The organism is Stenotrophomonas sp. YJH_SMC_130, from assembly GCF_059369035.1.
In genome coordinates this window covers 56,429-112,604 of sequence record NZ_JCAFSH010000004.1, presented here as the reverse complement: position 1 = coordinate 112,604, position 56,176 = coordinate 56,429, and the positions used below count along the sequence as shown (strand labels likewise).

51 protein-coding genes and 1 pseudogene (2 of these 52 cut by a window edge) are annotated in these 56,176 nt (G+C 67.1%); 40 read left to right on the top strand and 12 right to left on the bottom strand.

The window, feature by feature from the left end:
* A protein-coding gene (locus AC5P5V_RS08620) for a DUF6622 family protein (protein ID WP_061478297.1) crosses the window boundary here: on the top strand, nt 1-307 show its 3' portion. Its footprint begins 221 nt before the window's first position; 307 of the gene's 528 nt are visible here — the last part of the coding sequence; its start codon lies beyond the left edge, outside the window; its stop codon occupies nt 305-307.
* A 108-nt stretch (nt 308-415) separates the two neighbouring features.
* Complete coding sequence (locus AC5P5V_RS08615; RefSeq protein ID WP_134967786.1) at nt 416-796, top strand: hypothetical protein; 381 nt, start codon at nt 416-418, stop codon at nt 794-796.
* 61 nt (nt 797-857) lie between these two features.
* On the opposite strand, the gene AC5P5V_RS08610 is transcribed toward AC5P5V_RS08615, so the two are convergent.
* Complete coding sequence (locus AC5P5V_RS08610) at nt 858-1,760, bottom strand: LysR family transcriptional regulator (protein WP_134967785.1); 903 nt, start codon at nt 1,758-1,760, stop codon at nt 858-860.
* Nucleotides 1,761-1,869: 109 nt separating this feature from the next.
* On the opposite strand from AC5P5V_RS08610, the gene AC5P5V_RS08605 reads away from it, so the two are divergent.
* From AC5P5V_RS08605 to AC5P5V_RS08585, 5 genes are all read left to right on the top strand, one after another.
* The gene (locus tag AC5P5V_RS08605; protein ID WP_231352757.1) at nt 1,870-2,991 is read left to right on the top strand and encodes a 4-oxalomesaconate tautomerase; all 1,122 of its coding nucleotides are present in this window, start codon (nt 1,870-1,872) and stop codon (nt 2,989-2,991) included.
* Nucleotides 2,992-3,066: 75 nt separating this feature from the next.
* Entirely contained in the window at nt 3,067-4,125 is a 1,059-nt protein-coding gene (locus AC5P5V_RS08600) for an ABC transporter substrate-binding protein (RefSeq protein WP_231352119.1), read from the top strand.
* Between the two features lie 14 nt (nt 4,126-4,139).
* Nucleotides 4,140-4,973 carry an ABC transporter ATP-binding protein gene (locus AC5P5V_RS08595; protein WP_134967784.1) on the top strand — a complete coding sequence of 278 codons (834 nt, stop codon included), beginning with the start codon at nt 4,140-4,142 and terminating at the stop codon, nt 4,971-4,973.
* Nucleotides 4,957-5,733, top strand: a complete 777-nt coding sequence (locus AC5P5V_RS08590; RefSeq protein ID WP_005409726.1) for an ABC transporter permease — start codon at nt 4,957-4,959, stop codon at nt 5,731-5,733. Before AC5P5V_RS08595 ends, AC5P5V_RS08590 begins: the two co-directional genes overlap by 17 nt.
* Before the next feature lie 134 nt (nt 5,734-5,867).
* Entirely contained in the window at nt 5,868-7,301 is a 1,434-nt protein-coding gene (locus AC5P5V_RS08585; protein WP_231352118.1) for an OprO/OprP family phosphate-selective porin, read from the top strand.
* 24 nt (nt 7,302-7,325) lie between these two features.
* On the opposite strand, the gene AC5P5V_RS08580 is transcribed toward AC5P5V_RS08585, so the two are convergent.
* Nucleotides 7,326-8,573: an arsenic transporter gene (locus AC5P5V_RS08580; protein WP_231352117.1), complete on the bottom strand. Its 1,248-nt coding sequence runs from the start codon at nt 8,571-8,573 to the stop codon at nt 7,326-7,328.
* Nucleotides 8,574-8,867: 294 nt separating this feature from the next.
* Here AC5P5V_RS08580 and AC5P5V_RS08575 point away from each other — a divergent pair, with 294 nt between their 5' ends.
* The 3 genes and pseudogenes from AC5P5V_RS08575 (at nt 8,868) to AC5P5V_RS08565 (ending at nt 9,584) form a co-directional block, all read left to right on the top strand.
* Complete coding sequence (locus tag AC5P5V_RS08575; RefSeq protein ID WP_134968613.1) at nt 8,868-9,059, top strand: hypothetical protein; 192 nt, start codon at nt 8,868-8,870, stop codon at nt 9,057-9,059.
* A pseudogene (locus AC5P5V_RS08570) lies at nt 9,026-9,265 on the top strand (penicillin-binding protein); the annotation flags it as partial. The gene AC5P5V_RS08575 and the pseudogene AC5P5V_RS08570, both read left to right, overlap by 34 nt.
* A gap of 106 nt (nt 9,266-9,371) precedes the next feature.
* Entirely contained in the window at nt 9,372-9,584 is a 213-nt protein-coding gene (locus AC5P5V_RS08565) for a hypothetical protein (protein WP_134968614.1), read from the top strand.
* Between the two features lie 97 nt (nt 9,585-9,681).
* Here the strand turns inward: AC5P5V_RS08565 and AC5P5V_RS08560 are convergent, their stop codons facing one another.
* Nucleotides 9,682-10,242: a fasciclin domain-containing protein gene (locus AC5P5V_RS08560; protein WP_061478290.1), complete on the bottom strand. Its 561-nt coding sequence runs from the start codon at nt 10,240-10,242 to the stop codon at nt 9,682-9,684.
* Nucleotides 10,243-10,657: 415 nt separating this feature from the next.
* Between AC5P5V_RS08560 and AC5P5V_RS08555 the strand changes: the two genes are divergently transcribed.
* The 8 genes from AC5P5V_RS08555 to AC5P5V_RS08520 all read left to right on the top strand — a co-directional run bounded on the left by AC5P5V_RS08555 (nt 10,658) and on the right by AC5P5V_RS08520 (nt 24,278).
* Nucleotides 10,658-13,786 carry a TonB-dependent receptor gene (locus tag AC5P5V_RS08555; protein WP_188218361.1) on the top strand — a complete coding sequence of 1,043 codons (3,129 nt, stop codon included), beginning with the start codon at nt 10,658-10,660 and terminating at the stop codon, nt 13,784-13,786.
* Nucleotides 13,787-13,916: 130 nt separating this feature from the next.
* The gene (locus AC5P5V_RS08550; RefSeq protein WP_134968615.1) at nt 13,917-14,675 is read left to right on the top strand and encodes a SapC family protein; all 759 of its coding nucleotides are present in this window, start codon (nt 13,917-13,919) and stop codon (nt 14,673-14,675) included.
* 3 nt (nt 14,676-14,678) lie between these two features.
* Nucleotides 14,679-15,701, top strand: coding sequence for a cupin-like domain-containing protein (locus AC5P5V_RS08545; RefSeq protein ID WP_134968616.1), 1,023 nt, complete (start codon nt 14,679-14,681; stop codon nt 15,699-15,701).
* 11 nt (nt 15,702-15,712) lie between these two features.
* Nucleotides 15,713-17,245, top strand: coding sequence for a tryptophan halogenase family protein (locus tag AC5P5V_RS08540; protein ID WP_231352116.1), 1,533 nt, complete (start codon nt 15,713-15,715; stop codon nt 17,243-17,245).
* A gap of 165 nt (nt 17,246-17,410) precedes the next feature.
* On the top strand, nt 17,411-18,904 hold the full coding sequence (xylB, locus tag AC5P5V_RS08535) for a xylulokinase (RefSeq protein ID WP_235643209.1): 1,494 nt from the start codon (nt 17,411-17,413) through the stop codon (nt 18,902-18,904).
* A gap of 43 nt (nt 18,905-18,947) precedes the next feature.
* A complete protein-coding gene (gene xylA / locus AC5P5V_RS08530) occupies nt 18,948-20,282 on the top strand; it encodes a xylose isomerase (RefSeq protein ID WP_495215862.1) in 1,335 nt (444 codons plus the stop codon).
* Nucleotides 20,283-20,313: 31 nt separating this feature from the next.
* The gene (locus AC5P5V_RS08525; RefSeq protein ID WP_134968618.1) at nt 20,314-21,723 is read left to right on the top strand and encodes a sugar porter family MFS transporter; all 1,410 of its coding nucleotides are present in this window, start codon (nt 20,314-20,316) and stop codon (nt 21,721-21,723) included.
* Entirely contained in the window at nt 21,720-24,278 is a 2,559-nt protein-coding gene (locus AC5P5V_RS08520) for a glycoside hydrolase family 3 protein (RefSeq protein ID WP_134968619.1), read from the top strand. Before AC5P5V_RS08525 ends, AC5P5V_RS08520 begins: the two co-directional genes overlap by 4 nt.
* Before the next feature lie 8 nt (nt 24,279-24,286).
* On the opposite strand, the gene AC5P5V_RS08515 is transcribed toward AC5P5V_RS08520, so the two are convergent.
* On the bottom strand, nt 24,287-25,345 hold the full coding sequence (locus tag AC5P5V_RS08515) for a LacI family DNA-binding transcriptional regulator (RefSeq protein ID WP_181357884.1): 1,059 nt from the start codon (nt 25,343-25,345) through the stop codon (nt 24,287-24,289).
* Nucleotides 25,346-25,437: 92 nt separating this feature from the next.
* On the opposite strand from AC5P5V_RS08515, the gene AC5P5V_RS08510 reads away from it, so the two are divergent.
* The 7 genes from AC5P5V_RS08510 to AC5P5V_RS08480 are packed head-to-tail and all read left to right on the top strand — an operon-like array spanning nt 25,438 to nt 37,468.
* Nucleotides 25,438-27,612, top strand: a complete 2,175-nt coding sequence (locus AC5P5V_RS08510) for an alpha-glucuronidase family glycosyl hydrolase (protein WP_231352114.1) — start codon at nt 25,438-25,440, stop codon at nt 27,610-27,612.
* A 32-nt stretch (nt 27,613-27,644) separates the two neighbouring features.
* Nucleotides 27,645-29,597, top strand: a complete 1,953-nt coding sequence (locus tag AC5P5V_RS08505; RefSeq protein WP_231352756.1) for a sialate O-acetylesterase — start codon at nt 27,645-27,647, stop codon at nt 29,595-29,597.
* Nucleotides 29,598-29,650: 53 nt separating this feature from the next.
* The gene (locus AC5P5V_RS08500; RefSeq protein ID WP_134969005.1) at nt 29,651-31,345 is read left to right on the top strand and encodes a glycoside hydrolase family 43 protein; all 1,695 of its coding nucleotides are present in this window, start codon (nt 29,651-29,653) and stop codon (nt 31,343-31,345) included.
* Nucleotides 31,342-34,035 carry a glycoside hydrolase family 3 protein gene (locus tag AC5P5V_RS08495; protein WP_231352113.1) on the top strand — a complete coding sequence of 898 codons (2,694 nt, stop codon included), beginning with the start codon at nt 31,342-31,344 and terminating at the stop codon, nt 34,033-34,035. The genes AC5P5V_RS08500 and AC5P5V_RS08495 overlap by 4 nt, the downstream gene beginning before the upstream one ends.
* A 59-nt stretch (nt 34,036-34,094) precedes the next feature.
* Nucleotides 34,095-35,579 (top strand): MFS transporter, encoded by a 1,485-nt coding sequence (locus AC5P5V_RS08490; RefSeq protein WP_134969006.1) that lies wholly within the window; start codon nt 34,095-34,097, stop codon nt 35,577-35,579.
* Nucleotides 35,580-35,595: 16 nt separating this feature from the next.
* On the top strand, nt 35,596-36,633 hold the full coding sequence (locus AC5P5V_RS08485; protein ID WP_134969007.1) for a glycoside hydrolase family 43 protein: 1,038 nt from the start codon (nt 35,596-35,598) through the stop codon (nt 36,631-36,633).
* Nucleotides 36,623-37,468 carry an aldose epimerase family protein gene (locus tag AC5P5V_RS08480; protein ID WP_061478278.1) on the top strand — a complete coding sequence of 282 codons (846 nt, stop codon included), beginning with the start codon at nt 36,623-36,625 and terminating at the stop codon, nt 37,466-37,468. The genes AC5P5V_RS08485 and AC5P5V_RS08480 overlap by 11 nt, the downstream gene beginning before the upstream one ends.
* A gap of 89 nt (nt 37,469-37,557) precedes the next feature.
* Here the strand turns inward: AC5P5V_RS08480 and AC5P5V_RS08475 are convergent, their stop codons facing one another.
* The 4 genes from AC5P5V_RS08475 to ptsP form a co-directional block, all read right to left on the bottom strand.
* Nucleotides 37,558-38,811: a carbohydrate porin gene (locus AC5P5V_RS08475; protein WP_061478277.1), complete on the bottom strand. Its 1,254-nt coding sequence runs from the start codon at nt 38,809-38,811 to the stop codon at nt 37,558-37,560.
* A 14-nt stretch (nt 38,812-38,825) separates the two neighbouring features.
* Nucleotides 38,826-40,532 (bottom strand): PTS fructose transporter subunit IIC, encoded by a 1,707-nt coding sequence (locus AC5P5V_RS08470; protein ID WP_134969008.1) that lies wholly within the window; start codon nt 40,530-40,532, stop codon nt 38,826-38,828.
* An 86-nt stretch (nt 40,533-40,618) separates the two neighbouring features.
* Complete coding sequence (locus AC5P5V_RS08465; RefSeq protein WP_231352111.1) at nt 40,619-41,575, bottom strand: 1-phosphofructokinase family hexose kinase; 957 nt, start codon at nt 41,573-41,575, stop codon at nt 40,619-40,621.
* Complete coding sequence (gene ptsP / locus AC5P5V_RS08460) at nt 41,572-44,085, bottom strand: phosphoenolpyruvate--protein phosphotransferase (protein ID WP_134967936.1); 2,514 nt, start codon at nt 44,083-44,085, stop codon at nt 41,572-41,574. The genes AC5P5V_RS08465 and ptsP overlap by 4 nt, the downstream gene beginning before the upstream one ends.
* Before the next feature lie 157 nt (nt 44,086-44,242).
* Between ptsP and AC5P5V_RS08455 the strand changes: the two genes are divergently transcribed.
* From AC5P5V_RS08455 to AC5P5V_RS08440, 4 genes are all read left to right on the top strand, one after another.
* Nucleotides 44,243-45,226: a LacI family DNA-binding transcriptional regulator gene (locus AC5P5V_RS08455; RefSeq protein ID WP_134967935.1), complete on the top strand. Its 984-nt coding sequence runs from the start codon at nt 44,243-44,245 to the stop codon at nt 45,224-45,226.
* Nucleotides 45,227-45,322: 96 nt separating this feature from the next.
* The gene (locus AC5P5V_RS08450; protein ID WP_231352110.1) at nt 45,323-45,943 is read left to right on the top strand and encodes a hypothetical protein; all 621 of its coding nucleotides are present in this window, start codon (nt 45,323-45,325) and stop codon (nt 45,941-45,943) included.
* A 45-nt stretch (nt 45,944-45,988) separates the two neighbouring features.
* On the top strand, nt 45,989-46,435 hold the full coding sequence (locus tag AC5P5V_RS08445; protein ID WP_231352109.1) for a Rap1a/Tai family immunity protein: 447 nt from the start codon (nt 45,989-45,991) through the stop codon (nt 46,433-46,435).
* A gap of 147 nt (nt 46,436-46,582) precedes the next feature.
* The gene (locus AC5P5V_RS08440) at nt 46,583-46,816 is read left to right on the top strand and encodes a metallothionein (protein ID WP_061478271.1); all 234 of its coding nucleotides are present in this window, start codon (nt 46,583-46,585) and stop codon (nt 46,814-46,816) included.
* 15 nt (nt 46,817-46,831) lie between these two features.
* On the opposite strand, the gene AC5P5V_RS08435 is transcribed toward AC5P5V_RS08440, so the two are convergent.
* The 3 genes from AC5P5V_RS08435 to AC5P5V_RS08425 all read right to left on the bottom strand — a co-directional run bounded on the left by AC5P5V_RS08435 (nt 46,832) and on the right by AC5P5V_RS08425 (nt 48,314).
* A complete protein-coding gene (locus AC5P5V_RS08435) occupies nt 46,832-47,383 on the bottom strand; it encodes a cysteine hydrolase family protein (RefSeq protein WP_134967933.1) in 552 nt (183 codons plus the stop codon).
* A gap of 3 nt (nt 47,384-47,386) precedes the next feature.
* Complete coding sequence (locus AC5P5V_RS08430) at nt 47,387-48,025, bottom strand: DUF6766 family protein (RefSeq protein ID WP_134967932.1); 639 nt, start codon at nt 48,023-48,025, stop codon at nt 47,387-47,389.
* Between the two features lie 100 nt (nt 48,026-48,125).
* Nucleotides 48,126-48,314 carry a hypothetical protein gene (locus AC5P5V_RS08425; protein WP_134967931.1) on the bottom strand — a complete coding sequence of 63 codons (189 nt, stop codon included), beginning with the start codon at nt 48,312-48,314 and terminating at the stop codon, nt 48,126-48,128.
* A 148-nt stretch (nt 48,315-48,462) separates the two neighbouring features.
* Between AC5P5V_RS08425 and AC5P5V_RS08420 the strand changes: the two genes are divergently transcribed.
* From AC5P5V_RS08420 to AC5P5V_RS08385, 8 genes are all read left to right on the top strand, one after another.
* Complete coding sequence (locus tag AC5P5V_RS08420) at nt 48,463-49,626, top strand: zinc-dependent alcohol dehydrogenase (RefSeq protein ID WP_134967930.1); 1,164 nt, start codon at nt 48,463-48,465, stop codon at nt 49,624-49,626.
* Nucleotides 49,627-49,636: 10 nt separating this feature from the next.
* Nucleotides 49,637-50,134 (top strand): hypothetical protein, encoded by a 498-nt coding sequence (locus tag AC5P5V_RS08415; protein WP_134967929.1) that lies wholly within the window; start codon nt 49,637-49,639, stop codon nt 50,132-50,134.
* Between the two features lie 109 nt (nt 50,135-50,243).
* A complete protein-coding gene (locus AC5P5V_RS08410; RefSeq protein ID WP_134967938.1) occupies nt 50,244-51,185 on the top strand; it encodes an acyl-CoA dehydrogenase in 942 nt (313 codons plus the stop codon).
* Nucleotides 51,173-51,931, top strand: coding sequence for a PIG-L deacetylase family protein (locus AC5P5V_RS08405; RefSeq protein WP_134967928.1), 759 nt, complete (start codon nt 51,173-51,175; stop codon nt 51,929-51,931). Before AC5P5V_RS08410 ends, AC5P5V_RS08405 begins: the two co-directional genes overlap by 13 nt.
* A complete protein-coding gene (locus AC5P5V_RS08400; protein WP_231352108.1) occupies nt 51,928-52,515 on the top strand; it encodes a class I SAM-dependent DNA methyltransferase in 588 nt (195 codons plus the stop codon). The genes AC5P5V_RS08405 and AC5P5V_RS08400 overlap by 4 nt, the downstream gene beginning before the upstream one ends.
* Complete coding sequence (locus AC5P5V_RS08395; protein ID WP_134967927.1) at nt 52,512-53,201, top strand: glycosyltransferase family 2 protein; 690 nt, start codon at nt 52,512-52,514, stop codon at nt 53,199-53,201. The genes AC5P5V_RS08400 and AC5P5V_RS08395 overlap by 4 nt, the downstream gene beginning before the upstream one ends.
* Nucleotides 53,202-53,378: 177 nt before the next feature.
* Complete coding sequence (locus tag AC5P5V_RS08390) at nt 53,379-53,807, top strand: BLUF domain-containing protein (protein ID WP_134967926.1); 429 nt, start codon at nt 53,379-53,381, stop codon at nt 53,805-53,807.
* A 138-nt stretch (nt 53,808-53,945) separates the two neighbouring features.
* A complete protein-coding gene (locus tag AC5P5V_RS08385; protein WP_134967925.1) occupies nt 53,946-54,344 on the top strand; it encodes a BLUF domain-containing protein in 399 nt (132 codons plus the stop codon).
* 15 nt (nt 54,345-54,359) lie between these two features.
* On the opposite strand, the gene AC5P5V_RS08380 is transcribed toward AC5P5V_RS08385, so the two are convergent.
* Nucleotides 54,360-54,752: a response regulator gene (locus AC5P5V_RS08380; RefSeq protein WP_061478260.1), complete on the bottom strand. Its 393-nt coding sequence runs from the start codon at nt 54,750-54,752 to the stop codon at nt 54,360-54,362.
* 307 nt (nt 54,753-55,059) lie between these two features.
* On the opposite strand from AC5P5V_RS08380, the gene AC5P5V_RS08375 reads away from it, so the two are divergent.
* The 3 genes from AC5P5V_RS08375 to AC5P5V_RS08365 all read left to right on the top strand — a co-directional run.
* Nucleotides 55,060-55,299, top strand: coding sequence for a hypothetical protein (locus tag AC5P5V_RS08375; RefSeq protein ID WP_231352105.1), 240 nt, complete (start codon nt 55,060-55,062; stop codon nt 55,297-55,299).
* Between the two features lie 158 nt (nt 55,300-55,457).
* On the top strand, nt 55,458-55,979 hold the full coding sequence (locus AC5P5V_RS08370; protein WP_231352104.1) for a ferritin-like domain-containing protein: 522 nt from the start codon (nt 55,458-55,460) through the stop codon (nt 55,977-55,979).
* A gap of 39 nt (nt 55,980-56,018) precedes the next feature.
* A protein-coding gene (locus AC5P5V_RS08365) for a manganese catalase family protein (RefSeq protein WP_049416476.1) crosses the window boundary here: on the top strand, nt 56,019-56,176 show its 5' portion. The gene runs 751 nt beyond the window's last position; the window shows 158 of its 909 coding nt (coding positions 1-158); its start codon is at nt 56,019-56,021; its stop codon lies off the right edge, out of view.

Genomic DNA, 56,176 nt, shown 5'->3' with positions numbered 1-56,176 from the left:
CACGGGCGCCGCGCTTGCCTGGCTGCTGCTGAATCGGTTGAAGCTGACGCTGGACCGCAGTACCGGCAAGCTCTGGCGCAACGCGGATTTCAGCCTGCTGCCGCTGCTGTTGATCACTTTCCTGGTGAAGTACGGGTTCGAAGTCGCATTTGCGGTGTCGCCGTCGCTGTCCGCCAATGCTGGTTTCAATGCCGCCTACCTGCTGCTGGCAGGCGGATTCACCGGCATCTTCGTCGGCAAGTACGGCCGATACCTGGCCTCGCTGCGGATGGATGCGGCAGGCAAGGGGCTGGAAACCGCAGGCTGATTGAACTGGTAGTGCCGGCCGCTGGCCGGCTTCCCCATGCAGGGTTGTGCGGGGCTGACGCAGGCGTCACGATGCCCACCACTGGCCACCACCGGAAACGCTGACGTCATGAAGACCACATCCTGGTTCTGGATCAACGTGGCCAGTCACTTCAGCATTGTCGCCGCCCTGGCCTGGCTGCCCGCACGGTGGACGGGCCAGCTTGTAGAGGGTTTGGCCGGCACTCAGCCGGCTATTGGCGATGCCCAGCATGTGGCCCTCGTTGGTTCCATTTTTGGCTTCTGCGTGACCGCACTGATCTTCATGGGGGCGCTGACAGTCACCGGCGAACTCCTGGGTTTCTCCAGGCCCTATGCGCGGCGGCCGGAGGCCCAGAACGAAGCGCAGGTCGTCCACCGGAAGGTGCTGCTGACTGCATTCGCCACGCTCTCATGGGGGGCCGTGGGATCGCTTGCAGGTATTGCGTCGATCTTCGCGGCTTCGTCATGAAGGGCGGCCCTGCCAGCGTCTGGCGCGCCGGAACGCATAGGCGCGTGAACCGCGCAGTTGCTCACGCCTCCCCGCGCCACTGGCTCATCAGCATCTGCAGGAATCGCTCCGCCGTGGGCGAGAGCAGGGCGCCGCGGCGGCGGACGATGCCGATCGTGCGTGACACCACCGGGTTGCCGATCGCGCGTGTCACCAGGGTGGCGTGATCCCCGTCCGGCGTGGCCATCTTTGGCAGCACCGACACGCCGATGCCCGCCTCGACCATGCCCAGTGACGTCGACAGGTGGGTCACTTCATAGTGCCAGCTCAACTTGAGGTTCTCGCGCGCCAGCGCGCCGTCCAGCAGCGTGCGGTTGCCGCTGGTGCGATGCACGGTGATCAGCTGGTGCTCGGCCAGATCAGCCCATTCCACCTTGCGCTTGCGGGCCAGCGGATGATCGCGTCGGCAGGCGAGGACGAAGGGGTCCTCAGCCAGTACGTCGAAGTCGAGATTCGGATCGTTGGCGCCCATGAAGTTGATGCCGAACTCGACTTCGCCACGTTCCACTGCCTGCAGACCCTCCGTCGCCGGGATATCCAGGATGCGGAAGCGCACGTTCGGGTGCGCTTCGTGGAAACGCGCCATCACGCTGGGCAGGAAGTAGAACGCCGCCGTCGGCAGGCAGGCGATGGTCACGGTAGCGCCGCGGGTGTCTTCGCGGCCGCGCAGCGAGAACAGTGATCCATCGAATTCCTCCAGCATGCGGCGCACCAGCGGCAGCAGGTTCTCGCCGACAGCGGTGGTACTGACGCTGCGCGTGGTGCGCTCCAGCAGCGGCGACCCCACCGCCTGCTCCAGTTTCTGGATGCGGCGGCTGAGTGCCGGCTGGGAGACGTGCAGGATTTCCGCGGCGCGATGGAAGCTGCGGGTCTCCGAGACCAGCAGGAAGGCGCGTAGATCCAGGATTTCGCAATTGATGCTCATGGGGTATCAATCATCCAAAAATCAGCAATTCACAGATCAATTGGGGCCATGCCAGTATCGAATCACAGAGGGGTCATTCATCCCCTATACGCATCAATCTAGCACACGTATGTCCAACGATCTGCTCAGCATTCCCTGCGTCCTCATGCGCGGCGGCACCTCCAAAGGCCCGTTCTTCCTGGCCAGCGACCTTCCGATGGACATCGCTGAACGCGATCGCCTGCTGCTGGAAGTGATGGGCTCGGGCCATCCGTTGCAGATCGACGGCATCGGCGGTGGCAACGCGCTGACCAGCAAGGTGGCGATCATCGACCGCTCCAGCCGTCCGGACGCCGATGTCGACTACCTGTTCGCCCAGGTACGGGTAGAGCAGCAGGTGGTGGATACCTCGCCGAACTGCGGCAACATGCTGGCGGCCGTAGGCCCGTATGCCATCGAGCGTGGGCTGGTGCAGGCGCAGGATCCGCAGACCGAGGTGCGCATCCACAACGTCAACACCGGCAAGCTGATCATCGCCACGGTGGAAACGCCCGGCGGCAACGTGGTGTACCGAGGTGACACGCGAATTGCCGGCGCGCCGGGCTCGGCCTCGCCGGTCAGGCTCGCTTTCCTTGATGCGGCAGGCGCCCGCACCGGCAAGCTGCTGCCCAGCGGCCACGCGCAGGAGACCATCGATGGTGTGCCGGTCAGCCTGGTGGACTGCGCTATGCCGATGATGCTGGTGCGTGCCGAGGACCTGGGCGTGCACGGCGATACCCCGCCCGCCGAACTGAACGCGGACGCGGTATTCATGCGCCGGCTGGAAGCGCTGCGCATCGAGGCGGGCGCCCGCATGGGCATCGCCGACGCCGGCAACAAGGTCATCCCCAAGCCGGTGTTGCTGTCGGCGCCGCAACATGGGGGCGATCTGCAGGTGCGCTATTTCATGCCACACCAATGCCACACCGCGCTGGCCATTACCGGCGCGGTCGGCCTGGCCACCGCCGCCGTTACGCCGGGCACGCTGGCCCACACTTTGGTCGGATGCCTGTCCGTTCCCGGCAGCATTACCCTCGAACATCCGAGCGGGGCCCTGGAGGTGGGCCTCAGTCGCAGCTCGCAGGACGCGCCGGTCGTTGCCAGCGTCGTGCGCACCGCACGCCGGCTGTTCGAAGGACGCGTGTTTGCCACCACGCCAGCACTTGCCGTGGCCGGTTCCACCCAAGCCCGCCAATGGACGTCAGCGGCATGATCTGAACCCGGACGGGCCGGCGCAGGTGCGCATGCCCGCCATTACAACGTAGATGCTTCACTCCTGGGAGGGATGATGTACAAGCAGTTCTTGATGGCCGCGCTGTGCGCGGCTGGTCTGGCCGCGGCCGGATGCAGCAACAGCGGGCGCACCGAAGGCGCATCCGCCGTCGGTGGTGACAATGCACCGGTACGCATCAGCGTCGGCTCCTACAACCTCAACAACCTGCCGTTCTTCATCGCCGACGCCAAGGGGTACTTCAAGGACGTCGGCCTGCAGGTGAAGACCGAGAACTTCGCCCAGGGCGGCTCCAAGGTATTGCAGGCGCTGGTGGCCAATTCCACCGACGTGGCCGTCGGCTTCTACGACCACACCATCCAGATGCAGGCCAAGGGCAAGGACGTGGTGGCCTTCGTGCTGCTCTCGCGCAACTCCGGCCTGGTGATGGCCGGCCGCGAGGATGCCAGCTTCGATCCGGCACGGCCGGAAACCATCAAGGGCCAGAAGGTCGGGATCACCGCGCCGGGCTCATCGTCGGACTTCTTCGTCCGTCACTTCCTCGCTCAGCACGATATCCCCGTCGACAGTGTCTCGCTGATCGGCGTCGGCTCGGGCGCCGCTGCGGTGGCCGCGCTGGAGCAGGGCAAGATCGACCTGCTGGTCAACTACGACCCGGCCGCCACCCTGATCACCGAGCGCAAGGTCGGCAGGATCCTCCTCGACGCGCGCAGCGATGACGGCGCCCGCCAGGTCTATGGCGGCCTGTACCCGACCTCGGTGATGTACGCCAACCAGAGCTTCCTGGACAAGCGCCCCGAAGCGGCCGAGAAGATCGCCCGCGCCGAACAGATGGCGTTGAAGTTCATCGCCGACAACAGTGCTGAAGACATCGTTGCGGCGCTGCCGGACAGCTACGTTTCTGGCGACCGCGCCACCTATGCGCGCGCGGTGGAGAACGCCCGCGCGATATTCACCCGCGACGGTCATTTCACGCCGGCTGATCTGGAAACGCCGTTGAAGGTGCTGCGCGAGTTCAATACGGATGTGGCCAAGGCCGACATCGATCTGTCCCGCACCTACACCAATGCCTTCGTCGAGCGTGCCAACGCTGCGGCGCCGGCTGCCCAACCGTAAGCGGAGGTAACCCCATGGCCCTCAATGCCACCGTGCGCCAGTTCAATGGTGCACCGCAGCTGGAGCCTGCACAGACCATGGTCGCCATCAAAAAGGTGACCATGTCCTTCGGCGAATTCACCGCCGTCCGTGATGTCGACATCCAGGTGGGGGACGGCGAGTTCCTTGCCATCGTCGGGCCGACCGGCTGCGGCAAGAGCACCATCCTCAATTCCGTGGCGGGCCTGCTGAAGCCGTCGTCCGGCCAGGTCAGCATCGATGGCCGCGCCGTCAGCGGCGTCCAGAAGTCGGTCGGCTACCTGTTCCAGCAGGACGCGCTGCTGCCGTGGAAGACGGCTTACCAGAACGTTGAGCTCGGCCTGCGCTTCCGTGGTGTGCCCGAAGCCGAACGCAAGGCCAAGGCCAACGCGTGGCTGGCCAAGGTCGGCCTGGCCGGTTTCGAGCACCGCTATCCGCACCAGTTGTCCGGTGGCCAGCGCAAGCGCGTGCAGATGGCGCAGGCGCTGATCGTCGAGCCGAAGGTGATCCTGATGGACGAACCTTTCTCGGCGCTGGACATCCACACCCGGCACCTGATGCAGAACGAACTGCTGCGCCTGTGGCAGGAGGACCGGCGCTCGGTGATCCTGATCACCCACGACCTGGAAGAAGCCATCGCCCTGGGGGACCGCGTGGTGGTGCTGTCCTCCGGCCCAGCCAGCCGTGTCGTGCGCAGCTTCGACGTGGATCTGGAGCGTCCGCGCAATGTGGCCGAGATCAAGCTGGATGACCGTTTCACCGACCTGTACCGCGACATCTGGGCCTGCCTGCGCGGCGAAGTGGAGAAGAGCTATGCACGCCAAGACTGACAAGTTCATCCAGCTGGCCCTGGTAGTCGCCGTGTTCGGCGGCTGGGAAGGCGGCATCGCGCTGGGCGTGATCGATCCGTTCTTCTTCCCCTCGCCAACGGCGATCGTGCAGCAGGCCTGGACCTGGCTGTCCGATACGTCGTTCTACCAGCACGTCTACATCACCCTGACCGAAACCGCGCTGGGCTACATCATCGGCACCGGCCTGGGCGTGGCCGGCGGTGTCTGGTTGGGCCTGAGCCGCCGCTCGGCGCGCATCCTCGATCCCTTCATCAAAGGCTTCAACGCAATTCCGCGCGTGGTGCTGGCCCCGATTTTCGTGTTGTGGCTGGGGCTGGGCCTGTGGTCGAAGGTGGCGCTGGCGGTCACCCTGGTGTTCTTCACCACGTTCTTCAATGCCATGCAGGGCGTACGCGAGGTGAATCCGGTGGTACTGGCCAATGCCCGCATCCTGGGCGCAAGCCGCAGCGACCTGCTACGCCATGTCTACTTCCCGGCAGCAGCCAGCTGGATCCTGTCCTCGCTGCGCACCTCGGTGGGCTTCGCCGTGGTCGGCGCGATCATCGGTGAGTACCTCGGCGCCTCGGCGGGCCTGGGCTACCTGATCGCGCAGGCAGAAGGCAACTTCAACGCCGTCGGTGTGTTTGCCGGCATCATCATCCTGGCCGCCTTCGTGCTGGTCATCGACGCGCTGCTGGACGTGGTCGAGAACAAGCTGATCACCTGGCGTCCCAACGCCCAGGCCCAGGCCACCAGCTGACCGGGCCGGGCTGAGCCCGCCTGCCGCGCCGCCGGGACGATCCGGCGGCGCGCGCTTCCTCCCCCGATCTTCCCCCGCACCACCGCAACAGGCCAGCGCCGGGCCAGGGGGCCGGCTGGCCGGAGAGAGAGTCCATGAACCATTCCACCGTGCTGCCACCGGCAGCGCTGTCGGTCGCGCTCGGCCTGCTGTTGGCCAGTGGCCATGCTGGCGCCCAGTCCACGTCTTCGCTGCCCGCGCCGCTGAGCCAGGCTGAGCTGTCACGCCTGGTGCAGCAGCAGGCGCTGCAGATCCAGCAGTTGGAGGCGCGCCTGCGTGCCGTGGAGGGCGGGCACAGCACCGCCGGTGCGGCGGCCGCAACGCAGCCCCCCGCGCTGGACACCCGCGTCACCGCACTGGAATCCAGCCAGGCCAAGGCGCCCAAGGTCACCTGGTCCAAGGGCGCACCGGAGTTCAGCAGTGCCGACGGCACCGTGGCGTTCCGTCCGCGCGGACGCCTGTTCGTCGACGCATCCAGCACCGATGGATCGTCAGTGAGTGACCGCAACATCTCCGGTACCGAGATCCGCTCGGTGCGGCTGGGCGCCGAAGGCCGCTACGGCATCCTCGGCTGGGCGGTGGAAGGTGACTTCGCCGACAACGCGGTGGCGTGGAAGTCGGTCTACGCCACCGTGGACCACCGCCTGTTCGGGCTGCCGGCCGACCTGACCGTGGGCAACCGCCTCAACGACCGGGGTATCGACGGCTCCAGCAGCACGTCCAACACGCCGTTCCAGGACCGCAACGTGGTCGGCACGCTGATGCTGCCGCAGCGTGGCCTGTTCGGTGTCGGCCTGACCGAGCGCGTGTACGGCAAGGACTGGCATGCCAGCCTGTCGGTGGCCGGCAACGATCTCAACAACGCCGGCACCGACAACGACAGCCAGACCTGGGCCACGCGCGTGCACTGGAACCCGGTGGCCAACGACGCAGTCACGGTGCACCTGGGGGCCTGGGCCTTCCACGAGGAGATCGCCGCAGGCGCCAGCGGCGTCGTCCGCAGTTCGGCCATCGCCGGGCACTTCAACGACCTGGTCAAGATCGCGCCGGGCACACTGCTGGGCGCCGAGCGCAGCACGTCCTATGGCGCGGAACTGGCAGGCTTCTTCGGGCCGGCCTGGGCGACCGGCGAATGGGGTACGCGCAACCTTCGCGGGGCCGACGCCAGCGGGCGCTACGATCTGGACCACCAGGCCTGGGCGATTTCGGCGGGCTGGTTCCTGGCCGGTGCAAGGCCGGCCTATTCGGGCAGGGCCGGCACCTGGGGCCGGGTGAAGGTGGCTGACCCGGTCACCCGCGGCGGCGCCGGGGCATGGGAACTGAAGGGGCGCTACGAGGACGTGGACTATGCCGAGCTGCCCAGTGGCGGTACCGGCCACGCGTGGACGCTGGGTGCGAACTGGTATCTCAACGACTTCAGCCGCGTGATGTTCGAGGCGATCCGTTGGCAGACCCGCAACCGCAGCGGCACCGGCCAGGGCAGGGATGAAGGCACCACCTTCAACACCCGCCTGCAGGTGGCCTTCTAGAAGCGCATGCCGCTCGCGCGCCGATCAGAGCAGCAGCAATGCTCCGATCAACGCCGGCGGCATCACCAGCGCGCCGACGCGCAGGAAGTCGAGCGCGCTGACATGCTCGCCCTCGCGGCGCAGCGCCACCAGCCACAGCATCGTCGCCAGCGAACCGGTGACCGACAGGTTGGGTCCCAGATCCACGCCGACCAGCAATGCGGCACGGGTCTGCGCCGGCAGGTCGGCCATCTGCCCCAGCGAACCGGCGGCCAGGCCGACCGGCAGATTGTTGGCCACGTTGCTCAGCAGCGCAGCCGCGCCACCGGCCAGCCAGCTGGCCTGGCGGGGAGACGCCTGCGCCACGGCCTGCAGCGCGCTGGCCGCGCTCTGGATGACGCCGGTCTGCGCCACCGCTTCCACCAGCACGAACAGTCCCGCCACCAGCGGCAGCACGCCCCAGGACACGTGTCGCAGCAGTGGCAGCGGGCTGCGCCGCTGGCGGATCGCCACCACTGCCACACTCAGCGTGCCCGCGCAGAACGTGGTCAGGCCCAATGGCCCGTTCAAGGCGGACGTGACCAGCAACACGGTGCCGGTGAACAGCACGCCCAGTGCGCTCAGCCGGCCGCCGTCGGTCAACGGGCGATGCGCCGGCGCGGCCACCAGCGGCTGGGCGATCTCGCGCCGGTGCACCCAGCGCAGGACCAGATAGGTGGCACCGATCGCCGCCGCCGACGGCAGCGCGAACTGCGCCAGCCACCTCGGCAGCGGCGGCATGTGCTGGCCGTACACCACCAGGTTGGCCGGATTGGAAATGGGCAGCACGAAGCTGGCCGCATTGGCGATGAAGGCACAGACGAACAGGTAGGGCAGGGGATTGGCGCGCGCCGCCTTGCAGGCGGCGTAGACCGCCGGCGTCAGCACTACGGCCGTTGCATCGTTGGACAGGAACACCGTCACCAGCGTGCCGACCAGGAACACCAGGTCGAACAGGCGTCGCCCGGATCCGCCCGCATGCCGCACCGCGTACAACGCCAGCCAATCGAACAGGCCTTCGCGCCGCGCCAGTTCGGCCAGCACCATCATGCCGACCAGGAACAGGTAGACGTCGCGGCCTTCGGCCACCGCGCCCCATGCGGTGTGCAGCGACACCGCGCCCAGCAACGGCAACAGGGCGGCAGCGCCCAGCGCCCACACATATTCGGGGATGCGGAAAGGACGGAACAGCAGGCCGAGGGTGGCAACGGCGACGGCTGCCCAGATCAGGAGGGGGGCTTGGGAGGCAAGCATGGAGTGGGGCTTCAGCGGCACCTGCAGCGACCCCGGCGCAGGGGGGCCTGGCGCGCGCGATCAGCGGATGGGCGGCCGCTGCAATCATCGCAGGTTCCGGGTCGCCGCATCATACCGTGCGGCGCGGCATGGCGACCGCGCGGACGACCGCGTTGCAGGTGGGCCGGGGGCGGCGCCCAGCCCGCGTCCAGCACGCAAGCGCGCCATGACTTCAGGTACTGCAGAGTGACTACACATGTAGTCAAACTGCACGCACACTCATTGGACGAGATTGCGATGCCAGGATCCTGCTGGTTGTCCTGCGCCCTGGCCCTGGTGTTCGGCATCGCCGGGCCCAGCCAAGCGGCGACGCGTGCCGAAGCCCTTGCCGCGATCGAGCGCAACGCGCGCGCCGCGCATTCCGATGCGGTCCTGGTGATGCACGACCGGGAGACGCCGCTTGAGCTGAAGCCCGCCGCCGGAGCCAGATCTCCGCGCGCGGCCTGAAGCTCGCCGATCTCTACGACATCACACGGGGACCGGTCGTCGGCTTTGCCGCCAACGGCTACCTGGGCCAATACCTGATGATCGTCCCGGAACAGCGGGTGGTCGCCGTGCGTCTGGTCCACCGGCGCGAGACCCACAGCGCTCCACAGGACGACTATCCCTCCTTCTTTGCCGATGTCCTGCAGTTGGCGCGGACACTGCGATAGGCCCTGTCGCCATCATGTCCACGCGCGCTGAACATCTTCCTGGAGCGTTCTTCACTGGCGTGCCGCCTAAAGTGGGATGACATCTTGGCCGCACACCAACTTAGGCATGTTTGATTATCAGGACTGGACCTTCCACGCCAATGGCCGAACGGTAGTTGCGCGGGTAGCGCTGGACGGCGACGGTGGCGGCACCATCAACCGCTACCAGCTGGTGCCGGGGCCGGCGCAGTCGGGGCTGTGCATCAAGGTCGCCTCCCAGGACGAGGCCGTGCAGAAACTGGAGGCCGAAGTGACCAAGCTGCTCGGGCCGGAGTGGTAGCCACGACGCCATGCCGGGCAGGGATCCGCATGGTGACGTCGGGATGACCGGCCCCGGGCAACGGGCATCGCGCCGGATGCCCGTTGCGTGAGGCCGCTTACTTGGGCATCAGCACGGTGTCGACCACGTGGATGACGCCGTTGGACTGGCCGACATCTGCAATGCTGATGCCTGCCTTTCCACCCTTTGCGTCGATGACCCAGAGCTTGCCATCGTGGAGCGCCACGGTGAGAGGCTCACCCTGCACGGTCTTCAGGGTGGCCTTGCCGCCGTGCTTGCGGGCATCGGCCAGAAGCTGGGCCGAACTGTAGCTGCCCGGGACGACGTGGTAGGTCAGGATCCGGGTCAGCTGTGCCTTGTTTTCAGGCTTCACCAGTGTATCGACAGTGCCTGCAGGCAGCTTTTCGAAGGCCGCATTGGTGGGCGCGAAAACAGTGAAGGGCCCGGCCCCGTTGAGGGTGTCGACCAGGCCGGCTGCTTTGACCGCTGCAACCAGCGTGGTGTGATCCTTGGAATTGACGGCGTTCTCGACGATGGTCCTGGTGGGGTACATTTCTGCCCCGCCCACGATGACGGTGTTGGCGGCGAAAACCGAGGAGCCGGACGAAACGAGTACGGCGAAGCCGACTGCGGCGGCGATGCGCTGAAGAGCGTTCACGGTGCGTTCCTTTCTGGATGACCCGCAAGTGCGGGCATCTTTCCTACGTCGGGTGAGCGTGACCGGATGCAGCAACGGCCGAGTCATTGGCGCGCTGCCGGTTTTGCTGCGCTGCATGGTGACAACGGCGAACCTCGGTGATTACTCTCCGCTGCAACGCGATGGTAGCGCTACCAGTCGGACGGGGATCCAGGGTCCGGGAGGCTGCCTTCTTTGCCGCGTGTTTGTCCTGGCAGGCTTGAAAAGCAAGTGTAAGTCGCGGCGTGCCCGAGCACCCGTGCTGTTCGGTTTGGAATGCGGGCCACGCCCGTGCGTGCCCCTGGGAGGGGGCGGTACATCCATTCGATCGTATGTCAGAGGGGACTTTCATGAGCACCTGCAGTTTCCGTGGCACCCCGGGCCCGAGGTCCGGTTCATGAGCCGCGCGTTGGCGAAGTTCCGGTCCCGGGCCATGTTCACCTTCGTAGGTGGTGCCCTGGTCATCAATCCCGCCTTTGCGCAGGACGCCGCACCGGCGACCGGGCCGCAGCCGCAGAGCCAGTCGCAACCCACCCAGCTTGATGCAGTGCAGGTCACGGGCATACGCAACAGCCTGAGCCAGGCCATGGACATCAAGCGCGACTCGGCGGGCGTGGTCGACGCGATCAGTGCCGAGGACATCGGCAAGTTCCCCGATACCAATCTTGCCGAGTCGTTGCAGCGCATCACCGGCATCTCCATCGAGCGCCGTGACGGCGAGGGTGCGCAGGTGACCGCGCGTGGCTTCGGCCCCCAGTTCAACATGGTCACGCTCAACGGTCGGCAGATGCCGGGTGCCGATGCATTCGGTGCCTCTGGACAGGTCGCCATCGGCGGTGTCGACGGCGGCACCCGCGCCTTCAATTTCGCGCAGCTGGCCGCCGAGGCCATCAATGGTATCGAGGTCTACAAGACCAGCCAGGCGCAGGTGCCCAGCGGTGGCATCGGTGCGACGATCAACATCCTGACCTCGCGTCCGCTCGATCACGCCGGCATCGTGGCCAGCGCCGGGGCGAAGCTGGTGTCCGACCAGAGCCAGCCGTTCGACAATGACCTGACACCGGAGCTGTCGGGCATCTTCAGTTACAGCAATCCGGAAAAGACCTTTGGCGTCAGCCTCAGCGCGAGCCAGCAGAAGCGCAAGGGTGGCTCGGTACAGGCCACGGAGAACTACTGGAACGTGCAGCCGTGGACAGGGTCGATGCCGGGCAACCCGACCGTGGTCAATGCTCCGGCCGTCGGCCAGCTTTACGCGAGGCCCAATGACCTGCGCTACGCGTTCTCCGAATTCGAGCGCGAACGCGTCAACGGCCAGGCCGTGCTGCAGTTCGCACCGACGGACAGCCTGACCCTGACCGTGGATTACACCTACTCGACCAACGAGATCACCGAGAATCGCGGCGAGCAGGGCATGTGGTTGCAGAACAGCAACTACACCAACGTCGAGTTCGACACCAGTGGCGCCGTCGCGACGCCGGTCTACATCCGTGAAATCGCCGGCACCAAGGATTTCGGCCTGGAACAGCAGCGCAGCATGCAGGAATACAAGCTGGGCTCGCTGGGCTTCAACGCCGTCTGGAATGTCAGCGACCGCTTCAAGCTCAGCTTCGATGCGCACAACTCGAAGAACGAGAGCCGCCCGAATGACCCGCTCACCGGCGGTGGTTCGATCTTCATGAGCATCGCCGGCACCAACAACTGTACCCGTGGCCCGCATTGCGGTGGCTCCTGGGTGCAGGAGCTGAACTTCAACAATGGCCTGCCGGTTGGCACCCAGGTCTGGTATCCCAGCACCGCCGATGCGGTCGCCGGGACCAATGGCGTGGTCAACCCGGGCTTCCAGGAAGGCGAGGTTGGCACGCAGGTGCTGCGCGTCAACGCGCAGACCCAGATCAGCGAGATCAAGCAGGCCCGCGTCGATGGCGAATGGAACTTCGACCACGGGCGCTTCCAGTTCGGCGTGGACACCAACAAGTCCACCACCCACCGCATCCAGGCCGCCGAGGCCTACTCGACCCTGGGCGACTGGGGCGTGGCCAACGTGGACCGGGATACCGCCGCAGGCCTGATGGACCTGCTGCAGCCGGTCAGCATCGTCGGCCTGTTCGACGACTACAGTGCCAACAGCTGGCCCGCCTGGCGCGGCAATGCCGGGCAGCTCGCGCAATGGGCATCGCGCGAGTACGGCGTCGGCCTGGGTGTGAACCCGCAACGCGCGGCCGACAACTTCGTGGAAGAGAAGACCAAGGCGGCGTACTTCCAGGTGGAGCTGGACGGGGAGCTGGGTGGCATGCGCACCAACACCCGCCTGGGCGTGCGCTATGAAACCACTGACGTGGTGTCGACCTCGGTCATTGCCGTCCCCGAGTCCATCGAGTGGCAGGCCAACAACGATTTCCGCATCGTGCTGTCCGATGAGCAGCAGCCCTTCACAGAGAAGGCGCGGTACAGCTACATCCTGCCCAACCTTGATTTCAGCATCGACCTCACCGAGGAGCTGAAGGGACGTGTTTCGTTCGGCAAGAGCATCGCCCGCGCGCCGTACGGCAATCTCTATGCGGGACCCGGGGCCCAGCAGCCGTTCGGCTCGGTGCTGATCGATCCCTCGTCGCGCGCCAGCGGCAACTCGCAGAACCCGAGCCTGAAGCCGCTGGAATCGGACAACCTCGACCTGGGGCTGGAGTGGTACTTCGCCGATGCCAGCTATGTGTCATTGACCTACTGGAACAAGTCGGTCAGCAACTTCATCGGCAACACCGTCGTCCAGGAAAGCCTGTACGGCCTCACCGACCCGACCTCCGGGCCGGATGCGCGGGCGGCGTTGGACTTCCTGACCAGCGGCGCCTGCGTCGCCCAGGTCGGGCCGGCCAATGCGGCCGCCTGCTCGGCCAACGACACCTCGCTGTTCACCGCGCTGGCATTGCTGCGCAACAATCCTGCCGGCCTCGGCGCCTACAACGGCACTGATGCGCAGGTGCTGGCCACCGAAGCGGCCTACGATCTGTATGGGCAGCCCAACGATCCGCTGTACCAGTTCAACGTCAATCGCCCGATCAACCAGAACAAATCCAAGCTGCATGGCTGGGAGCTGGGCGGCCAGTACTTCTTCGGTGACACCGGCTTCGGCGTGCTGGCCAACTACACCGTGGTCAAAGGCGATGTCGGCTACAACAATGGCGGCGATCCGGGCATCGACCAGTTCTCGCTCACCGGCCTGAGCGACACCGCCAACGCCATGCTGATGTACGAGAAGTACGGGTGGTCTGTGCGCCTGGCATGGAACTGGCGCGACCAGTACCTGATCCTGGCCAACCAGGGCTCCAGCCGCAATCCGTACTATGTGGAGCCGTACGAGCAGTGGGATCTCAGCGTCAACTACGCGCTGGATGACCACTGGTCCTTCAGCCTGGAGGCGATCAACCTGACCGGCGAGGATGTGCGGTGGCGCTCGCGCACGTCGCAGATGATCGTCAAGCTGGCAGACCAGAGCCCGCGCTACATGCTGGGCGTCCGCTACAAGTTCTGAGCCCGGTTGCCGACGCGTCCGGCACGGCACCGCTGCCCGCCAGCGGTGCCGTGCCGGGACGGTGTCGCCGCACCTGTCGCGCCTGCGCTACGCTGCCGGCCAGCCACCCCGCACTGGACTGGATACCCTGATGGCCCGCTACGAAATGCTCAACAACATCGCGCATCGGGACCTGAAGGTCGCCACCGGATTCGGGCCGCAGTTCGGCGATGCCGTGGGCATGGTGCCGGCCTATCCCAGCGAGTTCGCCGAACTGCAGCGTGAGTATCCGATCTTCCTGCGCAGGGAAAGCGGGACGGAAGCGTGGCAGTCCGTGGCCCTGCTGGGTTTCGAACAACACGAGAACCTGTTCCTGCAGGACGGGCGCTGGAATGCTACCTACCTGCCAGGCGCGGCGGCCAAAGGGCCGTTCCTGATCGGCTTCCAGGAGCACTACGTGGATGGCCTGCTCACCCAGGATGCGGTGATGCACGTGGACCTGGACCATCCGCGCGTCATCGACGGTGGCGGGGAGCCGGTGTTCCTGCCGCAGGGCGGCAACACCCCTTACCTGGACCACATCGCCAGCGTGCTGCGCGGCATCCACGAGGGCAGTGCCTTCGCGGCCGGGATGTTCACGATGCTCGACGACTGCGGCCTCATCCAGCCGGTCACGCTCGACGTGCAGATCGCGCCGCACCACCGGGTGAGCGTGAGCGGATTGCATGGCATCGACCGCGAGCGCCTGGCGGCGCTGGACAGTTCGCGACTGGCTGCGTTGAACCGCGCCGGTTACCTGGAAGGTGCGTACCTGATGCTTGCCTCGCTGCATAACATGCGCCGCCTGATCGCCGAGAAGCAGCGCCGTCTCCGCGTCCAGGACTGCACCGCGCAGGCGGCCAGGAACTGACCGGTGTACGCCCGCCTGCCGATGCGGATCCTGGAAGGCATCGATCCTGCCGCCCTGCCATTGGCTGCCCTGGTGGAGGCCGGTGAGCCGGTCGTACTGCGCGGCATCGCCACCGATTGGCCACTGGTCCAGGCCGGGCTGAGCGGGGTGCAGGACGCAATGGCGTACCTGTGCAGCGTCGATGCGGGTGCGCCTATCCAGTACTCGTTCGGCGGCGCCGAGATCGGGGGGCGCCCGTTCTACAGCGCGGACTTCACCCGGTTGAATTTCGAAGTGCGGCGCGGCGGGCTGGCCCGGGTGCTGGAAGAGATCGCCGCGACGCTGCATGCACCGCAACCGCCAACCTACTACGTGGCCTCGCTGCCGATCGCGCGGGCACTGCTGCCGGCATTCGCGCAGGCCAACGACGCCGGTCTGGCGAAGCAGGGCATCGACGCCACCGCCAGCATCTGGATCGGCAACCGGGTGACGGCCTCGTGCCATTTCGACACACCCGACAACCTCGCCTGCTGCGCGGTGGGGCAGCGCGAGTTCACCCTGTTCCCGCCCGACCAGATCGACAATCTGTATCCGGGCCCGCTCGATCCCACGCCGGGGGGACAGGTGGTCAGCGTGGTGGACTTCGAACAGCCCGACTTCGATCGGCATCCACGTTTCCGCGAGGCGCTGGCGCAGGCGCGCCGCGCGGTGCTTGGGCCCGGCGATGCGATCTTCATTCCCAGCATGTGGTGGCACCATGTACGCAGCCTGGAACCGTTCAACGTGCTGGTGAACTACTGGTGGCGAAGCTCGCCGGCCTGGCTGGGATCCGCGCTGGCGGCGCTGCACCACGCGATGTGGTCCGTGCGTGATCTGCCGGCGCGCGAAAAGCAGGCCTGGGAAGGGCTCTTCCGCTACTACGCCTTCGGCCCTGGCGAGCGCGCGGGGCAGCACCTGCCTGACGCCGCTCGCGGGGATCTGGCACCGTTCGACGAGCAGCGCGCCCGCCGCATGCGCGCGATGCTGCTGGGCAGGCTCAACCGTTGAGAGAGGGCACCATGTTGGATACCCAGAGCACGCCTTCAGGGCGCATCCGCAAGGTGGTCATTGCCGGTGGCGGTACGGCGGGTTGGCTGGCCGGCTGCGCGCTTGCGCACCAGTTCCGTGACCAGCTGCAGATCACGCTGGTCGAGTCCGAGCAGATCGGCACGGTCGGTGTCGGTGAGTCCACTGTGCCGCCGATCCGCACCTTCCACCGCTTCCTGCAGATCGACGAGCAGGAGTTCCTGCGCGCGGTGGCAGGCACCTTCAAGCTGTCGATCTCGTTCGAGAACTGGCGCCTGCCGGGCGATCGCTTCTTCCATCCGTTCGGCACCATCGGCCATGGCACCTGGGCGGCCCCCTTCCATCACTTCTGGCTGGACAGCCTGCGCCGCGGCATGCCCTCGGACCTGGGCGACTTCTGCCTGGAGAGCATCGCCTCGCGTGGCGACCGCTTCTCGCTGCACACCCAGCCGCAGGCCAGCTATGCGTATCACTTCGATGCCGGGCTGTATGCGCGGTTCCTGCGCGGCAGGGCCGAGGCCCACGGCCTGCGCCGGATCGAAGGCCGGATCGCCCAGGTCAGGCAGCACGCGCACGACGGTTCGGTGCAGGCGCTGGTGCTGGACGACGGCCAGGTGATCGAGGGCGATCTGTTCATCGACTGCACCGGCTTCCGCGGCCTGCTGATCGAGCAGGCACTGGGCACCGGCTACGAGGACTGGCACGAATGGCTGCCGTGCGACCGGGCCGTGGCGGTGCAGACCGAAGCGGTGGCGCCGCCGGTGCCCTATACCCGGGCGATCGCCCACGAGGCGGGGTGGCGCTGGCACATCGCGCTGCAGCACCGCGTTGGCTGCGGGCTGGTGTATGACAGCCGCCATCTGTCCGATGACGAGGCCGCCGCGAAACTGCTGCGCGATGCCGGGGCTCCACCCTTGCGCGATCCATGGAAGGTGCCGTTCCGCAGTGGACGCCGGCTGAAGGCCTGGAACAGGAACGTGGTGTCGCTCGGGCTGGCCAGCGGCTTCATCGAACCGCTGGAGTCGACCAGCATCCATCTGACGATCAGCGCGGTAGTGCGCCTGATCCAGCTGTTCCCGTTCGACGGCATCAGTGCGTCGCTGGTGCAGCTGTACAACGATGTCAGCCGCCAGGAAATGGAGCATGTGCGCGACTTCATCATCCTGCACTACCACGCCACGCAGCGCAGCGAACCGATGTGGAAGGCCTGTCGCGAGATGCGCGTGCCGGAGTCGCTGCAGCAGCGGCTGCAGGCGTGGCGCGAGCGTGCGCATGCGTGGCAGGACCCCGGCGAGCTGTTCCGCGTCGAATCCTGGACCAGCGTGCTGCTCGGGCAGGGCATCGCGCCCGGTCCTGCGCACCCGCTGGCGCGGGCCGTGAGTGATGTCGATCTGCGCACCTTGTTGAAGGGCATCCAACGGCCTGTGCAGCAGGCCGCCGCGCAGATGCCGGCGCAGGCGGAGTTCATCGCGCAGTACTGCAGGTCGGGCGTGGACGTGTGGCGTTCGACGGCAGCAAGCGCGTAGCAGGGTTTTGCGTTGCAGCACGCTTTTTCCGCTGCAGCTGGTTACAGTGCGGCAACACCGCGGGCGATGACGCGCGCGGTGGCAACGAGGGGGCCGGACACCACGCCCCCTTTTTGAGTCCACGGAATGTTAGCGCTACCTTTTTGTTGATCGGAGGCGGTTTCGATGGGTCTGGTTGCAGGGATCGATGCAGGGACGCAGAGCCTGAAGGTGCTGGTCTATGACCCGCGGAAGCAGGCGGTGGTGGCCTCGGCCAGCGCGCCGCTCGCGCTGGACAGCGGTGCCGATGGCAGCCGTGAACAGGCGCCGGCCGACTGGGTGTCGGCCCTGCGCGACTGCTTTGCCCGGATCGATCCCTCGCTGCGCGCGCGCATCGTCGCACTGGCGGTATCGGGCCAGCAGCATGGGTTCGTGCCAGTTGACGATGCTGGCGAGGTCCTGGCACCGGCCAAGCTGTGGTGCGACACCAGCACCTCGGCCGAATGCATCCAGATCATGGACGCCGTGGGCGGGTTCCAACGAACCATCGCGCTGGCGGGCAACCCGATCCTGGCCGGCTACACGGCCTCCAAGCTGCCCTGGACCCGGATCCACCGTGCCGACGCCTATGCGCGGCTGGCGACCATCCTGCTGCCACACGACTACCTGAATTTCGTGTTGACCGGGCAGCGGTTCTGCGAGCTTGGCGACGCGTCCGGAACCGGCTGGCTGGACGTGCGCACGCGCACCTGGTCGCAGGAACTGCTGCGCGCCACCGATCCTGATCGTGATCTTGCTGCCTGCCTGCCGCCGATCGCTGCGCCCGATGCCCTGTTCGATATCGCGCCGGAGGCCGCGGCCGCGCTCGGGCTTGCAGCGGCGGTGAAGGTGGCCGTTGGTGGCGGCGACAACATGATGGCGGCGATCGGCACCGGCTGCGTCACGGAAGGGCGGCTGGCGATGAGCCTGGGAACCTCCGGAACGCTGTTTGCGTATTCCGGCTCGCCGGTGATCGATCCGGATGGCGCGTGGGCGGCGTTCTGCTCGTCCACGGGGGGCTGGCTGCCGCTGATCTGCACCATGAACTGCACCGTTGCCACCGAACGCGTGGCCAGCGCCTTCGGTTTCAGCACCCGCGACGGTGACGCGCATCTTCGCGCAACGCCGCCGGGGGCAGGGGGCCTGGTGATGCTGCCGTTCCTCAATGGCGAACGTACCCCTGACCTGCCGCTCGGCAAGGGGGTGCTGGCGGGCCTGGATATCGCCAATTTCACCCCGGCGCATCTCTACCGCGCCGCCATGGAGGGCGCGACCTACAGCCTGAAGTACGGCTACGACGCCTTCATCCGCGCGGGCATGCAGTTCGATCGCATCGTGCTCACCGGCGGCGGCAGCAACAGCGCTGCCTGGCGTCAGCTGGTGGCCGATGTATTCGGCCTGCCGGTGGAGGTCCCGGTGCAGGCCGAGGGTGCGGCGTTTGGAGCGGCGCTGCAGGCGTTGTGGGCGCTCGCCCGATCGCAGGGCAACGCCACTTCGATCAGCGACATCACCGCACGGCACGTCACCGTCGATCCCGCGCTGTCCGCGCGCCCGGATCCGGATCGCAGCGATGCCTATGCACGGGCCTACGCACGCTTCCTCAGTCATCTTGATGCCATCACGCCGCTGCAGCGCGGCTGATGGCTCCTCCACAACACCCCGTACAACGACAGGAGCACGCACCATGAGCACGCAGCCCTTCATCGGCGCCAAGGAATACTTCCCCGGCGTCGGCCGCATCCCGTTCGAGGGCAAGGGCTCGGACAATCCGCTTGCCTTCAAGGTCTACGATGCCAGCCGGGTCATTGGTGGCAAGACCATGCAGGAGCATCTGCGCTTCGCCGTGTGCTACTGGCACACCTTCTGCAATGCCGGGCACGATCCGTTCGGCCCCGGCACCCGGCAGTTCCCGTGGGAGGCATCGTCGCCGCTGGCCACGGCAGAAGCAAAGGTGGACGCGGCGTTCGAGTTCTTCACCAAGCTGGGCGTGCCGTACTGGTGCTTCCACGATATCGACCTGGCGCCGGATGCCGACGACATCGGCCAGTACCAGAAGAACCTCTCGCATATGGTGGGCCTGGCCAAGGCACGCCAGGAGGCCACCGGCGTCAAGCTGCTGTGGGGCACGGCCAACCTGTTCTCGCACCCGCGCTACATGAACGGCGCATCGACCAATCCCGACTTCGCGTTGGTCGCGCGTGCAGCCGTGCAGGTCAAGGCCGCCCTGGAGGCCACGGTCGAACTCGGTGGCGAGCACTACGTGTTCTGGGGCGGGCGCGAAGGCTATGCGTCGCTGGCCAATACCCAGATGAAGCGGGAGATCGAGCATTTCGCGCGCTTCCTGACCATGGCACGCGACTATGGCCGCAGCATCGGGCTGAAGGGCAACTTCCTGATCGAGCCCAAGCCGATGGAGCCGATGAAGCACCAGTACGACTTCGACAGTGCCACGGTGGTGGGCTTCCTGAAGGAAAACGGGCTGGACAAGGACTTCAAGCTCAACATCGAGGCCAACCACGCCACGTTGTCCGGCCATACCTTCGAGCACGACCTGCAGGTCGCGTCCGATCATGGCCTGCTCGGCAGCATCGATGCCAACCGCGGCAACGCACAGAACGGCTGGGACACCGACCAGTTCCCCAGCGATCTGTACGACACCGTGGGCGCAATGCTGGTCGTGCTGCGCCAGGGCGGCCTGGAGGGCGGGTTGAACTTCGATGCGAAGGTGCGCCGTGAGTCGACCGACCTGGAGGATCTGTTCATTGCCCATATCGGCGGCATGGATGCGTTCGCACGCGGGCTGGAGGTTGCCCATGCACTGCTGACCGAGTCGCCGTGGGAACAATGGCGTGCGCAACGCTACGCCAGCTTCGATTCCGGCGCCGGCCAGGATTTCGAGCGTGGCACGCTCAGCCTGCCGGACCTGGCGGCACTGGCCGCCCGCCTCGGCGAACCGCGCCAGGCCAGCGGCAAGCAGGAGCGTTACGAAAACCTGCTCAACCAGTACCTGCTGCGCTGAGCGCGGCAACGGTGCATTCAAGGGGACGGGGATGAACCAGGCAGCAGGCAGCGGTGAGAACACGCGGCTGATCGTACTGATCAGCGTGGTGGCGACGATTGGCGGTTTTCTGTTCGGCTTCGACAGCGGCGTGATCAATGGCACCCAGGATGGCCTGCACCAGGCGTTCCGGTCCGGCGAGTGGATGCAGGGCTTCGAGATCGCGTCGATGCTGCTGGGCTGTGCGGTGGGCGCGTTCAGTGCAGGCCGGCTGGCCGACCGGCTCGGCCGTCGCAACGTACTGATCCTTTCGGCAGTGATGTTCCTGCTGTCGGCGCTCGGTGCCGGGGCGGCGGTCTCGTCGGGCTGGTTCATTGCGGCACGGGTGGTGGGCGGATTCGCGGTAGGCGCGGCCAGCGTGATCTCGCCGGCCTACATTGCCGAGGTCGCTCCGGCCCGTTACCGCGGCCGCCTGGCTACGGTGCAGCAGATCGCGATCATCACCGGGCTCACCGCCGCGTTCCTGTCCAACTACCTGCTGGCGGCTGCAGCGGGCGCGTCGACCGAACCGCTGTGGGGTGGGCAGGCCGCCTGGCGCTGGATGTTCTGGATGCAGGCCGCGCCATCACTGGTGTTCCTGCTGCTGTTGCTGACCATTCCGGAGAGCCCGCGCTACCTGGTGGTGAAACGGCGCAAGGACGACGCCCTGCGGGTACTGACCCGGCTGCTGGGCAGCGACAAGGCCAGGGCCACGCTCGAGGAGATCGATGCCTCGCTGTCCAACGACCATCATCGCCCGCGCCTGTCCGATCTGAAGAGCCGGGCGACCGGGCGGATCCGCCCGATTGTGTGGGTCGGCGTCGGGCTGGCCTGCTTCCAGCAGCTGGTCGGCATCAACGTGGTGTTCTACTACGGCGCCGTGCTGTGGCAGGCGGTCGGCTTTTCCGAGAACGACGCGCTGCTGATCAACGTGCTGTCCGGCGCGCTGAGCATCGGCGCCTGCGTGGTCACCGTGCTGCTGATCGACCGGATCGGCCGCAAGCCCTTGCTGTGGTTCGGCTCGGCCGGGATGTCGCTGTCGCTTGCTCTGGTGGTGGTGGCGTTTGCCAGCGGTTCGCTGGCCGACGGGCATCTACAGCTGCCCGGCCGCATGGGCACGCTGGCGCTGGTGGCGGCCAATGCCTACGTCGTGTTCTTCAATCTGTCCTGGGGGCCGGTGATGTGGGTGATGCTGGGCGAGATGTTCCCGAACCAGATCCGCGGTTCGGCACTGGCAGTCGCCGGCGCGGCGCAGTGGACCTCCAACTTCGTGGTCACGGTGACGTTCCCGATGCTGCTGGCCGCGGCAGGGCTGGCAGCCACCTACGGCATCTACCTGGTGGCTGCCGTGATCTCGGTGATCTTCGTCGTCCGACATGTGCACGAGACCAAGGGCAAGGAACTGGAGCAGATGGAAGGATGAGCGCCATGACATCGCAGACCTTCGTAATCCGCAGCGGCGCGCTGGTCGCCGCACTGATGCTGGGATTGCTCGGCTGCCGCGGCCAGGACCGGGCTGCCGCCGCCGCAGCCACCGACAAGGATCCCTGGCCGGAGGTCACTTGGCCGCTGGCTGCGGACCCGGCGCTGGAGAAGCGCATCACCGACCTGATGGCCGGCATGACGGTGGAGGACAAGGTCGGCCAGCTGGTGCAGGGCGACATCGCCAGCGTCACTCCAGATGATGTGCGCCGCTACCGGCTCGGCTCGATCCTGGCCGGGGGCAACTCCGATCCCGGTGGCCGCTATGACGCGTCGCCGGCCGAATGGCTGGCGCTGGCCGACGCCTTCTACGACGCCTCGATGGATACCTCGAAAGGCGGCAAGGCCATTCCGCTGCTGTTCGGCATCGATGCCGTGCACGGGCAGAGCAACATCATTGGCGCCACGTTGTTCCCCCACAATATCGGGCTGGGCGCCACGCGCGATCCGGAGCTGCTGCGGCAGATCGGTGGCATCACCGCGCTGGAGACCCGCGTCACCGGCATGGAATGGACGTTCGCGCCAACCGTTGCCGTACCCCAGGATGATCGCTGGGGACGCACCTACGAAGGCTACTCCGAATCGCCGGACGTGGTGGCCAGCTATGCCGCCGCCATGGTGGAGGGGCTGCAGGGCAGGGTGGGAACCCCGGAGTTCCTCGATGGCCGCCATGTGATCGCCTCGGTGAAGCACTTCCTGGGCGATGGCGGCACCACTGACGGTAAGGACCAGGGCGACACCCGCATCAGCGAGTCAGATCTGGTGCGCATCCACGCCGCCGGATATCCGCCGGCAATCGCCGCCGGCGCGCAGACCGCGATGGCGTCGTTCAACAGCGTCAACGGTGAAAAGATGCATGGGCACCGGCACTACCTCACCGATGTGCTCAAGGGCCGCATGAACTTCGGTGGCTTCGTGGTGGGTGACTGGAATGGTCATGGACAGGTCAAGGGCTGCACCACTACAGACTGCCCGGCCACGATCAACGCGGGCCTGGACATGGCGATGGCCTCGGACAGCTGGAAGGGTTTCTACGGGACGACGCTGGCTGCGGTGAAGGATGGGCGGATCACGCCGCAACGCCTGGACGATGCGGTGCGCCGGATCCTGCGGGTCAAGTTCCGCCTTGGGCTGTTCGAGGCCGGCAGGCCTTCCACGCGGGCCGTCGGCGGGCAGTTCGCACTGATCGGCGCGCCGGCACATCGCGCGGTTGCCCGGCAGGCCGTGCGCGAATCGCTGGTCCTGCTGAAGAACCAGAACGGCCTCCTGCCGCTGTCGCCGAAGCAGCGGATCCTCGTGGCCGGCGACGGTGCCGACGATGTCGGCAAGCAGGCCGGCGGCTGGACGCTCAACTGGCAGGGCACCGGCACCACCCGCAAGGACTTCCCCAATGCGGACACGATCTATGAGGGCATCGCGCGCCAGGCCAGCGCGGCGGGGGGTGAAGCCGTGCTTTCCGTCGACGGTCGCTACGCAGTGAAGCCCGATGTGGCGGTGGTGGTGTTTGGCGAGGACCCCTATGCCGAGTTCCAGGGAGACCGGCCGACGCTGGCCTACAAGCCCGGCAACGAAACGGACCTGGCGCTGCTCAAGCGGCTCAAGGCCGATGGCATACCGGTTGTCGCGGTCTTCCTGAGCGGGCGGCCGCTCTGGGTGAACCGGGAAATCAATGCCGCCGATGCCTTCGTGGCTGCGTGGCTGCCGGGTTCGGAAGGCGCCGGGATTGCCGATGTGCTGCTGCGCGGAAGCGATGGCCGCGTGCAGTACGATTTCAAGGGCAAGCTCAGTTTCAGCTGGCCGCGCACTGCCACCCAATACGCCAACAACGTCGGCCAGAAGGACTACGATCCATTGTTTGCGTTCGGCTTCGGCCTGACCTACGCCGACAACGGCGACCTGGACGCGCTGCCGGAGGCATCGGGCGTGACCGGCAACGAGGGCGCGACCGGCGTGTTCTTTGCGCGCGGTGACGCGGGTCCTGGCATGGCGCTGCGGCTCGAGGATGCTGCTGGCCAGGGCCTGAGCGTGACCCGCGTGCCGGATGCATTGCCCGATGATCGGCTGAAGATCACCGGCGTGGATCATCTGGCGCAGGAGGATGGGCGACGCCTGGCCTGGTCGGGCAATGGCGAAGCCGTCGCGGCACTGCAGTCGCACACGACGCTGGACCTGCAGCGCGAATCCAACGGCGACCTGATGCTGCTGACCACGCTGCGGGTGGACGCAGCCCCGAAGGGTGATGCGTGGCTGTCGGTCGGTTGCGGCGTGGGCTGCTCGGCGCGCATCGCCATCGGGCCGGCGCTGGCGGCGCTTCCACAGGGCCAGTGGAAGCGTGTCGGCGTGCCGCTGAAGTGCCTGGCCAAGGCGGGCGCCAAGCTGGACGCGATCGACCGACCGTGGTCGGTGGCGACGGGCGATGCGATGACGATCTCCGTGTCACGCGTCGCGCTGGGTGCGCTGAACGAAGCCGAGGTCACCCTCGGATGCGGAGCATGAGGCCTGCGCTACCGCGCACGGGGAGGCGCGGCGACCGAACCGCGTGCGATCAGCCGATGCGGCATCACATGATCGCGCAGCACCGTTGCGTCCCCCGCCGGACGGCGGATGGTGCGCAGCAGGATGTCGACGGCCGCGTTGGCCATCGAGGCGATGGGCTGGTGGATCGTGGTCAGTTCCGGCCACACGGTGGTGGCGGCCGAGGTGTCATCGAATCCCACGACCGACAGGTCGCGCGGCACTTCCAGCCCGCGTCGGTGCGCGACGGATATGGCGGCGGCGCCCATGTCGTCGTTGCTGGCGAAAATCGCGGTCGGTGGCCGGCGTTGGGACAACAGCTTTTCGGCCGCAGCCAGGCCGGATCGGTAGGTGTAGTCACCGTGCTGGACCAGGCCGGGTTCCACCGCCAGCCCGGCGTCGCGCAGGGCGGTGACGAAGCCGTCGTAGCGGAGCGCACTTGCGCTCAGGTCATCGCGCCCACGGATGAAACCGATGCGGGTGTGTCCCTGCCGGAGCAGGTGATCGGTCATTTCCTTGCCGGCACTGAAATCGTCGATGCGGACGCAGGACAGGGCCTCGCTCAGGCGCCCCGATGCGATGGCCACCACCGGAATGCCAGCCTTGACCAGTTCGCTTACGGCGGCCTGCGATTCGCAAAGGGGCGGCGGCAGGATCACCCCGTCGACGCGTCCGGCGAGCGCGCGCGCCGCCCTGCGTTCGGATTCGGCATCCAGGTTGTCCCAGTAGTCGATGACCAGCTGGATGGCGGAACTGGAGGCGACGCGCAGCAGGCCCACCAGCAGTTCGCGCAGGTAGGCGCCGCTGGGGTTGGTGTAGATCAGCGCAATGCGCGTGTGCTGTGCGGCGGCCAGCGAACTGGCGGCAAGATTGGGCGTATAGCCCAGCTCACGCACGGCGCGCAGCACGCGCTCGCGGGTGACGTCGCGCACCTTGCCCTGGTTGATCACCCGCGACACGGTCATCGGCGAAACGCCGGCAAGGGCCGCAACCTCGTCGATCGTCACGCCAGCGGTTCTGCGGCGAACCGATTTCTTCGGCTTGTCCAATGCACGATCCCTTTGTTCTTGGTGGCGCTGCCGCGCGGGTGCGAAGGACGATGATGCGCTGCCCCGGGCCCGGACGTAGTCTACAAAGGCGCATGTTAACGCCGTTGTTGCGTGCTGTCGGCACGCGCCTGTTGGCCGTGGTCGCACTGCTGGCCTGTGCTGGCGGGGCACGGTCGGAGGATGGCTATGCGCTGTGGATGCGCTACCAGCCGGTTGCCGCAACGGTTGCTGCCGATTACCGGCGGCAACTGGCCGAAGTGGTGGCCCCGGATGGCACGCCGATGCAGCGCGCCACCCGCGACGAGCTTGCGCGGAGCCTTTCTGGATTGCTGGGAACGGCACCGCCAATGCGAACGGCAATCACTACTGACCATGCCCTGGTGCTGGGTACGCCGCAGTCTTCGGTGCTGGTTGCCGCGTTCGACAACGAGATCGCCACGTTGGGCGACGAGGGCTTCCTGATCCGGCAGGTCCGGACCGAGGGGCGCGATGTGCTGCTGGTGGCGGCACGCCGGGATGTCGGCGTGCTGTATGGCACGTTCCACCTGCTGCGCCTGTTGCAGCGTGGCATGCCGCTGCAGGGGCTGAACGTGCGGGAGTCGCCGCGGGTCGCACTGCGTGTGCTCGACCATTGGGACAACCTGGACCGCTACGTCGAGCGTGGCTATGCAGGCAGCTCGCTGTGGGACTGGCAGACGTTGCCGCAATGGCGTGACCCGCGCTACACCGACTACGCCCGTGCCAACGCTTCGCTCGGCATCAACGGCACCGTCCTCAACAACGTCAACGCCAGTGCGCTGAGCCTGTCGCCGGCCTATCTGGCCAAGGCCGCCGCGCTGGCCGACCTGTTCCGCCCCTATGGCATCCGGGTCTACCTGAGCGCACGCTTCAGTGCGCCCATCGAGCTCGGCGGCCTGGCGACGGCTGACCCGTTGGATCCCGGCGTGCGGCGCTGGTGGCGCGACAAGGTCGATGAGATCCATGCGCACATTCCGGATTTCGGCGGCTTCCTGGTCAAGGCGAACTCGGAGGGGCAACCCGGCCCGCAGGATTACGGTCGTTCCCATGCCGACGGCGCCAACCTGCTGGCCGACGCGCTGGCGCCCTACAACGGCGTGGTGATGTGGCGGGCCTTCGTGTATTCGCACGAGGTTCCCGAAGATCGCGCCAAGCAGGCGTACAGCGAGTTTGTCGGGCTGGACGGTGCCTTCCGGCCCAACGTGATCGTCCAGGTGAAGAACGGCCCCATCGACTTCCAGCCGCGCGAGCCGTTCCATCCGCTGTTCGGCGCGATGCCACGCACGCCGCTGATGATGGAGCTGCAGATCACCAAGGAGTACCTGGGTTTTGCGACGCACCTGGTGTACCTGGGAACGCTCTACGAAGAAGTGCTGCAGGCCGACACCCATGCCCGTGGCGAAGGCTCCACGGTTGCCCGCGTGGTCGATGGTTCGCTGGAGGGCCACGCACTGACCGGTATCGCCGGCGTCGCCAACATCGGCATGGACCGTACCTGGAGTGGCTCGCACTTCGACCAGGCCAACTGGTACGCCTTCGGCCGACTGGCATGGAACCCGCAGCAATCCGCGCGCGCGATTGCCGAAGACTGGGCAGCGCTGACGTTCTCGCCCGACCCGCAGGTGACCGGCCCGATCGTGCGGATGATGATGGACTCGCGCGAGGCGGCAGTGGATTACATGACGCCGCTGGGCCTGCATCACCTCATGGCACGCGGCCATCACTACGGCCCCGGCCCCTGGGTGGAGGGCGGCCCGCGTGCGGACTGGACGTCGGTCTACTACCACCGCGCAGATAGCCAGGGCATCGGCTTTGACCGCAGCGCCAGCGGAAGCAACGCCGTGGGCCAGTACGCGCCGCAGGTGGCCGAGGTCTATGGCGACCCCGAGCGCGTGCCCGAGTCGCTGCTGCTGTGGTTCCATCATGTGCCGTGGGACCGCCGCATGCGCTCGGGCAGGACGCTCTGGGATGAGCTGGTCGGGCGCTATTCGCGCGGCGTGCGCCAGGTGCAGTCGATGCAGGCGACCTGGGCCGGCCTGCGCGACCGGATCGATCCGCAGCGGCATCGGCACGTCGCGGCGTTCCTGCAGATCCAGCACGACGAAGCGCAATGGTGGCGTGACGCCAGCGTGGCGTACTTCCAGTCGCTCAGTGGCCGGCCGCTGCCCGCCGGCGAGCAGCCGCCGCCGCATCCCTTGTCGTACTACCAGGCCTTGCAGTTTCCGTTCGCACCGGGGGATGGCCGATGAGCAGGTTCGGAGCAGTCGGGTGTGCGCTGTTGATGATGGCTGCGCTAGTGGTGGCGATGCCGGCCGCAGCGCGGGAAACGACGGGCCTGCTGCATCCCCTGTTCAGGGATCACGCGGTCCTGCAGCGCGACGGGCCCATTGCGGTCTGGGGGCACGCAGGCCCCGGGCAGCCGGTTTCCGTGACGTTTGCCGGGCAGGCGGTAAGCACCCGGGCGGACGCCGCAGGCGGCTGGCAGGCGACGCTGCCCCCGGTGGCCGCGGGCGGTCCGCATACGCTGGAGGTAAACGCCGGGACACGTCGGGAGATGGCGCGCGACGTGCTGGTCGGCGACGTGTGGCTGTGCTCGGGCCAGTCGAACATGGAACTGCCGGTGTGGCGCTCGCTCAACGCAGCCAGCGAGATCGCCGCAGCCACGATGCCACGGATCCGGCTGTTCACCGTGCCGCAGCACGCCGCCGTGCAGGCACAGGAGAGCTTCAACGGCAGCACTGCCTGGACATCGGCAACGCCTGATACGGTGCGCGATTTCTCCGCCACCTGCTTCTACTTCGCGCGCGAACTGCAGCGCACCGTCGACGTGCCGATGGGGCTGATCGAGGCGGCGTGGGGCGGCTCGCGGATCGAGGCCTGGACCAGCGTGGGTGCGCTGCGAGAGCAGGGCGGCCTGGACGAGCCCCTCGATATCCTCGCGCGGTCTGCGCGTGATCCGCTGGAGGCACGCGCAGCCTGGGGCCGCTACTGGCAGCACTGGTGGGCCATGCGTGACGGCGCGCTGCCCGGCGACGCACCTTGGCGCGCGGACACCGATGACGGCGGCTGGTCACGCGCACCGGCCGCGCTGGGGGCGTGGGAGCGGTGGAACGTGCCCGCGCTTGCCGACTACAACGGCATGGTCTGGTATCGCACGCAGGTGGTGCTGAGCGCTGAACAGGCTGCACGCGGCGCGACCCTGGAGCTGGCATCGGCCGACGAGGTGGACGTGAGCTGGGTGAACGGCGTGTCCGTGGGCAGCCAGTACGGCTCCGGCCAGAGGCGCTACCCGTTGCCCGGCGGCCTGCTGAAAGCAGGGTCCAACAGCATTGCGGTCAACGTGCTGGACACCTACGGTGAAGGCGGCCTGGCTGGCCCCACCACGGCATACGGCCTGCAGTTCGACAACGGTGAGCGGGTGGCACTGCAGGGTCCGTGGAAGTACCGGGTGGCGCCGGGCCAACAGGCGCCGCCGTTTGCCCCCTGGCAGGCCGCCACCGGGCTGTCGACGCTGTACAACGGAATGATCGCACCGCTCGGCGCTTTCGGGCTGCGCGGCATGCTGTGGTACCAGGGTGAATCGAACACCGGTGATGGCGCGGCGTACGCGGCGCGGTTGCGTGCGCTGCGCGACGATTGGCGGCGTCAGTTCGGTGCGCGCACGCCACTGCTGTTCGCGCAGCTGGCCAGCTATGGCCAGCCGCCGGTTGCGCCCGCCGACAGCGGTTGGGCGCAGGTGCGCGAGGCGCAGCGGCGCGTCGCCGCCGAGGACGCGCAGAGCGGGCTCGCCATCGCCATCGACATCGGCGATGCCTACGACATCCACCCGCCGAACAAGCAGGAGCTCGGGCGCCGCCTGGCGCGCGTGGCCCGCTACGTGGTGTACGGCGAGCAGGATCTGGCACCGTCAGGTCCGCGGGCGGTCACCGCCGTGCGGACGCCCACGGCCGTCGCCATTGCGTTCGAGGATGTCGAAGGCGCGCTCACCGCAACCGGTGCGCTGCGTCCGATCGGCTTTGAACTGTGCGAGGCCAGGGGCCATGCGCGCCACTGCGAGTACGCCGACGCCGAACTGGATGCACGCCGGATCCTGCTGCGAGGCCCGCTGTCGACGCGCGCAACGCATGTCCGCTACTGCTGGGCCGATGGCCCGGTGTGCACGCTGCGCGATCGCAGCGGGGCGCCGGCCGGCCCGTTCGAACTTCCCATTGCCGAAGCCGAGGCCCGACGATGATGACGTTGTCCACGCAGTCCCCTGTGGCCCGCGACAGGGCCGGCCTGAGATCCATGGCGCGCAAGCTGCTGGCGGCAGTGTTCCTGCTGTCGGCCGCAGCCGCCCGGGCCAGCGCGCCGCCGGACGCTCCGCCGGTGTACTTCGACTGGTTCGAGTACCGCGGCAATGACCAGGCGTTTGAAGTGCCGCTGCCGGCCGGGCACTACCGCAATCCGGTCCTGGCCGGCTTCCATGCCGATCCCAGCATCGTGCGCGCGAACGGCCGGTTCTATCTGGTCAATTCCAGCTTCACCTACTTCCCGGGCATTCCGGTGTTCGAGAGTGCTGACCTGGTGCACTGGAAGCAGATCGGCAACGTGATTGACCGCCCCACGCAGCTGGATTTCGACGGGCTGAGCGTGTCGCGCGGCATCTTCGCCCCCACCATCGAGTACCACGACGGGGTCTTCTACGTGGTGACCACCGCCACCGACAGCGGCGGCAACTTCATTGCCACGGCGCGCGACCCGGCCGGGCCGTGGTCCGATCCGCACTGGCTGCCCGGCATCGATGGCATCGATCCATCACTGTTTTTCGACGACGACGGCAAGGTGTACCTGGTCAACAACGATGCACCGCCCGGTCCGCCGCGCTACGACGGGCACCGCGCCATCTGGATGCAGCAGATCGATCTGCCGGCATTCAAGCCGGTCGGGCCACGCCGGGTGCTGGTTGATGGAGGCGTGGAGCCGGCGAAGAATCCGATCTGGATCGAGGGACCGCACATCTACAAGCGGGAGGGCTGGTATTACCTGTCCGACGCTGAAGGAGGTACCGGGCCGCAGCATTCACAGGTGGTGCTGCGCAGCCGCGCGGTGTGGGGACCCTACGTTCCCTATGCGGGCAATCCGATCCTGACCCAGCGCGAGCTGCCGGACGACCGTCCGCTGCCGATCACCAATGCCGGCCACGCCGACCTGGTCGAAGGCCCGGATGGCTCGTGGTGGGCGGTGTTCCTGGCCAGCCGCAACTATCAGAAGCGCCACTACAACACCGGGCGCGAGACCTACCTGTTGCCGGTGCGATGGCAGGATGGCTGGCCGCAGATCCTGCCGACCGACCAGGCCATTCCCTACGTGGCCAAGGCGCCGTCATGGATGCAGGGCGAGGCATCGCAGGCCCCGTCGACCGGCAATTTCGTGGCGCGCGACAATTTTGATGGCCCGGCACTCGATCGCCAGTGGCTGCGCGTGCGCGTGCCCAGGCATGCCTGGGCTGACCTGCACAAGCGCCCCGGGATGCTGGCCGTGCACCCGCTTGCCGAGGATCTGGACACGTTGCGCAATCCGGCATTTCTCGGCCGGCGCCAGCAGCACCTGCGCTTCGAGGCGAGCACCGCGATGACCCCGCCAGCCCCCGGTGTCGCCGCCGGTCTGGCGGCGTTCCAGAGCGAGGCGTACTGGTACTTCCTCGGCGTTCGTGACCTTGGCGGGGGGCGCCTCTCGCTCTTCCTCGAAGCGCGTGACGGGGGTGGCAGCACGCGCACGCTGGCCAGCCGTGACGTGCCGGCGTCTGCAGCACTGCGCCTGAAGATTGCCGGCAACGAGGGCGCCTACGCGTTCTCGTTCGACACCGGCGACGGGCAGGGCTGGCAACTGCTCGCGGGCGACGTGGACGGCACCGTTCTGAGTACGGACCGGGCAGGCGGCTTCGTGGGCGCACTGCTGGGTCCCTTCGCGCGCGACGAGCGCACCGGGAGAAGCAAATGAGACTGTCGATTTCGTCCAGGACCCGCCGCCGTACGTGGCGTGGCCGGGCCACCCTGTTCGTCCTCACCTGCGTGGCGGCCGCGGCGTCCGCGGCCGCGCCACGGCCCTGGCTGGATGCCTCGGCAAGCTTCGAGCAACGGGCCGCCGCACTCGTCGCGCAGATGACCCTGGAAGAGAAGGCCGCGCAGATGCAGAATGCTGCACCGGCAATCGAACGGCTGGGAGTGCCCGCCTACGACTGGTGGAATGAGGGGTTGCATGGCGTCGCACGGGCGGGGCAGGCCACGGTGTTTCCGCAGGCAATCGGCCTGGCCGCGACCTTCGATGTACCGTTGATGGGGCAGGTGGCCACGACCATCAGCGACGAGGCCCGCGCAAAGCACCACCAGTTCCTCCGAGAAGGCGCGCATGGCCGTTACCAGGGCCTGACCTTCTGGTCGCCGAACGTCAACATCTTCCGCGACCCGCGCTGGGGTCGCGGACAGGAGACCTACGGCGAGGATCCCTACCTCACCGCGCGCATGGGCGTGGCCTTCGTACGCGGGCTGCAGGGCGACGACCCCGTCTACCGCAAGCTGGACGCCACCGCCAAGCACCTGGCCGTGCACAGCGGCCCGGAGGCCGACCGCCATCACTTCGATGCACGCCCGAGCCGGCGCGACCTGTATGACACCTACCTGCCGGCGTTCGAAGCGCTGGTGAAGGAAGGCGAAGTGGATGCGGTCATGGGCGCCTACAACCGCGTGTACGGCGAGTCCGCCAGCGCCAGCCGTTTCCTGCTGCGTGATGTGCTGCGACGCGACTGGGGCTTCAAGGGCTACGTGGTCTCGGACTGCTGGGCCATCGTCGACATCTGGAAGCACCACCATATCGTTGCCACGCGCGAAGCCGCCGCGGCGCTGGCGGTCAGGAACGGCACCGAGCTGGAATGCGGCCAGGAGTACGCCACGCTGCCTGCGGCAGTGCGCCAGGGGCTGATCAGCGAAGCGGAGATCGACGATGCGGTGACCCGCCTGTTCACCGCACGGATGCGCCTGGGCATGTTCGATCCGCCGGAGCGGGTGCGCTGGGCGCGCATTCCGGCCTCGGTGAACCAGGCGCCGGCCCATGATGCGCTGGCCCTGAAGGCCGCGCAGGCATCGCTGGTGCTGCTGAAGAACGACGGCGTCCTGCCGCTGTCGCGCGACACCAGGCGCATTGCCGTGGTTGGACCCACCGCCGACGACACCATGGCGCTGCTCGGCAACTACTTCGGTACACCGGCCGCGCCGGTCACCATCCTGCAGGGCATACGCGAGGCGGCCAAGGGCGTTGAAGTGCGTTATGCCCGCGGCGTGGACCTGGTGGAAGGGCGCGACGATCCCGGTGCCACGCCGTTGATCGAGCCGACCTTCCTGCGGCCCTCGGCGGACTCGCCCGAGCGCGGCCTGCGCGCCGAGTACTTCCGCACGCCCGACCTGTCTGGCACTCCGGCCCTGGTACGTACCGACGCGCAGATCGGCTTCCGCTGGGACCGCGGCTCGCCGACCGACAACCTGCTGGCACGCGGCGAAGCGGCACCGGGGCAGGGGATTCCCAACGACCGCTTCAGCATCCGCTGGAGTGGCCAGCTGCTGCCCCCCGTGTCCGGTCGTTACCGGCTGGAGGTGGCCGGCGATGATGGCTACCGCCTGTACCTGGACGGCAAGCGTGTGATCGATCACTGGGTGAACACGGATCGCCTGCATGCCGAGGGTGTCGAACTCGACCTGCAGGCGGGGCGTGCCTATGACCTGAAGCTGGAGTACTACGACGACCAGCGCGATGCCGGCGTGCGCCTGGGCTGGCGCATGCCCGGTGCCAAGGCGCCGTTCGATGAAGCGCTCGATGCCGCACGCGATGCCGACGTGGTGGTGTTTGTCGGAGGCCTTACCGGCGATGTCGAAGGCGAAGAGATGACGGTCAACTATCCGGGCTTTGCCGGTGGCGACCGCACCGACCTGCGGTTGCCCGCGCCGCAGCGCACCCTGCTGGAGGCCCTGCACGCTACCGGCAAGCCGGTGGTGATGGTACTCACCGGCGGCTCGGCCATCGCCGTGGACTGGGCGCAGGCGCATCTGCCGGCGATCCTGATGAGCTGGTACTCCGGGCAGCGCGGCGGCACCGCCGTCGGCCAGGCGCTGTTCGGCGACATCAATCCGGCGGGTCGCTTGCCGGTCACCTTCTACAAGGCCGGCGAAGTGATGCCGGCATTCGACGACTACGCGATGGAGGGCCGCACCTACCGCTACTTCCGCGGCACGCCGCTGTACCCGTTTGGTCACGGGCTCTCGTACACGCGCTTCGATTATGGAGCGCTCCGCCTCGATGCGGACACCATCGGCGCCGATGGCCGCCTGGGCGTGACGGTGGATGTGACCAATGCGGGCACACGCAGCGGTGACGAAGTGGTACAGCTGTACGTGCGGCGCGAACACGCCGGCAGCGGCGATGCCGTGCAGGAACTGCGTGGCTTCCAGCGCGTCCAGCTGGCCCCGGGCGAACGCCGCACGGTGACGTTCACCCTGCAGGCGGCGCAGGCCCTGCGCCACTATGACGAGGCGCGTGCGGCGTACGCGGTGCAGCCCGGTGCCTACGAGGTCAGGGTGGGGGCATCCAGTGCCGATATACGTGCGCAGGGCAGGTTTAACGTGGTGCCCGCGCATGACTGATCGCCCCCGCCGGCATCGGTTCCTCTTCGACCAGATTCCTTTTCAAGGACGTCCGCTGCATGGCAAGCACTGAACACGCGCTATCGGTACGCGAGAAGCTCGGCTACAGCCTGGGCGATCTCGCCGCCAACCTGATCTTCCAGACCCTGATCACCTACCTGGCGTTCTTCTACACCGACGTCTACCGCCTGCCGGCTGCCACCGCGGCCACGATCATCTTCGTGGTGGGCCTGCTGGGTGCGTTCGTGTTCACGCCCTTGATCGGCATCGCGGCTGACCGAACGTCCACCCGCTGGGGCCGCTTCCGCCCGTGGATCCTGTGGACGGCCATTCCCTTTGGCGTACTGTCGCTGCTGGCGTTCAGCACCCCGGACCTGGGCGAGCGCGGAAAGGTGATCTATGCACTGACCACCTACGCGCTGCTGGTCTGCGTCTACGCCGCGAACAACCTGCCGTACTCGGCGTTGAGCGGCGTGCTGACCGGCAGCATGGCCCAGCGCAACAGCCTGTCGGCCTACCGCTTCGTGGCGGTGATGATCGCGCAGTTCATCATCCAGGTGCTGCTGATGCCGCTGGTGCTGATCCTGGGTGACGGCGACCGGGTGCGCGGCTTCCAGCAGGTCATGACCGCCTTCGCAGTGATCGGCACGGTGTTCTTCCTGATCACCTTCGCCACCACCCGCGAGCGCATCGTGCCGACGCGCGAGCAGACCGGCGGCATAGTGCAGGACCTGTCCGACCTGCTGCACAACCGCCCGTGGCAGGTGATGCTGGCGCTGACCGTGCTGGTGTTCATCAACCTGGCGTTGAAAGGCGGCACCTACATCTATTACTTCCAGTACTACATGAGCGAAGCGGCGCTGGCCGGCTTCCTGGAAAACTCAGGCTTCAACGGCCTGATCCGTGCATTGAATGGCGCCCTCGCCAGCGCCGGCTTCGCGGCGTTCACCTGGCCGAAGGACGCGGCCACCTCGGCGTTCAGCCTGTTCAACGCGTGCGGCATCCTCTGCATGATCCTGGGTATTGGTGCATCACGGCGGCTGGCGGATCGCTTCGGCAAGCGCGACGTCTTCGGTGGCGCCCTGTTTGTCTCGACCCTGTTCCTGCTGGCCTTCTACCTGTTTCCACCCACGGGCGTGGCGGTGGCCTTCGCTGCCTTCATGCTGCATGGCTTCTGCTATGGCATCACCATCCCGTTGCTGTGGGCGATGATCGCCGACGTCGCGGACTACTCGGAGTGGAAGAACCATCGGCGGGCGACCGCGATCATCTTCTCGGCGATGCTGTGCGGGCTGAAGATCGGCCTCAGCGTGGGCGGCGCACTGGTCGCCGCGATCCTTGCCCACTACGGCTACCAGGCAGGCCTGGTGCAGCAGCCTGAGGCCGTGGTGCAGGGCATCCGCTTGACCGTAAGCGTCTACTGCTCCCTTCCTTTCCTGCTCGCCGTGGCGCTGCTGTTCTTCTACCGGATCGACAAGCGCGCGGAAACACGCATCGAGCAGGATCTCCACCTGCGTCGCCGTTCCGCCGACGCCTCTGCGTAACGCCAAGATGACAACCATGATCGACCTCTCTGCCGGTGAAGACGGCCAGGCCAGCGAAGCCCGACTTGCACAGCTCAGCGCACACGCCATTTCGCAACCGCTGGTGACCCACATCTACACGGCCGACCCTTCGGCGCACGTGTTCGAGGGACGCCTGTACATCTATCCGTCGCACGACATCGACGGTGGCCAACCCTTCGATGATGAAGGCGGCCATTTCGGCATGCAGGATTACCATGTGCTGAAGATGGATACGCCCAACGGCACCGCCGTCGATTGCGGCATGGCGTTGCACGTGCGCGACGTGCCCTGGGCGCGGAAACAGATGTGGGCCCCCGACGCTGCCTGCCGCGATGGCCGCTACTACCTCTACTTTCCGGCCAAGGATGCCGGGGGCCGGTTCCGGATCGGCGTGGCGATCGGTGCGCGACCGGAGGGCCCGTTCGTGCCTCAGCCGGAGCCGATCAAGGGCGCGTACTCGATCGACCCGGCCGTGTTCGAAGACGACGATGGCAGCCACTACCTGTACTTCGGTGGCATCTGGGGCGGGCAGCTGCAGAAGTATCGTGACAACCAGTACAGCGAAGCGCACGAGGAACCCGCGGGCAGCGCGCCGGCCCTGGGCCCGCGCGTGGGCCGCCTGGATGCCGGAATGACCGAGCTGGCCGAACCCACCCGCGAAGTGCAGATCCTGGATGAGCATGGCCAGCCGCTGCGTGCGGACGACCATGCGCGCCGCTTCTTCGAAGGCCCGTGGCTGCACAGGTACCAGGGTCGCTACTACCTGTCGTACTCCACTGGCAACACCCACCAGCTGTGCTACGCCGTGGGTGACAGCCCGTACGGGCCGTTCACCTATGCTGGCGTGATCCTCACCCCCGTGGTCGGTTGGACCACCCACCACTCCATCTGCCAGTTCCAGGGACAGTGGTACCTGTTCTATCACGATGCGCTGATGTCCGGCGGCATTACCCACCTGCGCTCGGCCAAGTGCACGCCGCTGCACATGGAGCCGGACGGAAGCATCCGCACGATCAATCCCTATGGGGCCTGAGCGCATGTTGCCGAGGGATGATGCGCTGGCCCCGCTGCCGGCCGGTCAGCTGCACTGGCTGAGATGCGGCGAACTGGAGGTTGCGCTCGCCGCAGCGGCGGGCGGGCGCATCGCGCGCCTGCGTTACCGGGGCGTGGAATGGCTGGTGGACGCGCAGGAGACCGGGGCGGCGGCGATCGCCTGGGGCTGCTACCCGATGGTGCCGTGGGCCGGGCGCATCCGCCGTGGACAGTTCCGTTTTGACGGCATGCCGCATCGGCTGCCGCTCAACTTCGACGGGCATGCCATCCATGGGGTGGGCTTCTCGCGACCCTGGCAGATCGACCGGCTGGATGCGGCCGCAGCCGAGGTCTCGCTGCAGCTGCCGCGCGACAGCTACTGGCCCTTCGGTGGCATTGCCATGCTGGAACTGCGGTTGCAGGGGCACACCCTGCAGATGCGCCTTTCGGTCCAGGCCGGCGAGCAGGCGATGCCGGCGGTGCTGGGCTGGCACCCCTGGTTCAGGAAGCCGGACCGGTTGCTGTTCAATCCTCGCGCGATGTATCCGCGGGACAGGGAAGGTATTGCCACGCTGCCCCACGTGGAGCCCACCACCGGCCCCTGGGATGACTGCTTCGTTGCCGACGGTGACATCACGCTGGTACACGAAGGCCAACGCCTGCGGCTGAGGTCGGACCACGACCACTGGGTGGTCTACGACGCTGCGCCGCACGCCACCTGTGTCGAACCGCAGAGTGGCCCGCCGGACGGCTTCACGCTGGCACCGCACCGGCTGGAGCCTGGCCAGCGCCTCGCGTTGACGTTCGAACTGGCGTGGGTGGCGGACAGCAGCTGAAGCCCGGCCAGAGTATCGGTACGCCGCCCGGACCGGTTGTGGACCCTGGTGCCTGACACGGGCTGCGCCTCACCACCACGTGCCATCTGCTACAGGTTCCAGTCAACCCGCATGCCCGCGATCAGTGCATTCGGCAGGTCCCGCTGCCGCGCAGGTTCGTTGAACGGGTCCGGATGCACGATGTAGTGCAGGTTCGGTGCAATCCTGAGCTGCGGGGTGAGCTGGATGCCATAGCTCAGCTCCATCATCACCTGGCTTCCGTGCGGGGTGCCGCTGCCGCCGGCGGCAGCGCGGGCCAGGCGGAGGTTCTCCAGCGCGATGTCGCTGTACTTCTGCCGGGTGACGACGAAGCCGATGCTGTCCTGCGGCCGGCCGGCGAACGTGCCATTCTGCACAAGCCCGGCCTGCAGGAAGTGATCCTCGATCAGCTGCCCGGAGGTACCCTTGAGCGCCGCGCCGAAAAGAGTCAGGCCGCGGCCATTGCCATCGCCGGTAAGCTGCTGCTCGAAGCGCGCGAACGCACCGGAGCGACCATGGCGTGCCGTGTACTCCTGGCCACTGAGCAGCGCGGGAATGCCGTTGGCATCGCGCAGCGGATCGCGATAGGTCGAGTTGTCCTGCCAGCCACCGAGTTCGTAGCGGGCTTTCAGTCGTGCCGAAGCAGGGCTGCGCCAGCCGATCGTGTAGGGCACGATCCAGCCGGTGGCCTGGTTCGTATTCCACTTCAAGCCATGCTGGCCGTCCTCGGCCTGGCTGGGATCGACCTGGTAGGCACCGATGCGGACATAGACATCGGGCGTCACCCAGGCCGTGGCGTCGGCCATCCAGCTTGATACGGGCCACCAGGTGAAGTTGCTGGTGCGGAAAACGTAGGTCGGGTTGCCGCACGCCGAGTTGCCCTGGAAGTACTGGCACAGCTCCGACCCGAGGTGGTGGATGTTGGCGACGCTGCGACCGGCCTCCAGCACCAGCCGGTCGTTGAACAGCTTCTGTTCCAGGGTCAGGTTGGCCAGGCGGGTCCCCTGGCCGCCGTAGATTTCCTGCACCGAGGTGCTGTTGCCGGTGCTGCTGTTGGCGAGGTTGGTGCCGTGGCGATTGATGCCATAGGCCTTGATCGTGGCCCCCCGCCAGCCGAACGCAGCGTCGAGGTCAACATCGGCGCCGAACATCAGCTGGCCGGCGTAGGCGGTGCCGCTGCGCTTGCCACCATCGAGCGTGGCGGCCGCCTCGCCGGTGTAAGCCAGTTTGGGAGTGAGGACATCACTCGCGTTGGCAGCTACGGCCAGTGAGGGCAGGGCCAGCAGGATCGCTACCGGCACCAGGCGGCAGGAAGGGCAGGTCATGGGCGGGGTTCCTTTTACAGGGTGGGGGCCGTGACCGGCTTCTTGAGGATGCGCAGTGCAATCGCGGTGACCGCCACGCCGGCCAACAGCGCCAGCAGGTAGACACCAAGATGGGTGACTGCGTTCGGGATCGGCAGCACGAACACACCGCCGTGCGGCACCTTCAACTCGACGCCTGCGGCCATCGAGATCGCACCGGCCACCGCCGAGCCGAGGATCAGCGCAGGAATGGTGCGCAGCGGATCGCGTGCCGCGTAGGGAATAGCCCCCTCGGTCACGAAGCTCAGGCCGAGCACGCCGGCGGCACCGGCGGTGCCGCGCTCCTCGGCAGTGAAGCGGTTGCTGAACAACCACGTCGCCAGCGCGATGCCCAGCGGTGGCGTCATGCCGCCGATCATGGTCGCCGCCATCGGCGTGTACACCTGGCTGGAGATCAACGCGGTGGAGAAGGCGTAGGACGCCTTGTTGACCGGTCCACCCATGTCAACGGCCATCATGCCGCCCAGCAGCAAACCGAGCAGGATCGCGCTGCTGCCTTCCATGCCGCGCAGCCAGTCGGTCAGCCAGGCCAGCAGTGCGGCCACCGGCGTGCCGATCACGTACATCATCAGCAGGCCGACCAGCAGCGTGCCCAGCACCGGCAGGATCAGCACCGGCTTGAGGCCTTCCAGGCTGCGCGGCAGGCGCAGCGCACGGTTGATCCAGTGCACGCCATAGCCGGCGATGAAGCCCGCGAGGATGCCGCCGATGAAACCTGCGTCCATGTTGACCGCAACCAGCCCGCCGATCATGCCGGGCGCGACGCCGGGGCGGTCGGCGATGGAGTAGGCGATGTAGCCGGCCAGCGCCGGCACCATCAGCATGAAACCGGACTTGGCGCCGATCTGGAACAGCGACCAGGCCAGCGTCCCCTTGTGTGCGTCGTCGAAGGCATAGATGCCGCCGAGTGCGAACGCCAGGGCGATCAACAGGCCGCCGGCTGTCACGAACGGCAGCATGAACGACACCCCGGTCATCAGGTGCTTGTAAGGACCGGTGGCCCTGGGCTTTTCGGTCGTGCGGCCTGAAGTCGCCGTACCTGCCTGCACGCCGGCCTCGGCCAGCGCCTTGCGGATCAGGTTCTGGCCGTCATTGATCGCCGGCTTGGTACCGCTCTTGAACAGGCGCTTGCCGGCGAAGCGCGCCAGATCGACTTCGCGGTCGGCGGCGATCAGCACCACATCGGCGGCGGCGATTTCTTCATCGCTCAACGCATCCTGCGCGCCGACCGAGCCCTGTGTTTCCACCCGGATCGCATGGCCCAGCGCTTTGGCAGCCTGTTGCAGGCCTTCTGCCGCCATGAAGGTGTGAGCGATGCCGGTGGGGCAGGAGGTGACGGCAACGATGCGCTTGCCAGCCCCGGTGGCGGGGACACTGGCCGGCGCGGCTGCGAGCGGTGCAAGCGCGGCGACCGGATCGTCCAATACCTCGCCCAGGCTGGCATGCACGATCCGGGCATTGCCGAAGCGTGCGATGTCTGCCTCGCCATCGCCCACCAGCAGCAGTTGGGTCGCGGAGGCGGCGTCCGAGGCGGGCAGCGCGCCGGTCACGCCCTGGTCGCTGCGGATTTCGATCATCAGCTCAAGCCCGCGCTGGCGGGCCGCGCGACGCAGGGCCTCGGCGGCAAGTACCGCCTCGATGCTGCGTTCGCCAGCGGCGATGACTACGGTGGAAGCGTGCATGGAAACTCCTGGAATGCTTCGGGTTCGTCCTTGCCGGAGGCATCGCGGGTGGCCCGAAGCCAACCGCTGCTCCTCCGGCAGGTGTTTCAATCCAACCGCTCGATCAGTACATCGCCGGCCCCGGCGCGCACCTGCGCCGGATCGAGCCGCCGCGCGTCTCCGCTATCCAGCCGGCTCATCGAGAATGCCGTGGCCAGTCGTGCACAGGCGGCCAGGTCGAGGGAGCGCTCCAACAGCGCGGCGGCGATGCCGGCGACCATGGCATCACCGGCGCCCACCGTGCTGCCCTGGGCCAGACGCGGCGGTCGCGCGACCAGTGCGCCGGCGCGATCAATGAACAGCGCGCCGTCGGTCCCCATGGAGATGGCGACGAGTGCGACACCGCGTTCGACCAAGGCCTGGCCTGCAGCGCGCAGTGCGCTGCGATCCGGCAGCGACGTGCCGGTCCAGGCCTCCAGTTCGTGGCGGTTGGGCTTGATGGCGTAGGGCAGCGCGCCCTGCGCGCCGTCCAGCGCAGCTACGAGCGCATCGCCGCTGGTGTCCAGCAGCACGCGCGCACCGGCCGTTCCGGCCTGCGCCTGCAACCGCGCCCATGCATCGGCCGGTAGTCCGTGCGGCAGGCTGCCGGACAGCACGACCGGCAGGCCGGGCGCGAGCAGGGCGCCGAGCTGGCGCGACACCGCGTCCAGATCGGCAGCGTCCACGGCCAGGCCTGGCAGGTTGATGTCCGTCGTTTCGCCGTTGGCCTCTTCGACCAGCTTGATGTTGGTGCGGGTATGGCCCGGAACGCGCAGGCAGCCGTCAATGATGCCCCGCTCACGGAACAGCGTGCGGAACACGCCGTCGTTGCCGTCGCCCAGCACACCCAGCGCGGTGATCGGCACGCCCCAGTCGGCCAGGCAGGCCGCCACGTTGATGCCCTTGCCGCCTGCGTCGTCGCGGGAGCTGCCGGCGCGATGCACCCGGCCTGGCTGCAGGCGGGCCACGCGCACGGTCTGGTCGATGGCCGGGTTCAGGGTCACGGTGACGGCGCGGGCAGTCATGCGCGCGCTCCATCGAGGCCGCGCACCTGCTCGGCGGTTTCGCACCCCAGTGCGGTGCTGGCCAGCGCTTGCAGTTCGGTCATCGCGGTGCCACGCAGGCGCGCCTTCACCGCCGGGATGTCGTTCGGGGTCATCGACAGTTCGTCCACGCCCAGGCCAGCCAGCAACATGGCGCCGAAGGGATCGCCGGCCAGGCCGCCACAGACCCCGACCCAGCGCCCATGCAGCCGTGCGCCTTCAACCGTGGCACGGACCGCGCGCAGCACCGCCGGATGCAGGCTGTCGGCCTCGGCGGCGAGTTCCGGGTTCTGGCGGTCGATCGCCAGCACGTACTGGGTCAGATCATTGGTGCCGATCGAGAAGAAGTCGGCATGGCGCGCCAGTACGTCGCTCTGAGCGGCGGCAGCCGGCACTTCGATCATGATGCCGATCGGCACCACCGGCGCCTCCAGCTCGGCACGCAGGCGCTCACAGATGGCGCGCAGTGCGACCAGCTCGGTCACCGACGTGATCATCGGGAACATGATGGACAGGCGTGCACCGTCCTTGGCGGCGCGATACAGCGCACGCAGTTGCGGCTCCAGCAGGTCAGGGCGGCGCAGCAGCAGGCGCGCGCCGCGCACGCCGAGGAACGGGTTCTCCTCGCGTGGCAGTTCCAGGTGCGCCACCTGCTTGTCGCCGCCGATGTCGAGCGCGCGCACGATCAGCGGGCGGCCGTTGAGTGCCTTGGCCATCGCCAGATAGGTGGTGTACTGCTCCTCCTCGCTGGGCGTACTGCCACGTTCGAGGAACAGGAACTCGGTGCGCATCAGGCCGACGCCTTCCGCACCCTGTTCCAGTGCCAGTGGCACCTGGTCGGGCAGGTTGACGTTGGCGCCGATGTCGATGCGGTGGCCGTCGGGGGTCTGGGCGGGTTGCGCGCGTTGCGCGGCTTCGCGCTCGCGGATCTGCTGCTGTTCGGCGATCCATTCGCGTGCCGAGGCGAGATCGGCTTCGGAGGGAGACAGGTAGAGCCGTCCGCTGCTGCCGTCCATGATCGCTTCGCGGCCTGGCTGGATCGCCAACAGCCCGGCGCCGCCGGCCACCAGTGCCGGCAGGCCCAGCGTGCGCGAGAGGATGGCGGTGTGCGAAGTCGGCCCGCCCTGCGCGGTGGCCAGGCCGAGCACGCGACCGGTGTCGAGATTGGCGGTATCCGAAGGCGAGAGATCTGTGGCGATCAGGATGCACGGTTGCGACGGCAGATCCGCCAGGCCACCACCTTCAGCAGAAGGGTCAAGCTGGGCCAGCACGCGTCGGCCGACATCACGCAGGTCCGCCGCGCGCCCGGCCAGCACCGGATTGCCCAGCGCCGCCAGCCCGGAGGCGATCTGCTCGATGGCCTGGTGCCATGACCACGCCACACCATGGCCTTCGACCATCAGCTGGCAGGTGCGGGTGATCAGGTCGGTGTCGTCGAGCAGCGCGGCCTGCGCCTTGAAGATCGCCGCATCCGAAGCGCCAAGGCGGCGCTGGGTGTCGTCCTGCAGGGCGGCCAGCTGCTGGCGGGTGCGGCCGAGTGCATCCTGCAGGCGTGCGCCGCCCTCGCCAAGCGGGGCAGGACGGTCGGTGACTTCCGCCTGCGTGCTGGCCAGCACATGCACCGGGCCGATCGCCAATCCGGGACTGGCGCCGATGCCAATGATCGTCGCCTGCGCTTCGGGCGGTTTCCACCCGGCGACAGGGGCTGCTGCCTTGCGCTGGGCTGCACGCTCGGCATCAGCCCTTTCCTGTGCGACCAATCCATCCATGACCTTGCGCAGCGCAGCCAACAGCGCGGGGGCATCGGCGCCCTCGGCAGAAACACGCACGGCATCGCCCTCACGCAGCCCGAGCTGAAGCAGCGCTACCAGACTCTTGGCATCGGCCGCCTGATCGCCTGCGCGGACCTGCGCGCGGGCCGCGAAGCCGCGCGCCGTCTCGGCCCAGCGCGTGGCAGGACGGGCGTGCAGTCCGTTGGGGTAGGCGATGGTCCATTCGAAGCGCTCGGCCAGATCCACCGCTGGCGCGTGGGTGGCGGCAATCGCAACATCGCCGGCCAGCGCGTTCACGATCTCGCCCGCCTCGGTGGTGGTGAACAGCCGCTGCAGCGTGGACTCGTCCTGGATCAGCCGGGTCAAGCGGCGCAGCACCGTGATGTGGGTATCCGACTGGGCAGCGATGCCGACCACCAGACGGGTGATCTGTCCCGGGTTCCATTCCACGCCTTGCGGCAACTGCAGCACGGCGATGCCATCGCGGAGCACCAGATGGCGGTCCTCGCCAAGCCCGTGCGGGATTGCTACGCCGTGTCCAAGGAAGGTGTTCGCCAGCGTTTCGCGCCGCCCCATGCTGGCTTCGTACCCCGGCGCCACGCAGCCGGCCGCGACCAGCATCTGCGCGACCTGGGCAATGGCATCGGTTTTGTCCTGCGCCCGCGCGTCCAGGCGGATCAGTTCCCGGCTGGCCGGGGAAGGGGAGGTCTGGGGCGACAAAGGGGGCTCCGCGGAAGGGGTGGCTGGGACGTATTGGGAACGTTCCCACTCGCCATTTCAATGTGCAGTGCACAAAAAACCAATAGTCCTTTGGCGTTAACATGGTCCTGGACGGCCGTCCGGCCTAGAAAAGCGCTCGATTCCGGGAACGTTACCAGTGAGCATCAGCATCAATGACGTCGCACGCGTGGCGGGGGTATCCAAGTCCACGGTGTCGCGGGTGCTCGGCGGCGGCCCAGTCAGCGAGGCCGTGCGCGGCCGGGTGGAGGCGGCGATCCGCCAGACCGGATATCACCCCAACCTGCAGGCAAGACGCCTGCGCGCCCGCCATACCGGCATCATCGGCCTGATCGTGGCCGATATCCGCAACCCGTTCTTTACCGCGCTGATCCGCGCCGTGGAGGAAGTCGCGTACCGGGAAGGCCTTCGCGTCACCCTCTGCAACACCGATGAGGACCCCGAGCGCGAGGCGCTGTATCTGCAGTTGATGCATGAGGAACGCATCAGTGGGCTGATTTTTGCGCCCACCCGGACCACGGTGGGGCGGCTGGACCGGCTCACGCTGGATTACCCTACGGTCCTGGTTGATCGTGCCGCACCCGGTGGCTCGATCGACAGCGTGGTCCTCGACAACGCAGCGGCGATGGCGGGCCTGGTCGAACACCTGGCCGAGCGCGGTTATCGCCGCATCGGTGGCCTGTTCGGCAGCACCAGTACCACGGCGGCCGAACGCCGCGACGGCTATATCGCAGCAATGCGCAGGCACGGGCTGGAACCGGACTACCGCGAGGTAGAGCCCACGGCCGAGGCCGCCATCGCAACGGTCGAGCAGTGGTTGTCCAGTCCTTCGCGTCCCGATGCGCTGGTCGCCAGCAACAGCCTGCTGATGATGGGGGCGCTGAAGGCCGCACGCAGCGCAGGTTTGGCGATTCCAGACGCGCTGGCGCTGGCAGGCTTCGACAACGAGCGATGGACCGAGCTGGTCGAACCGGGTATTACCGTGGTCGAGCAGCCGGTTGAAGAGATGGGGCGGGCCGCGATGTCGCTGTTGCTGGAGCGCCTGCGCATGCCGGAGCTGCCGGTACGCAGACTGGTGATGACGGGAAGGTGCGTGGTCAGAGGGTCAACGGCTGCGCGATAGTCTGGCGCAGTCCATGAGGCTGGCACTGGGGTGTTGGCGGGTCGCGCGTTGTCTGCTAAAAGCCATCTGGACACGCAGACCCGATGGATCATCGCCTTGTCAGAGCCTTATTCAGCGCTGTTGCGCCTGCAGTTGCGCCACGAAGATCTCTCCAGATGGCTGGCGGCGCCCCTGCCTTCGCCATCCCGATGGTCCGACTGGCAATGCATCGCCGGGTCGTGGCGCTTGCGCAACGGTGAATGCCTGGCGTCTTCAAGCGACGAGGCGTTGGATGAACTGCTCGCAGACTGCCAGGCCCTGCTGGCCCGCTACCCCGACAATCGCGCCGCATTGAAGGCCTTCCTTGCATCCGCGCAGGCCGATAACATCCAGGTTGCCGCCTATGACCGCACTGGTACGCACTTTGTTGCGGGATCGCTGACGTATTCGGAAAGCCTCTACGATCTCATCGCGTTTCTGACTGTGGCACGGGGCGCGGCCGATTTCCTGAAGGCGGGCGACCACGGGGTGGCACTGGTCCACGACTATCTCTGGGCAGAGGAAGGTGCGCGCGAGACCGTTGCCGCGATTGCCCTCGCCGGCCAGGGGCAATCCGGATTCCTTTCTTCCACGGACCTGGATACCGCTGCCGCGCCCTTCGACGCCTTGGTGGATGCCATGCTGGACGCTGAGGACGACCCGGCGTTTCAACCACGCAACCAGCTTGATCAACTCTGACCGGCGCCGCGTGGAATCCGGAAAAACGACAGCCAGGACCCTGATATGAAAGGACATCACGCCCGCCGCGCGCACCGCCGCATGCGTTGGCTCCTGACACTGGGCCTCGGCGCCCTGGTGGGACCCGCCGTGGCAGGCACAACGCAACCGGAACGCACCTGGCTTGTCAGTGGTGCGGAGCTCATCACGCTGCTGCAGGGCAAAGGCGCTGACGGGTTCTGCGATGGCGAACACTGCCGGGGGCTGTCCAGCGCCCGGGCCAGCAGCTATATCCTGGGCGTCGCCGATGCCAGCCGCGGTCAGTGGTGTGGGCAGGGCCGGATCCTTCCGCATGAACTGGTCGATCAGGTGTCTTCCCATCTGCGGCAGCTGCCCCGCGAGCGATTGCAACAGGATGCGTCTCCCCTGGTTGTCGAAGGGCTGCGCGCGGCGTTTCCCTGTGGTCACGGCAAATCGCCTGATGGCAGTGCCGAGCCCGGCAAGGCACGCTGAGACGCGTGGGCTGGGCGTTGCCAACGCGCGCTGCGGCCTGCGTAATGAACACATCGGTGTTCTGCACGCTGGCGACACGATGCATTCACGACCGCCGACACCCGCGCCCGCGACACTGCATGCTCTTTCCTCCGCATGAGGTGCCCCATGGCCACCTGTGATGTCTGCGGCAATGACTACGACAAGAGCTTCACCCTCCAGCAGGGCGGACGCAGCGGCACCTTCGATTCGTTCGAGTGCGCCATCCATGCGTTCGCACCGCGCTGCGCACATTGCGACTGCGCGATCATCGGGCATGGCGTTGAAGGAAACGGTCATATCTTCTGCTGCGCACATTGCGCCGGTCACGCCGGTGTAAAGGGAATCGCAGACCGGGCCTGAGCCCGCTCCGGCCGGTCATGCCGGGACCAGCGAGGCGAGCCGTGCGACCCGGGCTGCACCCGAATCGGCGAGCAGCGCCATCGCACGCTGTTTCCGGGCCGCCGTCCCCGCCACGGCCTCCCGTGCCACCACTACGTCGAATTCCCTGGCGTTGGCGTCCAGCGCGGTAGCCAGGACACATGAATCGGCCGTCATCCCGCTGAGCCAAAGGCTGCGCACGCCAAGCTTGGCCAGCAGAATCGGCAACGGGCTGGCCAGGAACGCCGAATGCTTGGGCTTGAGCACGAAGTAGTGGCCGGGCAGGGGAGAGAGGAGGTCGGCAATCCGCCCGGCCGGTCCTCCGTCCCGCTGGCACTGTGCTACCTGTTGGCGGAAGTCACGCTTCCAGTCCGAGAAGTTGTCATTGGCGTAGATGACCGGCCATCCGTGGTGATCAAAGTGGTCTCTCAAGCGTCGGATCTGTGCGGCCGCCCGCTCCGCTGCTGGCGCCAGCGCCTGCGCGCCTGGGAAGTCGAAGCGACTGAACATGTCGATGATCAGCAAGGCCGGTGGTGGGGCATCCGCCATCGTTCAATCTCCTGTCTGTGCGTGCGGGGCCTCGACCGGCTTGGATTGCGGTGAGTCCTTCTGCCGCAGGAAGATCGTAAGCACGACCAGGGACAGCACGGCAAGGAATTCGCTCTGCCAGTTCTGCATCGATTCGAACCAGAACGTGCTGCTGGCCAGATGCTCCAGGAAACCCGGCACCGGCAACCCCTGCAGCTGCTGCTCGACCTGCTCGGCGCGCCAGCTACCCAATGCATGCAATGCAAAACTGAGCAGGAACAACAGCCCGAAGGCAATCGCAAGCGAGTGACCGTAAAGCACCTTCCATGCGCCGCCGCGACGAACCGGCCACGGCGCAGGGCCCGGCTCGACGCGGTTCTGCTCCTGCGCCGGGTCCAGGGGCCGGGATTCGGCCGAGCCACGCTGGCGCAGGGTGACGGTCAGAAGAACGTACATTCCCATCTGCAGGAACTCGCTCTCCCAGTTCTCGAATGTAGCGCTCACGAAATGCCCGGTCGCCAGGTAGTGCCAGAGGTCGATCGGCGCGCGCCCGTGCTGCGTCAACGCCTGATTGTGCACGTGATGTCCCGCAACTGCCTGCCCGACAATGAAGACGACAGTGAGTGCAAGCAGTACCAGCGAGAGACCGTTGCGTTTCCACATGCAACACCTCTTTCAGCCTGACCAGAAACCGTGCATGCAGCTTGCGCCGGCAGCGCACCATGACGCGTGAACCCGGCGCATCCAGGGATGTGAGGCGGCCTCAACGCTTGCCCGTCGGATCGGGATCGGGACGCTCGTAGTCCTCGGGTACGGCCTTGGGGCCATCACCGTCGTCCGGCATGTCGTGCTCCTTCCACTTCGCTCGATCATTGTGCCGCTTGTCCGGCGTGTGCGCTTTCGATTGATCGTCCACGTCTGTTGTTGGATTGAAAGGCAGCTTGTCGTTCATGGTGAGCTCCTGTGGCGGGTGTTCGCAGCGTGCCCCGGGCCGGGTTAACGCCACGACGCCGCGGAATGAACGCTGCGCACACCTGGATGTCACCGGGGCAGGAGGACGTCCCTGCAATGCTGTCGTTCCGATCTTCTGGAGAAGCACGATGCAGGCATTGACCTATCACGGACGCAAGGATGTGCGCGTCGAGACCGTGCCGGACCCGGTGCTGGCAGCTGAGGACGACCTGATCCTGAGGGTTACCGCCACCGCCATCTGTGGCTCGGACCTGCACCTGTACAGGGGCAAGATCCCCGATCTGCACGACGGCGATGTGCTGGGGCACGAATTCATGGGCGTGGTGGAAGAGGTCGGCAGCGGCGTAACCCAGGTGAGGCCGGGCGATCGCGTGGTGATCCCTTTCGTGATCGCTTGTGGCGAGTGCTTCCACTGCCGGCTGGCCGAGTATGCCGCCTGCGAGACTACCAACCCGGGCAAGGGCGCCGCGCTGAACCAGAAGGGCCTTCTGCCTCCAGCGGCCTTGTTCGGATACAGCCATCTGTATGGCGGCGTGGCAGGTGGACAGGCCGAATTCGTGCGCGTGCCCAAGGCGAATGTGGGCCCACTGCGTATTCCGGAAGGCGTGGCCGACGAACAGGTTCTGTTCCTGTCGGACATTCTGCCCACCGGCTATCAGGCCGCGCTGAACGCAGGGGTCAAGCCGGGCTCGACAGTGGCGATCTTCGGTGCCGGTCCGGTGGGACTGATGAGCGCGGCCTGCTGCCGGCTGCTGGGAGCGGAGACCATCTTCATGGTCGACCATCTTCGCTACCGCCTGGACTACGCGCGCCGTGCCTATGGTGTGACGCCGATCGACTTCAAGGAGATCGAGGACCCGTCCGACTACATCCTGACCCAGACCAGTGGGCGCGGCGTGGATGCCTGCATCGAGGCCGTCGGTTTCGAGGCCGAGGGCAGTGCGCTGGAGTCAGCGCTGACCGCCGTGAAACTGGAAGGCAGCAGCGGCGTGGCCATCCGTCAGTGCATCGCAGCCGCCCGCCGCGGCGGCGTGGTCAGCATTCCCGGTGTCTATGCCGGTTTCATCCACGGGTTCCTGCTGGGCGATGCGTTCGACAAGGGCCTGACATTCAAGATGGGGCAGACTCACGTGCAGGGACTGATGCCGGAACTGCTGGACGCAATCCTGGAAGGAAAGCTGGATCCGGGAGACATCATCTCGCACCGGATGCGCCTGGCCGACGCAGCGCAAGGTTATGCAATGTTCGATGCCAAGGACGACGACTGCCGCAAGATCGTATTGACTCCCTGAGCGGGCCGTCATGAGTTGGATTGTCATGGCATGTGTCTACGCAGTCTGGCTGGCCGCCGGTGCGCTGGACTTCCACTTTCACCGGCGTACCGACCTGCCGCACACGTCCGCGATGCGCGAGAGCCTGCTGCATGGGCTGCAGCTGCTGCTCATCGGCAGCGGCGTACTGGCGTGGCTCGTGCTGGAAAGCACGTGGTCGCTCGTCACGCTGCTGGCAGTCCTGGTCATCGCGCACGCAATCGCCGGCTACTTCGACACTGTCAGCGCGGACGGGCGGCGACGCATCAGCCCGGCCGAGCAGCACGTGCACAGTGTGCTCGACGCCGCTCCTTGGGTCCTGCTGGGCGGGGTGGCGTGGCAGGCCGAACCTCGATGGGCAGTCAATGTGGCACCGGCAGCACCGGCGCTGTGGTGGTTCGTATTGCTGCCGGCACTTGGCCTGGTGGTGTTGCCCTGGCTATGGGAGCTGCGCCTGTGCGTGCGTGCCAGCGAACATCGCCAGCGGTGAGCGCGTGAGGAACACTGCGCCGGGTATTCATGTGGCCGCCACACCGCCAAGACAGTGATGTGACCGCAGGGCGCCTACGTTCATGACCTATCTTCATTGCAGATCGGCCATGCAGGATGTGACGTTGCCTTCTTCGCTGTTCAACCGTGCACGCCAGGTTCTCGCCCAGCAGCCCGCACTGCCTTTGCCCGGAAGTGGCCACACGCTGCAGCGCTGGCGGGCGCTGGCGGCGTGGGGCGCAGAGGATCTCTGCCTGGCCAAGGTACTGGAAGCGCATTACGACGCCCAGGCGATCATTGCCGAGCTGAACGCGCCTGTGGTTGCTGAAGGGCAGCTGCTGGCGGTATGGGCCGCAGAAGGCCCAGCCAACACCCTGCGCATCGACGCCGGCGATGGGCTGTATGGCGACAAGCCCTGGTGTTCAGGCAGCGCTTGGGTGGATGCGGCACTGGTAACCGTGCGGAGCACACAGGGCGTGTGGCTGTGCCACGTGGCGGCGGAGCATTGGTGCACGCTTTCGGGTGAGCCCTGGCCGGCCGCTGGCATGGCTGGCATTCCGTCCACGACGGTGCGCTTCGATGGCGCACCGATGACGATTCTGGGAGCGCGCGACGCCTACCTGCAACGCCCGGGCTTCTGGCACGGCGGGGCGGGCATCGCGGCGGTCTGGTTTGGCGCAGCGGTGGCACTGGCTGAACGCATGCGACCAGCCTGCAGCGACGGCAACCGCGCACGACTGCTGGGTGCAGTGGACCTTGCCCTGGGGCCGGCTGCGGCGCTGCTTCGCGAAGTGGCCGCGCGCATCGACGACGCGCCCCAATCGGCGCATCGGGAAGACGTAGTGCGGCTGCGCTGCGTGGTCGAGCGGGCGGCGACGCGCGTCCTGGACCTTGCAGGTCGGGCGCTCGGGCCGGCGCCGATGTGCCTGGAAGACGGTCACGCCCGCCGCTGGGCGGACCTGACGGTGTTCCTCAGGCAGTGCCACGCCGATCGGGATTGGCAGTGGCTGGGTGAGCAGCGGGCAGCAGAGGAGACCGCATGGGCGCTGTAGCCAGCACACCCCTGCAAGGACAGGGAACGCAAGAACAGGCCTGGCTGCGCTGCGATTGGCTCTGGCAGCAACCGTCCACGCCCGCCCGCTCGCTGTGCGCCGACCATGACCGCCTTGTGGTCGTTGCGCCGCATCCCGACGACGAGATCCTTGGCTGTGGCGGGCTGCTCCATCAAGCCGCGGCACAGGGCATGGAGATTGGCGTCATTGCCGTGACGGATGGGGAAGCGTGTTATCCGGGTGAACCTTGGTGGACACCGGACCGCCTGCGGTCGGCGCGTCGGGCAGAGCTTGCCGCGGCGCTGGCGGAGCTTGGGATTCCGGCTGACGCCACGTTTCATCTCGGCATCGGCGATGGCGCGGTCAGCAAGCACGAACAGGGCCTGCAGGACTGGCTGCAGCAGCACTTGCAGCCGGGTGATCTGGTACTGGCGCCCTGGCGCTTCGATGGGCACCCCGATCACGAAGCGGCAGGGCGTGCAGCCTGCCGCGCCGCGCGCGCAGTGGGTTGCTGTCGCCTGGAGTACCCGGTATGGGGCTGGCACTGGCTGGATCCGGCCTGCGCGCACATGGCGTGGGAGCTCCCGCGACTTGTCGATATTTCCCCAGCGGCGTCGGTGAAACGAAGCGCCATCGCCCGGTTCCGGACGCAGACCGGCAACGTGCCGGGCCTGAACAGCCCGCCGGTGCTGCCTTCCCATGTACTGGCCCGATTTCTCCGCGATTACGAGGTGTTCCTGGCATGAGCGCGCAACCGTACTTCGATGAACTGCATGAGCAGGAAGATCCTTTTGGCTACCGCAACCGGTGGTATGAAGAACGCAAGCGTGCATTGCTGTTGGCCAGCCTGAGCCAGCGCCAGTTCAATCGTGGCTGGGAGCTGGGTTGCTCCAACGGCGTGCTGACCGAGGCCCTGGCGGCGCGCTGCGAGCGCCTGCTGGCCACCGACATCAGCCCGCGCGCAGCGTTCCGGGCCCGCCGCAACCTGGCCCACCTGCCGCACGTGCAGGTCCACTGCGCCAGCCACCCCGAGCAATGGCCGCCGGGCCGCTTCGACCTGATCGTCTGCGGTGAGATGGGCTACTACCTGGGGACGAGCGCCCTTCGCGAGCTACGGGCCGGAATCGATGAAGCACTTCGTGACGACGGATTGCTGGTCGCCTGCCATTGGTTGTCCCCGTTCCCTGGGCGGGTGAGCCGGACCGAAGTCGTGCATCGCTGCCTGGGCGACGGCCTGCACGAAGCCTTCCACTATCGCGATGCGGACTTCGTGCTGCAAGGCTGGACGCGCGGCACGCTGTCACTGGCCCGCAACGAGGGCCTGCGGTGATAGGCGTTCTGGTCCCCGCGCACAACGAGGCAGCCAGCATGGCGCGCTGCCTGCAATCGATCCGAAGAGCTACCCTGCACCCGGGCCTGGGCGGCGAAGCAGTGGACGTGGTGGTTGCACTGGACGCTTGCTCGGATGCGACGGCGTCCATCTGCCACCAGCAGCGCGTCGGCATTGTGCGGCTGGATGCACGCTGCGTAGGGGTTGCCCGCGGCGTGGCCGCCGCCGAGCTGCTGAGTCGTGGCGCCAGGTGGCTGGTCAGCACGGACGCCGATAGCGAGGTCCCTGGCGATTGGTTGGTTGGACAACTGGCGCAGCCGTGTGACGCCTTCTGCGGACTGGTGGACATTGCGGCGACCTGCCCGTCCGAACAGCGCCTGCGCAGGGTATTCCAGGGGCGGCAGCAGTGGGGCGAGGGCCACGGGCGCATCCATGGTGCCAACCTGGGTGTCTCTGCCCGTTCCTATCGTGCGGTTGGCGGTTTTCCTGCCTTGCGCTGCGGGGAAGATGTTCAGATGGTGAGGGCGCTGCAGGCCCGCGGCGCGGATGTACGCTGGGCCGGAGCTCCCGTCGTCCTGACCAGCGCCCGTCTGGAAGGGCGCGCCGCAGGGGGATTTTCGGCTTATCTTGCTGATATGGGGGCGGCGGGTGCCCCTGCCGTGCTGACCGGGCCGGCCATTGCGTAAGCACCGGCCGTTTCGCCGCACCGCAGCATGCGCTCGCGCCGTCAGGCGTCTCCGATCCAGCCCGAATCCATGAAACCCGCGCACATGGGCCCATGCGTGACGCGCTCCCTGTACGCGTTTACGGCGTGTGAACGCTGTCGCCCTTAGATTGATCGGCTGGGAGAGTAGGAGCAGCCGATGCCGAACAGCGCGATTGTCTACGCCAGCCGGGCTGTCCCCGGGTTCACGCCGGAACGCCTGGCTGCACTGATGGAAGATGCGGCCCGCTTCAATCGATCAGCGGGCGTAACCGGCGTCCTGTTGTTTGACGGGCAGCGCTTCCTGCAATACATGGAAGGCCCCGCCGACGGGTTGGATGTTGCGTTCTCCCGCGTAAGCGGCGCCCGCAGCCACACCGAACTGACCGAACTCGGGCGTGGCCGTGTCGGGCAGCGGCGGTTGCCGTTCTGGCCAATGCGCTGCCTGTCGGTCAGCGCGGGCGAGCTGCAGAGGATTGCCCTTGCCGACTGGAGCCATTTCATCCAGCGGGCGGTAACGAGCCAGGACGAAGGGGGAGCGATGGAAAAGCTGCTTGCAATCGTTGAGCCCTACGCGAACGCCGCCTGAAGTCCGGGTCGGGTGTTAGCGGAGTGTGCAGCCGAGGGGAGGGGGCGGTGCCCCAGCGCCTGAAGGCCCTCATCCGCGCCTACAACGGGGCAGCGATCATTGCCGTGCAGGAAACCTCCTGCGCCAGAAGGGACGAATGTGCCCCTCCGCGCGATCGCCTACGCAAATGAGGCGATACCGGGGCTTTCCATGGACCATGTGGACGACCTCGCCAGGGCCGCCGCCGGCTTCAACTTCGAATCCGGCGTTACGGGTGTGCTTCTTTATGATGGGCTCCGCTTCCTCCAGTACATCGAGGGACCGGAAGACAGCATCAACGTGGTGTACAGCCGCATTCTCAGTGCCCGCAGCTATCGCGAACTGATCGAACTGGGCCGCGGCAGGGTTTCAGGCCGGTTCTTTCCTTATTGGTCGATGCGGTTGCTGTGGGTTGAGGCCTCCGAGATCCGCAGCGTGGCGCGTAGCAACTGGGACGGGCTCTCCCGTGGTGGTGCGCTGTGCCAGCTGAGCCTGGTGGTGGCCCCGCACCTCGGTTGACCGCTGCGGTTGGGGTCAGTGTGCGGAAGGGGGTGCGCAGGCGTCGCCCACCACGCGCCGCACCGTCTCCTGCAACTGATCGACGTGGAACGGCTTGGCCACGAAGGCGGCGCGGCGGTGGCGCTGTGGCACCAGCTGGTCATAGACCGCAGAGACGAACAGAAAAGGGATGCCAAGTTCCGCCAGGCGATCGGCGACTGGAAACACCACGCCGTCACGAAGCTCGACGTCCAGCACGGCGCCGTCGAACCGCTGGGTGTCCAGCAGCCCCAGCGCGTCGAACACGCTGTAGGCGTGTGTCACCTGGTCGCCTGCCTCCTCAAGTGCATGTTCCATCAGTACTGCCAGGTCGAGCTGGTCTTCCACCAGCAGCAGGTTGCATCTGCGCTGGCTCATTCCGGATTGCATGTGTGCAGTCTGTATTGCTTCGGGAGTGCCAGTCTGTGCTGTGCAGCATCAATACGGCGCGTGCGGGTTGTCAGCCCCGCGCGAAGCCCGTGCAGCGCGCTTCCAGCACCGTCGAGGCAGCGTGCAGGGCCGGATGGCGTTCGTTGACGGCGCCTTGGCGCGTGCCATGGATACTGCCGCCGTCCCCCGCATTGGAGCTTCTCTCATGCCGCTATCTGGAACCGATTCTGCTTCCCCACGCGTGCTGCGTGTCGAGTGCATGCCGCTCGACTGCGGTGGCACTGCGATCGTAGTGGAACTGGACCGCATGCCTGAACGCACGTGGATGAAGTCGCTCAAGCGGGCGCTGCAGGCCGACGATCTCCTGGAGGGCGCGCACGCCAAATTCGATGGGCGCTTCGTGTATGTCGTGGGCGTGGAAGGCGGCGCTCATCGTATGCAACATCGTGTGGTACAGGCGCTGGTGGCAACGGACGCTCCGCGCGCGTCGGGCGGCAGCCGGCAAGGTCAAGCCGGCGGCGCGGCACTGTCCAGCCCGATGCCCTGATCGCGGACCGGGGCCAGCCCGCAGTCCGTGCATGTTATCGCTGCATCAGGGCCGCGTGCAGCGGCCACCTCCAGCGGTTCACAGCGCCCGACAAGGCGGTGATTGCCAGCGCTCCACCATGTTCTCCGGAGGCATGTCGCCCCAGACCGGAGATCGAGATGGCGGACCACAACGACACCCGACGCGAACGCCTGCTGAAATGGCTGCAGGATGCCTACGCCATGGAACAGGAAGCGGAGACCATGATGAAGGCCATGGCTTCGCGGATCGAGAACTACCCCCAGCTCGCTGCCCGGATCGGCCAGCACGTCCAGGAGACACAGGGGCAGGCCGCTTCCCTGCGGCAGTGCATCGAGGCGCTGGGAGGAAGCGCGCCCACCGCAAAGGGATTGTTCGCCAGCATGACCGCCGCCATCCACGCCGCTGGCAACACCCTGATGGAAGATGAGGTAGTCAAGAGCGTGGGCCTTTCGTTCGGCTTCGAGAACACCGAGATCGCCACGTACCGGGCGCTGGTGATCGCTGCCGAGCGCGCCGGCGCGCCCGACATTGCGGCGGTGTGTGGCCAGATCCTGCAGGAAGAGGTTGCCATGGCGCGCTGGCTGGAGGACCACCAGGACGGCCTGGTCGGTGCGTTCCTCAACCGTGACGAAACGCCTGGCGCCCAGGCCAAGCGTTGACCGCAAAGCCAGCCCACGCCAGCCACTGGAGAAATCCTCATGTTCTTTCATCACAAGAAACTGATGTATACCGTGCGCGTCCGCGAATCCAATCCGCAGCTCGCCAGCCTCATGCTTGAGCAGTTCGGCGGCCCGCAGGGCGAGTTGGCCGCCGCGATGCGCTACTTCACCCAGGGACTTGGCGAATGCGATCCCGG

Coding starts and splice junctions, on each gene's coding strand:
- AC5P5V_RS08615 (WP_134967786.1), top strand. CDS start 416: ATGAAGACCACATCCTGGTTCTGGATCAACGTGGCCAGTCACTTCAGC.
- AC5P5V_RS08610 (WP_134967785.1), bottom strand. CDS start 1,760: ATGAGCATCAATTGCGAAATCCTGGATCTACGCGCCTTCCTGCTGGTC.
- AC5P5V_RS08605 (WP_231352757.1), top strand. CDS start 1,870: ATGTCCAACGATCTGCTCAGCATTCCCTGCGTCCTCATGCGCGGCGGC.
- AC5P5V_RS08600 (WP_231352119.1), top strand. CDS start 3,067: ATGTACAAGCAGTTCTTGATGGCCGCGCTGTGCGCGGCTGGTCTGGCC.
- AC5P5V_RS08595 (WP_134967784.1), top strand. CDS start 4,140: ATGGCCCTCAATGCCACCGTGCGCCAGTTCAATGGTGCACCGCAGCTG.
- AC5P5V_RS08590 (WP_005409726.1), top strand. CDS start 4,957: ATGCACGCCAAGACTGACAAGTTCATCCAGCTGGCCCTGGTAGTCGCC.
- AC5P5V_RS08585 (WP_231352118.1), top strand. CDS start 5,868: ATGAACCATTCCACCGTGCTGCCACCGGCAGCGCTGTCGGTCGCGCTC.
- AC5P5V_RS08580 (WP_231352117.1), bottom strand. CDS start 8,573: ATGCTTGCCTCCCAAGCCCCCCTCCTGATCTGGGCAGCCGTCGCCGTT.
- AC5P5V_RS08565 (WP_134968614.1), top strand. CDS start 9,372: ATGTTTGATTATCAGGACTGGACCTTCCACGCCAATGGCCGAACGGTA.
- AC5P5V_RS08555 (WP_188218361.1), top strand. CDS start 10,658: ATGAGCCGCGCGTTGGCGAAGTTCCGGTCCCGGGCCATGTTCACCTTC.
- AC5P5V_RS08550 (WP_134968615.1), top strand. CDS start 13,917: ATGGCCCGCTACGAAATGCTCAACAACATCGCGCATCGGGACCTGAAG.
- AC5P5V_RS08540 (WP_231352116.1), top strand. CDS start 15,713: ATGTTGGATACCCAGAGCACGCCTTCAGGGCGCATCCGCAAGGTGGTC.
- xylB (WP_235643209.1), top strand. CDS start 17,411: ATGGGTCTGGTTGCAGGGATCGATGCAGGGACGCAGAGCCTGAAGGTG.
- xylA (WP_495215862.1), top strand. CDS start 18,948: ATGAGCACGCAGCCCTTCATCGGCGCCAAGGAATACTTCCCCGGCGTC.
- AC5P5V_RS08525 (WP_134968618.1), top strand. CDS start 20,314: ATGAACCAGGCAGCAGGCAGCGGTGAGAACACGCGGCTGATCGTACTG.
- AC5P5V_RS08520 (WP_134968619.1), top strand. CDS start 21,720: ATGAGCGCCATGACATCGCAGACCTTCGTAATCCGCAGCGGCGCGCTG.
- AC5P5V_RS08510 (WP_231352114.1), top strand. CDS start 25,438: ATGTTAACGCCGTTGTTGCGTGCTGTCGGCACGCGCCTGTTGGCCGTG.
- AC5P5V_RS08505 (WP_231352756.1), top strand. CDS start 27,645: ATGATGGCTGCGCTAGTGGTGGCGATGCCGGCCGCAGCGCGGGAAACG.
- AC5P5V_RS08500 (WP_134969005.1), top strand. CDS start 29,651: ATGGCGCGCAAGCTGCTGGCGGCAGTGTTCCTGCTGTCGGCCGCAGCC.
- AC5P5V_RS08495 (WP_231352113.1), top strand. CDS start 31,342: ATGAGACTGTCGATTTCGTCCAGGACCCGCCGCCGTACGTGGCGTGGC.
- AC5P5V_RS08490 (WP_134969006.1), top strand. CDS start 34,095: ATGGCAAGCACTGAACACGCGCTATCGGTACGCGAGAAGCTCGGCTAC.
- AC5P5V_RS08485 (WP_134969007.1), top strand. CDS start 35,596: ATGATCGACCTCTCTGCCGGTGAAGACGGCCAGGCCAGCGAAGCCCGA.
- AC5P5V_RS08480 (WP_061478278.1), top strand. CDS start 36,623: ATGGGGCCTGAGCGCATGTTGCCGAGGGATGATGCGCTGGCCCCGCTG.
- AC5P5V_RS08475 (WP_061478277.1), bottom strand. CDS start 38,811: ATGACCTGCCCTTCCTGCCGCCTGGTGCCGGTAGCGATCCTGCTGGCC.
- AC5P5V_RS08470 (WP_134969008.1), bottom strand. CDS start 40,532: ATGCACGCTTCCACCGTAGTCATCGCCGCTGGCGAACGCAGCATCGAG.
- AC5P5V_RS08465 (WP_231352111.1), bottom strand. CDS start 41,575: ATGACTGCCCGCGCCGTCACCGTGACCCTGAACCCGGCCATCGACCAG.
- AC5P5V_RS08445 (WP_231352109.1), top strand. CDS start 45,989: ATGAAAGGACATCACGCCCGCCGCGCGCACCGCCGCATGCGTTGGCTC.
- AC5P5V_RS08440 (WP_061478271.1), top strand. CDS start 46,583: ATGGCCACCTGTGATGTCTGCGGCAATGACTACGACAAGAGCTTCACC.
- AC5P5V_RS08435 (WP_134967933.1), bottom strand. CDS start 47,383: ATGGCGGATGCCCCACCACCGGCCTTGCTGATCATCGACATGTTCAGT.
- AC5P5V_RS08430 (WP_134967932.1), bottom strand. CDS start 48,025: ATGTGGAAACGCAACGGTCTCTCGCTGGTACTGCTTGCACTCACTGTC.
- AC5P5V_RS08425 (WP_134967931.1), bottom strand. CDS start 48,314: ATGAACGACAAGCTGCCTTTCAATCCAACAACAGACGTGGACGATCAA.
- AC5P5V_RS08420 (WP_134967930.1), top strand. CDS start 48,463: ATGCAGGCATTGACCTATCACGGACGCAAGGATGTGCGCGTCGAGACC.
- AC5P5V_RS08415 (WP_134967929.1), top strand. CDS start 49,637: ATGAGTTGGATTGTCATGGCATGTGTCTACGCAGTCTGGCTGGCCGCC.
- AC5P5V_RS08410 (WP_134967938.1), top strand. CDS start 50,244: ATGCAGGATGTGACGTTGCCTTCTTCGCTGTTCAACCGTGCACGCCAG.
- AC5P5V_RS08405 (WP_134967928.1), top strand. CDS start 51,173: ATGGGCGCTGTAGCCAGCACACCCCTGCAAGGACAGGGAACGCAAGAA.
- AC5P5V_RS08400 (WP_231352108.1), top strand. CDS start 51,928: ATGAGCGCGCAACCGTACTTCGATGAACTGCATGAGCAGGAAGATCCT.
- AC5P5V_RS08390 (WP_134967926.1), top strand. CDS start 53,379: ATGCCGAACAGCGCGATTGTCTACGCCAGCCGGGCTGTCCCCGGGTTC.
- AC5P5V_RS08380 (WP_061478260.1), bottom strand. CDS start 54,752: ATGCAATCCGGAATGAGCCAGCGCAGATGCAACCTGCTGCTGGTGGAA.
- AC5P5V_RS08375 (WP_231352105.1), top strand. CDS start 55,060: ATGCCTGAACGCACGTGGATGAAGTCGCTCAAGCGGGCGCTGCAGGCC.
- AC5P5V_RS08370 (WP_231352104.1), top strand. CDS start 55,458: ATGGCGGACCACAACGACACCCGACGCGAACGCCTGCTGAAATGGCTG.